The sequence below is a fragment of the Nocardia salmonicida NBRC 13393 genome (assembly GCF_001613085.1).
GTDB classification, from domain to species: Bacteria; Actinomycetota; Actinomycetes; order Mycobacteriales; family Mycobacteriaceae; genus Nocardia; species Nocardia salmonicida.
On the sequence record NZ_BDBR01000056.1, the window covers coordinates 1 to 56,489 of the forward strand.

At 67.8% G+C, this 56,489-nt stretch carries 51 protein-coding genes, 1 other RNA gene and 1 pseudogene (1 of these 53 running past the window's edge); 25 read left to right on the forward strand and 28 right to left on the reverse strand.

Annotation, left to right across the window (positions count from 1 at the left end; translation table 11 throughout):
- Positions 1–429: 429 nt before the first annotated feature.
- Together NS1_RS35015 and NS1_RS35020 are read right to left on the reverse strand one after the other, a co-directional pair.
- Positions 430–1,296 carry an SURF1 family cytochrome oxidase biogenesis protein gene (locus NS1_RS35015; RefSeq protein ID WP_062991536.1) on the reverse strand — a complete coding sequence of 289 codons (867 nt, stop codon included), beginning with the start codon at positions 1,294–1,296 and terminating at the stop codon, positions 430–432.
- Positions 1,296–1,799: a low molecular weight protein-tyrosine-phosphatase gene (locus NS1_RS35020; protein ID WP_062991538.1), complete on the reverse strand. Its 504-nt coding sequence runs from the start codon at positions 1,797–1,799 to the stop codon at positions 1,296–1,298. The genes NS1_RS35015 and NS1_RS35020 overlap by 1 nt, the downstream gene beginning before the upstream one ends.
- A gap of 71 nt (positions 1,800–1,870) precedes the next feature.
- Between NS1_RS35020 and cobC the strand changes: the two genes are divergently transcribed.
- From cobC to NS1_RS35045, 5 genes are all read left to right on the forward strand, one after another.
- Positions 1,871–2,923: an Rv2231c family histidinol phosphate aminotransferase CobC gene (gene cobC / locus NS1_RS35025; RefSeq protein WP_062991613.1), complete on the forward strand. Its 1,053-nt coding sequence runs from the start codon at positions 1,871–1,873 to the stop codon at positions 2,921–2,923.
- Positions 2,924–2,968: 45 nt separating this feature from the next.
- Positions 2,969–4,084, forward strand: coding sequence for a Nif3-like dinuclear metal center hexameric protein (locus NS1_RS35030; protein ID WP_062991540.1), 1,116 nt, complete (start codon positions 2,969–2,971; stop codon positions 4,082–4,084).
- A 241-nt stretch (positions 4,085–4,325) separates the two neighbouring features.
- Positions 4,326–5,063: a zinc ribbon domain-containing protein gene (locus tag NS1_RS35035; protein WP_062991542.1), complete on the forward strand. Its 738-nt coding sequence runs from the start codon at positions 4,326–4,328 to the stop codon at positions 5,061–5,063.
- Positions 5,064–5,079: 16 nt separating this feature from the next.
- A complete protein-coding gene (locus NS1_RS35040; RefSeq protein WP_062991544.1) occupies positions 5,080–6,210 on the forward strand; it encodes a bifunctional RNase H/acid phosphatase in 1,131 nt (376 codons plus the stop codon).
- 140 nt (positions 6,211–6,350) lie between these two features.
- On the forward strand, positions 6,351–7,040 hold the full coding sequence (locus NS1_RS35045) for a S1 family peptidase (protein WP_062991546.1): 690 nt from the start codon (positions 6,351–6,353) through the stop codon (positions 7,038–7,040).
- Positions 7,041–7,122: 82 nt separating this feature from the next.
- Here the strand turns inward: NS1_RS35045 and NS1_RS35050 are convergent, their stop codons facing one another.
- Positions 7,123–7,659 carry an NUDIX domain-containing protein gene (locus tag NS1_RS35050; protein WP_062991548.1) on the reverse strand — a complete coding sequence of 179 codons (537 nt, stop codon included), beginning with the start codon at positions 7,657–7,659 and terminating at the stop codon, positions 7,123–7,125.
- 40 nt (positions 7,660–7,699) lie between these two features.
- Positions 7,700–8,587 (reverse strand): alpha/beta hydrolase, encoded by an 888-nt coding sequence (locus NS1_RS35055; protein WP_062991549.1) that lies wholly within the window; start codon positions 8,585–8,587, stop codon positions 7,700–7,702.
- A 36-nt stretch (positions 8,588–8,623) separates the two neighbouring features.
- On the opposite strand from NS1_RS35055, the gene rnpB reads away from it, so the two are divergent.
- An RNA gene (gene rnpB, locus NS1_RS35060) (RNase P RNA component class A) lies at positions 8,624–9,031 on the forward strand.
- A gap of 63 nt (positions 9,032–9,094) precedes the next feature.
- On the opposite strand, the gene NS1_RS35065 is transcribed toward rnpB, so the two are convergent.
- Positions 9,095–9,466 (reverse strand): hypothetical protein, encoded by a 372-nt coding sequence (locus tag NS1_RS35065; RefSeq protein WP_062991551.1) that lies wholly within the window; start codon positions 9,464–9,466, stop codon positions 9,095–9,097.
- A gap of 414 nt (positions 9,467–9,880) precedes the next feature.
- On the opposite strand from NS1_RS35065, the gene NS1_RS35070 reads away from it, so the two are divergent.
- Both NS1_RS35070 and NS1_RS35075 read left to right on the forward strand, forming a co-directional pair.
- Positions 9,881–10,213 (forward strand): hypothetical protein, encoded by a 333-nt coding sequence (locus NS1_RS35070; RefSeq protein WP_056821111.1) that lies wholly within the window; start codon positions 9,881–9,883, stop codon positions 10,211–10,213.
- A gap of 68 nt (positions 10,214–10,281) precedes the next feature.
- Positions 10,282–11,718, forward strand: coding sequence for an RNB domain-containing ribonuclease (locus tag NS1_RS35075; RefSeq protein WP_062991553.1), 1,437 nt, complete (start codon positions 10,282–10,284; stop codon positions 11,716–11,718).
- A gap of 12 nt (positions 11,719–11,730) precedes the next feature.
- Here the strand turns inward: NS1_RS35075 and NS1_RS35080 are convergent, their stop codons facing one another.
- From NS1_RS35080 to panB, 4 genes are all read right to left on the reverse strand, one after another.
- The gene (locus tag NS1_RS35080; RefSeq protein WP_062991555.1) at positions 11,731–12,588 is read right to left on the reverse strand and encodes a CHAD domain-containing protein; all 858 of its coding nucleotides are present in this window, start codon (positions 12,586–12,588) and stop codon (positions 11,731–11,733) included.
- A gap of 3 nt (positions 12,589–12,591) precedes the next feature.
- A complete protein-coding gene (pip, locus tag NS1_RS35085) occupies positions 12,592–13,554 on the reverse strand; it encodes a prolyl aminopeptidase (protein WP_062991557.1) in 963 nt (320 codons plus the stop codon).
- Complete coding sequence (locus tag NS1_RS35090; RefSeq protein WP_255284813.1) at positions 13,554–13,958, reverse strand: hypothetical protein; 405 nt, start codon at positions 13,956–13,958, stop codon at positions 13,554–13,556. Before NS1_RS35090 ends, pip begins: the two co-directional genes overlap by 1 nt.
- Before the next feature lie 143 nt (positions 13,959–14,101).
- Positions 14,102–14,968 carry a 3-methyl-2-oxobutanoate hydroxymethyltransferase gene (gene panB / locus NS1_RS35095; protein ID WP_062991615.1) on the reverse strand — a complete coding sequence of 289 codons (867 nt, stop codon included), beginning with the start codon at positions 14,966–14,968 and terminating at the stop codon, positions 14,102–14,104.
- 199 nt (positions 14,969–15,167) lie between these two features.
- Between panB and NS1_RS35100 the strand changes: the two genes are divergently transcribed.
- The 3 genes from NS1_RS35100 to NS1_RS35110 all read left to right on the forward strand — a co-directional run bounded on the left by NS1_RS35100 (position 15,168) and on the right by NS1_RS35110 (position 21,306).
- Positions 15,168–16,700, forward strand: a complete 1,533-nt coding sequence (locus NS1_RS35100; protein WP_062991561.1) for an alpha/beta hydrolase — start codon at positions 15,168–15,170, stop codon at positions 16,698–16,700.
- A gap of 121 nt (positions 16,701–16,821) precedes the next feature.
- The gene (gene glnA / locus NS1_RS35105) at positions 16,822–18,162 is read left to right on the forward strand and encodes a type I glutamate--ammonia ligase (protein ID WP_062991563.1); all 1,341 of its coding nucleotides are present in this window, start codon (positions 16,822–16,824) and stop codon (positions 18,160–18,162) included.
- A gap of 132 nt (positions 18,163–18,294) precedes the next feature.
- A complete protein-coding gene (locus tag NS1_RS35110; RefSeq protein WP_062991565.1) occupies positions 18,295–21,306 on the forward strand; it encodes a bifunctional [glutamine synthetase] adenylyltransferase/[glutamine synthetase]-adenylyl-L-tyrosine phosphorylase in 3,012 nt (1,003 codons plus the stop codon).
- Between the two features lie 58 nt (positions 21,307–21,364).
- Here NS1_RS35110 and NS1_RS35115 read toward each other — a convergent pair whose 3' ends face one another.
- A complete protein-coding gene (locus NS1_RS35115) occupies positions 21,365–21,568 on the reverse strand; it encodes a cold-shock protein (RefSeq protein ID WP_056821080.1) in 204 nt (67 codons plus the stop codon).
- A gap of 221 nt (positions 21,569–21,789) precedes the next feature.
- Here NS1_RS35115 and NS1_RS35120 point away from each other — a divergent pair, with 221 nt between their 5' ends.
- Both NS1_RS35120 and NS1_RS35125 read left to right on the forward strand, forming a co-directional pair.
- Entirely contained in the window at positions 21,790–22,812 is a 1,023-nt protein-coding gene (locus NS1_RS35120; protein ID WP_062991567.1) for a hypothetical protein, read from the forward strand.
- Positions 22,813–22,915: 103 nt separating this feature from the next.
- A complete protein-coding gene (locus NS1_RS35125; protein ID WP_062991569.1) occupies positions 22,916–25,429 on the forward strand; it encodes a GmrSD restriction endonuclease domain-containing protein in 2,514 nt (837 codons plus the stop codon).
- Here the strand turns inward: NS1_RS35125 and NS1_RS35130 are convergent.
- Positions 25,426–25,707 (reverse strand): hypothetical protein, encoded by a 282-nt coding sequence (locus NS1_RS35130; RefSeq protein WP_157125571.1) that lies wholly within the window; start codon positions 25,705–25,707, stop codon positions 25,426–25,428. The two genes, NS1_RS35125 and NS1_RS35130, sit on opposite strands and share 4 nt — an antisense overlap.
- A gap of 61 nt (positions 25,708–25,768) precedes the next feature.
- Between NS1_RS35130 and NS1_RS35135 the strand changes: the two genes are divergently transcribed.
- Both NS1_RS35135 and NS1_RS35140 read left to right on the forward strand, forming a co-directional pair.
- On the forward strand, positions 25,769–26,719 hold the full coding sequence (locus tag NS1_RS35135) for an endonuclease/exonuclease/phosphatase family protein (protein WP_063816357.1): 951 nt from the start codon (positions 25,769–25,771) through the stop codon (positions 26,717–26,719).
- A gap of 74 nt (positions 26,720–26,793) precedes the next feature.
- The gene (locus NS1_RS35140; RefSeq protein WP_062991573.1) at positions 26,794–28,239 is read left to right on the forward strand and encodes a neutral zinc metallopeptidase; all 1,446 of its coding nucleotides are present in this window, start codon (positions 26,794–26,796) and stop codon (positions 28,237–28,239) included.
- Between the two features lie 76 nt (positions 28,240–28,315).
- On the opposite strand, the gene NS1_RS35145 is transcribed toward NS1_RS35140, so the two are convergent.
- Genes NS1_RS35145 through NS1_RS35155 form a run of 3 tightly spaced genes read right to left on the reverse strand, consistent with a single transcriptional unit; the run spans position 28,316 to position 31,062 of the window.
- On the reverse strand, positions 28,316–28,777 hold the full coding sequence (locus tag NS1_RS35145) for a 6,7-dimethyl-8-ribityllumazine synthase (RefSeq protein WP_056821074.1): 462 nt from the start codon (positions 28,775–28,777) through the stop codon (positions 28,316–28,318).
- A gap of 33 nt (positions 28,778–28,810) precedes the next feature.
- Positions 28,811–29,647: an alpha/beta hydrolase gene (locus NS1_RS35150; protein WP_062991574.1), complete on the reverse strand. Its 837-nt coding sequence runs from the start codon at positions 29,645–29,647 to the stop codon at positions 28,811–28,813.
- Positions 29,644–31,062, reverse strand: a complete 1,419-nt coding sequence (locus NS1_RS35155; protein ID WP_062991619.1) for a M20/M25/M40 family metallo-hydrolase — start codon at positions 31,060–31,062, stop codon at positions 29,644–29,646. The genes NS1_RS35150 and NS1_RS35155 overlap by 4 nt, the downstream gene beginning before the upstream one ends.
- Positions 31,063–31,181: 119 nt before the next feature.
- Between NS1_RS35155 and NS1_RS35160 the strand changes: the two genes are divergently transcribed.
- Complete coding sequence (locus NS1_RS35160; RefSeq protein WP_056821069.1) at positions 31,182–31,925, forward strand: DUF4191 domain-containing protein; 744 nt, start codon at positions 31,182–31,184, stop codon at positions 31,923–31,925.
- A gap of 235 nt (positions 31,926–32,160) precedes the next feature.
- Here NS1_RS35160 and NS1_RS35170 read toward each other — a convergent pair whose 3' ends face one another.
- Positions 32,161–32,616: an RDD family protein gene (locus NS1_RS35170; protein WP_062991578.1), complete on the reverse strand. Its 456-nt coding sequence runs from the start codon at positions 32,614–32,616 to the stop codon at positions 32,161–32,163.
- 288 nt (positions 32,617–32,904) lie between these two features.
- Between NS1_RS35170 and glnA (NS1_RS35175) the strand changes: the two genes are divergently transcribed.
- Positions 32,905–34,341, forward strand: coding sequence for a type I glutamate--ammonia ligase (gene glnA, locus NS1_RS35175; protein ID WP_056821065.1), 1,437 nt, complete (start codon positions 32,905–32,907; stop codon positions 34,339–34,341).
- Positions 34,342–34,497: 156 nt separating this feature from the next.
- Here glnA (NS1_RS35175) and NS1_RS35180 read toward each other — a convergent pair whose 3' ends face one another.
- On the reverse strand, positions 34,498–35,685 hold the full coding sequence (locus tag NS1_RS35180) for a lipase family protein (RefSeq protein ID WP_255284814.1): 1,188 nt from the start codon (positions 35,683–35,685) through the stop codon (positions 34,498–34,500).
- A 266-nt stretch (positions 35,686–35,951) separates the two neighbouring features.
- Positions 35,952–36,539, reverse strand: a complete 588-nt coding sequence (locus NS1_RS42215) for a TetR family transcriptional regulator (RefSeq protein WP_062991580.1) — start codon at positions 36,537–36,539, stop codon at positions 35,952–35,954.
- 44 nt (positions 36,540–36,583) lie between these two features.
- On the opposite strand from NS1_RS42215, the gene NS1_RS35190 reads away from it, so the two are divergent.
- Entirely contained in the window at positions 36,584–37,546 is a 963-nt protein-coding gene (locus NS1_RS35190; RefSeq protein ID WP_062991582.1) for an SDR family NAD(P)-dependent oxidoreductase, read from the forward strand.
- A gap of 7 nt (positions 37,547–37,553) precedes the next feature.
- Complete coding sequence (locus NS1_RS35195) at positions 37,554–39,200, forward strand: CocE/NonD family hydrolase (protein ID WP_062991584.1); 1,647 nt, start codon at positions 37,554–37,556, stop codon at positions 39,198–39,200.
- A 52-nt stretch (positions 39,201–39,252) separates the two neighbouring features.
- Here NS1_RS35195 and NS1_RS35200 read toward each other — a convergent pair whose 3' ends face one another.
- From NS1_RS35200 to NS1_RS35210, 3 genes are all read right to left on the reverse strand, one after another.
- A complete protein-coding gene (locus NS1_RS35200) occupies positions 39,253–40,989 on the reverse strand; it encodes an alpha/beta fold hydrolase (RefSeq protein WP_063816358.1) in 1,737 nt (578 codons plus the stop codon).
- A gap of 70 nt (positions 40,990–41,059) precedes the next feature.
- Positions 41,060–41,614 carry a TetR/AcrR family transcriptional regulator gene (locus NS1_RS35205; protein WP_062991586.1) on the reverse strand — a complete coding sequence of 185 codons (555 nt, stop codon included), beginning with the start codon at positions 41,612–41,614 and terminating at the stop codon, positions 41,060–41,062.
- Positions 41,615–41,703: 89 nt separating this feature from the next.
- A complete protein-coding gene (locus NS1_RS35210) occupies positions 41,704–42,654 on the reverse strand; it encodes an NAD(P)H-dependent flavin oxidoreductase (protein WP_062991623.1) in 951 nt (316 codons plus the stop codon).
- A 108-nt stretch (positions 42,655–42,762) separates the two neighbouring features.
- On the opposite strand from NS1_RS35210, the gene NS1_RS35215 reads away from it, so the two are divergent.
- The gene (locus tag NS1_RS35215) at positions 42,763–43,065 is read left to right on the forward strand and encodes a hypothetical protein (RefSeq protein ID WP_062991588.1); all 303 of its coding nucleotides are present in this window, start codon (positions 42,763–42,765) and stop codon (positions 43,063–43,065) included.
- Here NS1_RS35215 and NS1_RS35220 read toward each other — a convergent pair.
- Entirely contained in the window at positions 43,001–43,579 is a 579-nt protein-coding gene (locus tag NS1_RS35220) for a TetR/AcrR family transcriptional regulator (RefSeq protein ID WP_062991625.1), read from the reverse strand. The genes NS1_RS35215 and NS1_RS35220 overlap by 65 nt on opposite strands.
- Before the next feature lie 99 nt (positions 43,580–43,678).
- On the opposite strand from NS1_RS35220, the gene NS1_RS35225 reads away from it, so the two are divergent.
- Positions 43,679–44,347 (forward strand): class I SAM-dependent methyltransferase, encoded by a 669-nt coding sequence (locus NS1_RS35225; RefSeq protein ID WP_255284815.1) that lies wholly within the window; start codon positions 43,679–43,681, stop codon positions 44,345–44,347.
- Between the two features lie 73 nt (positions 44,348–44,420).
- A complete protein-coding gene (locus NS1_RS35230) occupies positions 44,421–45,062 on the forward strand; it encodes an HD domain-containing protein (protein ID WP_062991590.1) in 642 nt (213 codons plus the stop codon).
- A gap of 130 nt (positions 45,063–45,192) precedes the next feature.
- Here the strand turns inward: NS1_RS35230 and NS1_RS35235 are convergent, their stop codons facing one another.
- The 6 genes from NS1_RS35235 to NS1_RS35260 all read right to left on the reverse strand — a co-directional run bounded on the left by NS1_RS35235 (position 45,193) and on the right by NS1_RS35260 (position 51,388).
- Positions 45,193–45,954 carry a copper homeostasis protein CutC gene (locus tag NS1_RS35235; protein WP_062991593.1) on the reverse strand — a complete coding sequence of 254 codons (762 nt, stop codon included), beginning with the start codon at positions 45,952–45,954 and terminating at the stop codon, positions 45,193–45,195.
- A gap of 1 nt (position 45,955) precedes the next feature.
- Positions 45,956–46,735: a glucosamine-6-phosphate deaminase gene (gene nagB / locus NS1_RS35240; protein WP_062991595.1), complete on the reverse strand. Its 780-nt coding sequence runs from the start codon at positions 46,733–46,735 to the stop codon at positions 45,956–45,958.
- Entirely contained in the window at positions 46,735–47,901 is a 1,167-nt protein-coding gene (locus NS1_RS35245) for an N-acetylglucosamine-6-phosphate deacetylase (protein WP_062991597.1), read from the reverse strand. The genes nagB and NS1_RS35245 overlap by 1 nt, the downstream gene beginning before the upstream one ends.
- Before the next feature lie 208 nt (positions 47,902–48,109).
- Positions 48,110–49,774, reverse strand: a complete 1,665-nt coding sequence (ptsP, locus tag NS1_RS35250; RefSeq protein ID WP_062991599.1) for a phosphoenolpyruvate--protein phosphotransferase — start codon at positions 49,772–49,774, stop codon at positions 48,110–48,112.
- Positions 49,774–50,037, reverse strand: a complete 264-nt coding sequence (locus tag NS1_RS35255) for an HPr family phosphocarrier protein (protein ID WP_062991601.1) — start codon at positions 50,035–50,037, stop codon at positions 49,774–49,776. Before NS1_RS35255 ends, ptsP begins: the two co-directional genes overlap by 1 nt.
- Positions 50,038–50,041: 4 nt before the next feature.
- Positions 50,042–51,388 carry a PTS transporter subunit EIIC gene (locus NS1_RS35260; RefSeq protein ID WP_062991603.1) on the reverse strand — a complete coding sequence of 449 codons (1,347 nt, stop codon included), beginning with the start codon at positions 51,386–51,388 and terminating at the stop codon, positions 50,042–50,044.
- A 228-nt stretch (positions 51,389–51,616) separates the two neighbouring features.
- Here NS1_RS35260 and NS1_RS35265 point away from each other — a divergent pair, with 228 nt between their 5' ends.
- The 3 genes and pseudogenes from NS1_RS35265 to NS1_RS35275 all read left to right on the forward strand — a co-directional run bounded on the left by NS1_RS35265 (position 51,617) and on the right by NS1_RS35275 (position 53,845).
- Complete coding sequence (locus tag NS1_RS35265) at positions 51,617–51,847, forward strand: PTS sugar transporter subunit IIB (RefSeq protein WP_056821036.1); 231 nt, start codon at positions 51,617–51,619, stop codon at positions 51,845–51,847.
- Positions 51,844–52,299, forward strand: coding sequence for a PTS sugar transporter subunit IIA (locus NS1_RS35270; RefSeq protein ID WP_062991605.1), 456 nt, complete (start codon positions 51,844–51,846; stop codon positions 52,297–52,299). The genes NS1_RS35265 and NS1_RS35270 overlap by 4 nt, the downstream gene beginning before the upstream one ends.
- A 496-nt stretch (positions 52,300–52,795) precedes the next feature.
- A pseudogene (locus tag NS1_RS35275) lies at positions 52,796–53,845 on the forward strand (class I SAM-dependent methyltransferase).
- On the opposite strand, the gene NS1_RS35280 reads toward NS1_RS35275, so the two are convergent.
- Positions 53,827–56,489: the 3' portion of a DEAD/DEAH box helicase gene (locus NS1_RS35280; protein WP_062991607.1), read on the reverse strand. Its footprint extends 634 nt past the window's final position; the window shows 2,663 of its 3,297 coding nt (coding positions 635–3,297); the start codon falls outside the window, past its right edge; it ends in the stop codon at positions 53,827–53,829. The pseudogene NS1_RS35275 and the gene NS1_RS35280 overlap by 19 nt on opposite strands.

Consider the following 56,489-nt stretch of genomic DNA (forward strand, 5'->3'; position numbering starts at 1 on the left):
CTGGGGGTGCGGTCATGGCGGACCTGGGGTGCAGGGTGTGGCTGGCAGGGCGGCGGTTATGGCGGCCTGTGGGGTGCACGGTGTGGCTGGGGGTGCGGTCATGGCGGACCTGGGGTGCACGGTGTGGCTGGGGGTGCGGTCATGGCGGACCTGGGGTGCACGGTGTGGCTGGCAGGGCGGTCATGGCGGACTTGGGGTGTGCTGGGGGCGGGGAGTGCGTTAGGGCTGCGGATATCAGGGGAGTGCGTGGTGTGGCTGGGTGCACGGTGTGGTTGTGGGTGCCGGCGTTTGTTGCGGTGGGCGCCTGCCTTGATTATCGGGCTGGGGTGGCTCGCCGATCTCCTCCCAGCTGCGGCGCACCCACGCGGGGGCCGAGAGTCGGTCGAGCTACCGGATTACGTGTTGCCTCGCCTAGAGGTGGGGCAGCTGTCAGCGGTTGCGGCCGTAACGGTCTGCTAGGCGGGCTTCGGTGGTGGGTTGGGCGGGCGTCGGTGTGTCTTCGGTGGGGGTGGGGGCGGTCGGTGCAGACGGTTGGGCGCGGTCTCGGCGTCGGGCTTTGAGTTCGGCCACTACGAAATAGCCGAGGCCGAGGGGGGCCATCAGGCCGAAGGCCAGCCATTGGAGGCCGTAGGAGAGGTAGGGGCCCGCGTCGAGTTGGGGGAGGGGGGTGGGGGTGAAGGCGCCTGGTTGGTCGGCGGCCAGTTGGAGGTAGCCGCCCTTGTCGGTGCCGGTCGGGATGGGGGTGAGGGGGGTGCCGAGGACGGTGGATTCCTGGGTGGTGTCGACGGTGTACACCTGGCGGAAGCCGTCTTGGGTGCTGGGAGTCTTGTCGGGGACCACGCCCTCGGAGGCTCGGACTCGGGCCTCGATGCTGTGTGGGCCCGTGGGTGGGTCGGCGATCGCGGGTGGGCGGGTGCCGTCTACCGAGGCGACCAGGCCGCGATCGACCAGGAGGGTGCGGCCGTCTTCGAGACGGAAGGCGGCCAGGACCGCGTAACCGGGGGCGCCGTCGAGGTGGCGTAGCCGGACCAGGACGGTCGACTCGGGGACGAAGGCGCCGGTCGCGGTCACCTTGCGCCATTCGGTGTGGGTGCCTGCGTCGCCGTCGAGGACCTCGGTCACGGCCACGGGGTCGGCCTGCACGGAGTCGGCGATCAGTTGGTTGCGGTGCTCGGTGCTGTCGTTCTTGCCGAGCTGCCACGGCGCGAGGACGGTGAAGCACAGGTAGGCGAACGCGGCGACGACCACCGCGAGGATCAGCCAGCTGGGGCGCAGTAGGAAGGCGATTTTGCGCATCAGAGCGGCACGTCGGCGGGGTTGCGGGCGTCCAGTTCGGCGTGGACCCAGTCGAGCAGGCCGGGGACGGCGGCCTCGATCTGGTCGCGGACCAGGTCGAAGTCGGACTGGTCGCCATAGTACGGGTCCGGCACGTCGGGGCCGTCGGCCGCGGGGTCGAAGCTGCGCAGCAACCTGCGCTGGTCGGTGGGGACGCCGCGGTGTGCGAGCTCGCGGTCGTGGCCGGTGTCCAAGGCGATGATCAGGTCGGCGTCACTGTGCTCGGGACCGAAGGTCGCCGCGGTGTGCTCGGTCGGGTAGCCGGCCCGGCGCAGGGTCGCCTCGGTGCGCGGGTCGGCCGCATCGCCGACATGCCACGAACCGGTGCCCGCGCTGCTCACTCGCACCCGGTTCGCGAGGCCGGCTCGGTAGAGGTGCGCCTCGAACATCTTCGCGGCCATCGGTGACCGGCAGATATTGCCTGTGCAAATGAACGAGACATGTAAGGGACCCACGGGAGCCATTGTCGCTCGTGCTGCCGATTCGCCGCCACGTAGGGTGTTCAGTTGTGCTCGAGGACTCTGTCGACCCCGCGATGTTGCGCCACCACGGCGACGTGGAGGCGCGTCCGGGCATGCTCGATTTCGCGGTGAACGTCCAGGGCGTCGCCCCACCGGACTGGCTGCGCGAACGCCTCGCCGCCCGGCTCGGCGACCTCGGCCGCTACCCGAGTTCCGACGACGAACGCGCCGCCCGCGCGGCCGTCGCCGCCCGCCACCACCGCTCGCCGGACGAGGTGCTGCTGCTGGCGGGCGCCGCCGAGGGGTTCGCGATGCTGCCTCGCCTGGCCCCCCGGCTCGCCGCCGTCATCCACCCGTCCTTCACCGAGCCGGAACTCGCATTACGTGAGGCTGATGTCCCGGTCGCCAGGGTGATCCTCGAACGCCCGTACACCCTCGACCCCACCCTGGTCCCCGACGAGGCCGACCTCGTGGTCGTCGGCAATCCCACCAACCCCACCTCGATCCTGCACCCCGCCGAGACGATTCAGGCACTGCGCCGACCAGGCCGGATCATCGTGATCGACGAAGCCTTCGCCGATGCGGTCGCCGGTGGGCACAGCGCCGATGGTGTGCGATCCAGCCCCGCGTCCGAGGAACCGGAGTCGTTGGCCGGTTTCTCCGCTCCCGATGTTCTGGTTTTCCGCAGCCTCACCAAGACGTGGGCACTGGCCGGTTTGCGTTGCGGCTACGCCCTCGGCGCTCCCGAAGTCCTGGCACGGCTCACCCATGGCCGCCCGCACTGGCCTCTCGGCACCCTCCAACTCGAGGCGATCATCGCCACCGCCGAACCCACCGCCGTCGCCGAATCCCGCCGGCACGCACACCGCATCGCCGCGGACCGCACCGCCATGATCGACCGACTCACCGCGCTCGGCGTCGACGTCCACACCTCGGCCACCGGCCCGTTCCTGCTCCTGCGCGTCCCCGACGGCGCCCTGCTGCGCAAACACCTCGCCGACCTCGGCATCGCGGTGCGCCGCGCCGACACCTTCCCCGGGCTCGGTCCCGACCACCTCCGCGTCGCGGTGCGTGGCGCCGCCGAAGTCGACCGGTTGATCGACGCGCTGCGCGCGGCACTGTGGTGACTCGGCCACAGTGACGAAAGTTCCGACGGAAAGAAGGAGGCAGCGGTGACCGACCTGGCCGAACTGATCGGGGTACTCGACGCGGCATACCCGCCGAGACTGGCCGAATCGTGGGATTCGGTGGGGCTCGTCTGTGGTGACCCCGCGCAGGAGGTCACCAAGGTGGTGTTCGCCGTCGACGCGACCGCCGCTGTTGTCGACGAGGCGATCGGTTGGGGCGCACAGGCTTTGGTCGTGCACCATCCGCTGCTGTTGCGCGGGGTCGACACCGTCGCCGCCGATACGCCGAAAGGCGCACTGCTGCACCGGTTGATCCGCTCCGGCTGTGCCCTGTTCTCCGCCCACACCAACGCCGACTCCGCCGACCCGGGCGTCTCCGACGCGCTGGCCGCCGCCGTCGGCCTCACCGTCACCGGCCCGCTGGATCCCAAACCGCTTGCCTCCGTGGACAAGTGGGTAATCCAGGTGCCCCAGACCCACACGGCTTCCTTGATGTCGGCCTTGTTCACCGCGGGCGCGGGCGCGATCGGCGACTACCGCGAAGCCGCTTGGTACACCGCGGGCACCGGCCAATTCCTGCCGATCGCGGGCGCCAACCCGGCGATCGGGGCGATCGGCACCGTCGAAACCGTCACCGAGGACGCCGTCGAGGTGGTCGCGCCCCCGACTTCCCGCCTCGCCGTACTCGCCGCCTTGCGCGCCGCCCATCCCTACGAGGAACCGGCCTACCACGTCACCGAACGCGCACCCCTGCCGTCCTCGCTCGGCATCGGCCGCATCGGTGAACTCCCGCAGCCCGAGACCCTGCGCGAGTTCACCGCCCGCGTCGGCGTCGGCCTGCCACGCACCGTCTGGGGCGTGCGCGCCGCGGGCGATCCCGAACGCGTCATCGAACGCGTAGCCGTCTGCGGCGGCGCGGGCGACTCCTACCTCGACAAGGCCATCCGCGCCGGCGTCGACGCCTACCTCACCTCCGATCTGCGCCACCACCCCGTCGACGAACACCTCCGCCGCGGCGGCCCCGCCCTCATCGACGCCGCGCACTGGGCCACCGAGTTCCCCTGGTGCGGTCAAGCCGAACAGTTCGTCAACACCGCCCTCCCCGCGGTGCGGACCCGCGTTTCGACGCTGCGCACCGACCCGTGGACGGTCAGCGGCTGATCGGTGTCACCACTGGCGGCCAGCGCCTCGACGGCGAGGGGCTCGTTGCATCGACCACGAGGGCGCTCTTCGGCCGTTCCCACAGCAACCGCCCGACACCCTCCTGGCGGTAGGCGCCCGGCTTGCCCCAGCGTTCGGTTCCCGCCTTCGGCGATCTCTTCGGGTCATGGCGTGATCACACCCCGCGGCGCGGTACGGTTGATCGATCCATCCGTCCACTGTGTTCAGGAGTTCGTGCGCGTTGAATGTCGAACCGTCGGTCCAGACCAAGCTGTTGCAGCTCGCAGGAGTCGATGCCGAGTTGACGCGCATCGCCCATCGCCGTTCCGCGCTGCCGGAGCAGCAGGAAGTGGCGCGTCTGGCGGCCGAGCGCAACGGCTACAAGGACGCGGCCGTGGCGGTGGAGATCGGCATCGACGATCTGGACCGCGACATCCGCAAGCTCGAGGGCGAGGTCGAAGCCGTCCGCAAGCGTGAGGACCGCGATCGCGGCATGCTCACCGCGGGCACCGTCGCCGCCAAGCAGCTCTCCGAGCTCCAGCACGAACTGGGCAGCCTGGAGCGTCGCCGCTCGGTGCTCGAGGACGAGCTGCTGACCGTGATGGAGCAGCGCGAGGCGATGCTCGCCGACCACGACCACGCGGGTGCGCGGCTCAGCAAGGCCGACCACGACCTCGAAGACGCCGAACGCCTGCGCGACGAGGCGATGGCCGATCTCGAAGTGGCGCAGCAGCGTTGCGAGAAGGATCGCTCCGAGCTGATCGGTCTGTTCCCCGGCGAGCTGATCGCCGTCTACGACAAGCAGCGCGCGGCGCACGGTGTCGGCGCGGCCCTGCTGCAGGCCCGTCGCTGCGGCGCCTGCCGGATCGAGATCGACCGCGGCGAGATGCAGCGCATCGCCAAGGCCGCGCCCGACGCGGTCCTGCGCTGCCCGGAGTGCAGCGCGATCATGGTGCGTACCAAGGAATCGGGGCTGTGACCGGATCGGCGCGTCGATGACCGAGGTGATCGTCGAAGCCGACGGCGGCTCGCGCGGCAATCCCGGCCCGGCCGGTTACGGCGCGGTGGTGTTCGCCGCCGATCACGTGCGGGTGCTCGCCGAACGCAAGGAGTTCATCGGCGTCGCCACCAACAATGTGGCCGAATACCGTGGTCTCATCGCGGGTTTGGCGGCGTCGGCCGAGTTGGGCGCGCGCGTCGTCACGGTGCGCATGGACTCAAAGCTCGTCGTCGAACAGATGTCGGGACGCTGGAAGATCAAGCACGCCTCGATGATTCCGCTCGCCGAGCAGGCGCGGGCGCTGGTCGCCGGATTCGATCGGGTGAGCTTCACCTGGATTCCGCGCGCGGAGAACTCCCACGCCGACCGGCTCGCGAACGAGGCGATGGACGACGGTGAACTCACCGGAACCGTGCGCGAGGCCGTCGCGGCCGGACATGCTGCCGGTGACGAAGTCGCGGTGCCGAAATCGGTTGATGCGAACAAGGTTTCGCCCGGCTGGACCGGTGCCGTCGGCAAGCCCACCCGTCTGCTGCTGTTGCGCCACGGCCAGACCGCGCTGTCGGTGGAGCGCCGGTATTCCGGTCGCGGCAATCCGCCACTGACCGACCTCGGTCGCGAGCAGGTCGAACGCGCCGCGAAAATGCTTGCCGCCAAAGGCGATATCGCCGCGGTCGTGAGCTCCCCGCTGCAGCGGGCCCGGTCCACCGCCGAAGCCGCAGCGTCCGCCATCGGCGTGCCGTTGCGCATCCTCGACGGCCTCACCGAGACCGATTTCGGCGACTGGGAAGGTCTCACCTTCGCCGAGGCTGCCGAGCGTGATCCGCTGCTGCACCGCGAGTGGCTCGGCGACCCGTCGATCCCCGCACCCGGCGGCGAGAGTTTCGATCAGGTCCGCGAACGGGTCGAAGGGGTGCGCCGCGATCTGGTGGCGCTGTACCCGGGCCAGAACGTGGTGGCGGTCAGCCACGTGACCCCGATCAAAACCCTGCTGCAACTGGCGCTGGGCGTCGGCCCGTCGCTGCTGTACCGCCTGCACCTCGACCTCGCGTCGCTGTGCGTCGCCGAGTTCTATCCCGACGGTGGCGCCTCGGTGCGCCTGGTCAACGACACCTCGTACCTGTGAGCTAGCCGCTTGTCACCTGGGCACGGTACGGTCGCCCCGGCGCACGGTCGGCGTAACGACGACGCCGCATTTCCCGAAAGATTCTCGGGCATGCGGAATGCCGCGGCCACAAGGAAAGGTACTTGATGAGGTTTCTACGGATGGCGGCGTTTGCGGCGGCCATCGCGGGGGTGCTCACCGCGTCCGCGGGCGCGGGTAGCGTGACGGCCGACCCGAGCGTGGTGCTCGGCGCGGCCTCGGGCATTGTCTTCGACAACAACTCCGGTTGCTCGCTCACGGCCATCGGCCACGACGGCGCGGGCCGCCTCGTCGGTCTCACCGCGGGGCACTGCGCGCCGACCGGTTCGCGCGTCGGCGCCGAGCAGGCGCTCAAGGCGGGCGTGATCGGCACGGTCGCGTATTCCGACGACGGCGACTACCTGGATTTCGCTGTGCTGCAACTGGATGCGTCGAAGGTGGTGCCGGTGCGCACCATCGGCCAGACCACCGTCGCGGGTATCGGCGCCTCGCCCGGCCCCGGTACCACGGTGTGCTCGGACGGCCGCACCAGCGGTCGTAGCTGCGGCGTGGTGTGGGGTGAGCTCGAAGGCACCTCCATCAACCAATACTGCTCGCAGCCGGGCGATTCCGGCGGACCCGTCGTGGTCGGCGACCGCCTCGTCGGCATGAACCAGGGCCGTCTCACCGGCCTCGGCCCTGTCGACTTCGACGTTCCCTGCACCGGCGGCGCCAACCCGATTCACTCGCCCGCCTACTTCCAGCCCATCCAGGTGATCCTGGACGTGCTCAACCGCGCGGGCGGCGTGGGCGCGGGCTTCCAGCCCATCTGATAGACCCGCGAAACCACAAGGGGCGCAGCATCGAACAGGTGCTGCGCCCCTTGTCGTCGAGGGTCGGAGAAGGTCGCCGCAGTCAGCCGAGACCGCGCTCGTGCATGAGTAGCAACCCGTAGGCGGCTACCGTGTGGGCGTCGATGATCTCGCCGCGCAGGATCATCGCCTCGACCTGTGAACGGGAGAACCAGGCCGTGCGCATGTCCTGCTCCTCGTGTTCGCGGTCCGGCTCGCCCGGTGTGAGGCCGGTGGCGAGGAAACAGTGGCCGCGCTGGTCGGTCAGTGCGGGTGCCGCGGCCAGAGCGCCGAGTCGAAGCATGTGTTCGGCGCGCAGCCCGGTCTCCTCACGCAATTCGTTGTGCGCCAACTCGACCGGCGTCGCAGTGGTGCCGTGTGGCGGTGTGCCCGCGGGGAACTCCCAGCACCGCATGCCCAGCGGATAACGGAACTGTTCGACGAGGTGGAATCCCGTGCCGTCGAAGGGGATCACCAGTGCCCAGTCGACCTTGTCGAGGACGCCGTAGATCCCCACCGAGCCGTCCGCCCGCCGAACAGTGTCCTCCCGCAACCGCATCCACGGGTTGGTGTACAACGTGCGCGAGCTGATCTGTTCCATCACCCCATGGTGCCCCACCCCCGCGGCGTATCCGGGCGGTTCAGGGGCGAAGGACCGACACCAGGAAATCGGTCTGGTCGCGCACTACCTGTTCGAAGACATCGTCGAAGTACACGTCGAAGTGGCCGACCGGATACTGCTTGACCACCGCGTGTTTGGTGCGTTCGGCGGCCTTGCGGGTCGGGCCGACGGGGGCGATCGAGTCGTTTTCGGCGATCGCGTAGAAGACGGGGACCTTCAACGACTTGGCGCGGCGGCCGGGGGAGTCGAATAGGGTCGAGAAGGCCACGCGGGCACCGACTTTGGGGTCGTAGGTGGCGCTCTCCTCGGCTAGTCGGCCGTAGCCCTCCGGCACGTCGGTGGCGCTCATCAACGCCGCGGAGCGTTTGCGCCCGGCCAGGCGGATGCGGATGGGCTTGCGGCGGATCGGGCCGAAGAGCAGGTCGGTGGCGGCAATGGTGGCGACCTTGGTGAGGCTGATCGGACCCTTCGCCATCCCCGACGCCCAGCCGCTGGTGAACGGCACCTGGGCCACCACCGCGGCGAGGTAATCGTCGTCGGGCGCCACCGCGAGCACGTGTCCACCGCCGAACGAGGTGCCCCACAACGCGATCCGCGTGGCATCGAAGCCCCGGATGCTGCGCGCGTAGGCGATTGCGGCCTTCCAGTCCTGCCGCTGACGGGCGATGTCGATCACCTGGCGAGGCGAACCCTCACTGGCACCGAAATTCCGGTAGTCGAACGCCAGCACCCCCATTCCCGCCGCGACGAACCGCCGCGCATACCGATCCAACCCCATCTCGCGGGTGGCCCCGAGCCCGTGTCCCATGATCACCAACGGGCGCGGACGAGGCGCGCCGTCGGGCAGGTAGAGCCACGCGGCGCACTGCTGGTCACCCGAAGGGAAACTGACGTCGACACGTTCCATGAGTCAATACCGTAGCGAGTACTCTGTACCGGCGGGCGAGTCGGCCGGGCGACCGCGGTAACGGGAACGGGCACCAACGGTGTCGCTGCCCGGTACCGAGGAAAGTCCGGACTTCACAGAGCAGGGCGGTTGTTAACGGCAACCCGGGGTGACCCGCGGGACAGTGCCACAGAGAACAGACCGCCGCACGCGAGTGCGGTAAGGGTGAAACGGTGCGGTAAGAGCGCACCAGCGCCTCGGGTGACCGAGGCGGCTAGGTAAACCCCGCCCGGAGCAAGGTCAAAGGTCGCACCGGCAACGGTGCGGCTGCGCAGGTGTTCGAGGGCTGCTCGCCCGAGCCTGCGGGTGGACCGCTCGAGGCACCCGGCAACGGTGTGTCCAGATGGATGGTCGCCCCCCGATGCGAATCGGGGACAGGATCCGGCTTACAGGCCGGCTCGCCCGCCCACGAAACGAGAAGGCGGCGGTTCCCACCGGGAGCCGCCGCCTCGCTTCGCCGCTGACGGCTCAGCACATCAGCTTGGACATCTGGTAGACGGCCGTGGCCTCTTCGGTGGTCGCGGCGGTGTCGCCGTTCTTGGCCGCCTTGATGATCGTGGCGACGGTATCGGCCTCGGACTTGCCCGCTTTGATCTCGGAGCAGGAATGGTTCAGCACCGCGGCGATGGCGGCATCGTCACGCCCCTGCGCCAGCTTCGGGAAGGCGTTGCGGTAACTCACCACGAACATGCCCGCCTTGCTGGCTTCGACCTGGAAGGTCGGCGCGGCCGTGGTGGAAGCGGTGGGGGCGCCGGCGGAGGAAGAGTCGTCGCTGCAGCCGGCCAGAAGCAGGGCGAAGACGGTGGCGCTGGCCGCGATGGCGGCGGTAGTTCTACTCACGCAGCGGGATGCTAGCGGCCCAGGAAACACGCCGCTTCCCCTGTGGTTAACGGGAAGCGACATGTTCTGGATCGAAGCGGTGAGCTATCCCGGGTTAATCGCCAGTAGATGCGCCCAATAGCTGGCCGCGTCCGGTCCGAGGATCGGCGACAGGTAATCGAAAATCAGCCACGACATACGTTCGCAAACTCCCATTTATCGACGTGAGTGCCGCACAACCCGGCAGCTGCCGAGTGCGCCGCCGCCACAGTAACAATTGCCCGCGAGGTCATGGCGTTCGTGTGTCCGGACAGCGAAAATGCGCTGGAACTCGCCGGGAACGTGAGCGAGGTCATAGAGTGATCGCCGTCGGCAGGGCTCGCTGCCACTTCCTCGGGCCCATTACATTCGATCGCGGAAGCAGGTCACATTTACATGCGGGTAGTTCGTTCCATTGTCGCCGGTGCACTGATCGCCGGAGCCGCTGCGGTTTTCGCAACGCTGGGTGCCGGTTCGGCGAGCGCGGTCGCGGTGACCCCGCTCGCAGGCGGGGTCCAGGTCGACCTCAGCCCGGCTGATACCGCCTGGGTTCATCAGTCTCGATTCGGCCTGACTGTCGCCGGTCTGCCGCACCCGTCGGCGGCCTCGTTCGGTCAGGCGCTCGACGCGGCCGCGACCGTGTCCTCCGCCGTTCCCAACGGCCGGGTCACGTTCACGGTGTACGGCCCGCTCGATCAGCTCAACGGCACCATGCTCGCCCTGAAGTAGAACTCGCTAGTCTGCGAGCTATGGACTTCGGATCACACACGACGAGTAGTTCGCAGAACCTGGGTCGGATGGCTGGTTTCCGACTCCACCAGCGGATCGTCTCGGCGCCGGTCGACTTCGGCGCCATCCGTTCCGAATTCGGACTGGCCTCGGAATATCCGGCCGAGGCAGTCTCCGAAGCCCGCGACGCGGTCGACGCGTTCGCGGGCACTCGGGTCGATCGGACCGATATCGAGTTCGTGACCATCGACCCGCCCGGCGCGCTGGATCTGGACCAGGCGCTGCATATCGAACGCACTCCCACCGGCTTCACCCTGCACTACGCGATCGCCGATCTCGGTGCGGTGATCGTGCCGGGCAGTGCTCTGGCCGCGGAGGCCGAAATGCGCGGGCAAACTTTCTATCTGCCCGACGGCACGGTCCCGCTCCATCCGACGGTGCTGTCCGAGGGGACAGCGAGTCTGCTGCCCGGCGTCGACCGGCCCGCCGCGTTGTGGACCATCGAACTCGACAATGATGCTGCGCCGCTGAGCTTTTCGGTGACCCGCGCGCTGGTGCGCTCCCGGGAGCGGTTCGATTACGCGCAGGTTCAGGCCGCTGCCGACGCGGCGACGTTGCATCCGTCGTTGCTCGCGCTGCCCGAATTCGGGCGGCTGCGGATCGAGGCGGGATTCGAACAGGGCGCCATCTCGCTGCGGTTGCCCGCCCAGGAAGTGGTTCCCGACGGTGACGGCTGGCGTCTGCAGCTGGAGCCGCGTACCGACGCCGACGACTGGAACGAGCAGATCTCGCTGCTCACCGGAATGTGTGCCGCGCGAATCATGGTGGAGCACAACGGGATCGGCTTGCTGCGCACGATGCCGGCGCCGCCGGAGAGCGCGATCGCATCGATGCGGCGGACGGCGGCGGCGCTGGGCGTGCGGTGGCCCGCCGAGATGCCGGTGGGGCGGATGCTCGCCGGACTCGACGCGAACACGCCCGCGGCGCTGGTCTTGATGTCGGAAGCTACCGGCTTGTTGCGGGGGGCCAGTTACACGCTGCTCGCCGAACTCGACGATCCGTCGCCGGAGCAGTTGACGCACAGTGCGATCGGGGCTCCGTACGCGCATGTGACGGCGCCGCTGCGACGGCTGGCCGATCGGTTCACCACCGAGATATGCCTGGCCTACTCCGCCGGGGTCGAGGTGCCGCAGTGGGTGGTGGACGGGTTGACGGGAGCCGCCGAGACGATGCGGCGCACCGACGGGGTGGCCAACAAGGTGGATCGTGCGTGCGTCGATCTGACCGAGGCCACCGTTCTCGCGCCTCGGGTCGGCGCCGAGTTCTCCGCCGTGGTTCTGCGTGATGCCAACGGGTCTCGGCCCGCCGAGATCTTCGTCAGCGAACCGCCGATCCTCGCGCGCTGTGAGGGACGGCCGCCGGAAGGGCAGACGGTCGCTGTGCGGTTGGCTGTCGCGGATCCGGGAACCCGGACGATCGGGTTCGAATACGACGGGGCTCGTTGATCGTCGGGGACTTCAGTTCCGCACGGAGATGAAGGCCGCTGCCGAGGGGTAGTGGGAGATGGCTCGGCCGGCGGCCGCTTCTTCGGTATCGGCCAGAAGTTCGTAGACCGTGGCCGCGGGGCCGTGCGCGTGCGCGGCCACCGCCAGGATCGCTTCGCGGGATTCGACGGCGTCACGGTGGTCACCGAGCACGGATTGCAGGCGTTTGGCGCGGGTGCCGAGATCGCCTGCGTCGGAGCCGAGGACGGTGGTCGCGGCTTCGCAGGAATACCGTAACCGCTTGGCGCCCTTGCGGATGTCGTGGAGCAGTTCCACCCGGTCGGCGGGGGTGGCGGTGGGTTCGGCGAAGACCAACTTGCGCAGGCGTTCGCGGTCGCGACGTAGGACCCGGTCGAAGACGTCGGTTGCCTTGTCGCGAGCGAGTTCCGGTGCGAGTGGGGGATCGGTGCGCCAGGTTTTCAGCACTGTGCGCAGGCGACGGTAGCGCTTGGCATCCAGTGCGCTCAATACCTCGGCGTGGGCATCGGTGTAGGCCTTGCGGGACGCGCCGACCAGGGAATCGGTGATCTCGGTGGGGGCATCGTCGTAGTCCGACAGCAGGTCGGTGAACCGTTCGGCGCGGACCTCGGCGTCGCGGGCCACGCCGAGCAGGTCGGCCAGCCACTTCAGCTCCGCCTCGGTGGCGGCGGCTTCGTCGGCGTCGAAGAGCTTGCGGTAGGAGCGAAGGACGCTGCGCAGCCTGCGCGTGGCCACCCGCATCTGGTGGACCGAATCGTCGGCGTCGGCGCGGACGTCGGGCTCGGCGTCGAAGAGCCGGTCGATGTCCTCGCGTAGTGCCGCGACGACGGCTTTTCCGGCCTTGGTCGCCATGTGTCAGCCTCGCTTCCCGAACGCGTCGGTCGCCTCCACCAGGTGGTGGGTGATGCCGGGCTCGTGCGCGGTATGCCCGGCGTCCTCGACGATGTGCAGGGTCGAGGACGGCCACGCGGTGTGCAGATCCCAGGCGCTCACCGCGGGGCACACGATGTCGTGGCGACCCTGCACGATCACGCCGGGGATGTCGGCGATCCGATCTATGTCTCGCAGCAACTGTCCCTCGTCGAGGAATCCGCCGTGGCGAAAATAGTGGTTTTCGATCCGGGCGAAGGCGAGTGCGAAGCGCGCCTCGGCCGTTTCGGCGACCCGATCAGGTTGCGGGAGCAGCGAACTCGTCGCGCCTTCCCACGTCGACCAGGCGATCGCGGCATCGAGTGCGACCTGCGGATCGGGGGAGTGCAGCAATCGGTGATACACCTCGACGAGGTCGTCATCGCGGTGCTCGACCGGCACGGGCGCCAGGAATTTCGCCCACTCGGCCGGGTAGACATTGCCCGCGGCGCCGTTGTAGTACCAGTCGATCTCCTTACGCCGCAACAAGAAGATGCCACGCAGCACCAGTTCGGTCACCCGCTCCGGGTGCGCTTGCGCATAGGCCAGGCCGAGGGTCGAGCCCCACGAGCCGCCGAACACCTGCCAGCGCTCGATCCCGAGATGTGCGCGCAGCAACTCCATGTCGGCGATCAGATTCGGCGTGGTGTTGGTGTCGAGGGAAGCCCCATCGGCGATGTGCGGCATGGACTTTCCGCAGCCGCGCTGATCGAACAGCACGATCTTGTACACCGCCGGGTCGAAGAAACGCCGTTGCAGGGGCCCGGTGCCCCCGCCCGGTCCGCCGTGCACGAACACCACCGGCTTGCCGTCGGGGTTGCCGCTGACCTCCCAGTACACCGACTGGCCGTCGCCGACATCGAGCAGTCCCTGCTCGACGGGCTCGATCTCGGGGTAGAGGGTGCGCATCAGAACGCCAATCCCGCGGCGAGGGAGGGCAATTCGAGGGCGGTGAGGGCCTCGGTACGCACCTCGGGGCAGCTCTCGGTGGTCGCCCGGTCGACCATCGCCTTGTCGGCGAGGATGTGCCCGTTGATGCCACCGTTGCGCAGCCCCCAGTCGTGCACCATGGCGTTGAGCGAGATCCTGCCGAGCGTCGGCCCCTGCACCCGGAAGTTCGACAGCTCCGGCCTGATCATGTCGCACAGCTGCGCGGCGGACGACGGACTGATCGTCAGAGTCCCAGCCGGTGCGGCTGTGGTCGCCGCCGCGGCAGAGGAGGTGGTGCTGCCCGCACTGCCGGTGGAAGCCGGTGGCACACCTCCGCACGCGGTCAGGGTCGCGGCGGCGAGCGCACCCGCGATCAACAGCACAGAACGAGAATTCCAAGGGCGTCGCGGCATCGGTACCTCTGCTAGTCGAACAGTGTCGACATCGAGTCTGCCATCAGCCGCGGACAAGCACCTTTCACACGCGACGGCCGCCCCCTCGCGGGAGCGGCCGCACGGGTCGAACTTCAGAAGCTGTGTTCGGGACCGGGGAAGGTGCCCTGGCGGACCTCCGCGGCGTAAGCGGCTGCGGCGGTGCGGAGCTCGTCGCCCACGTTGCCGAAGCGCTTGACGAATTTGGCGGTCTTGCCGCTGGTGTAGCCGGCCATGTCCTGCCAGACCAGTACCTGGGCGTCGCAGTCGGCGCCGGCGCCGATGCCGACGGTCGGGATGGTCAGCTTGCGGGTGACCTGGCCCGCGATGTCGGCGGGAACCATTTCCATCACCACCGAGAACGCACCGGCTTCCTGCACGGCGATCGCGTCGGCCACCAGTTGCTCGGCGCCGTCGCCACGGCCCTGGACCCGGAACCCACCCAGGGTGTTCACGCTCTGCGGCGTGAACCCGATGTGGGCCATGACAGGGATGCCCGCGGAGGTGATCAGCGCGATCTGTTCGGCGACACGTTCGCCACCCTCGAGCTTCACCGCGTGCGCGCCGCCCTCCTTCATGAAGCGGGTGGCGGTCGCGAGGGCCTGCTGCGGCGAGGACTCGTAGGTCCCGAACGGCAGATCGGCGACCACCAGGGCGTGCGGCGCGCCGCGTACGACGCCGCGCACGAGCGGGATGAGCTCGTCGATGGTGATCGGCACAGTGGTGTCGTAGCCGTAGACGACATTGGCGGCGGAATCGCCGACCAGGAGCACCGGGATACCGGCTTCCTCGAACAGCCGCGCGGACGAGTAGTCGTAGGCCGTCAGCATCGACCAGCGCTCGCCCTCGGCCTTCATCTGCTGCAGATGCTGGACGCGGGTCTTGCGGCGTGGTTTCTCGGCGGGGACAGCTTCGGCGGGAGTGGCACCGTAGGCAGGACTCTGCTCATCGGATACGGACATCATCGTCCCTTTCGTCTGGTTCCTCGAGGCCCATACCGGGTCCCCGGGCTTTTCTGACAATCCCAGTGTGCCACCTGCGCCCGCACGGGTTTAAGGCCCGGCGTCGGTGTGATCGGTCACATCGACGATTCGGCTACCGTGAGGCAAGCCCATTCGGGCGCATCGTGTGCGCCGCAGGGCGCGGAAAGGTGGGCCCACCGTGCAGTCTGTCCGGCTCGTCGTGCTCCTCGGCGCTGTCTCCGCGTTGATCGTCACCGGGTGCGGCACCGGCGAGGACAGCACACCGCGCGCTGAGCTGCCCCCGCCGCCGTCGGGTCTGAACACCTTCTACGACCAGCAGATCAGCTGGGGCTCGTGTGAGGGCTACGGCAGCCCGGAGGACCGGGTGCCGCCCAAAACCGAGTGCGCGCGGATCACCGTGCCGATCGATTACGCGCGCCCGGACGGCCCGACCGCCCAGATCGCGCTCTCGCGGATCCCGGCCACCGGCAAGAAGGTCGGCTCGCTGCTGATGAACCCGGGTGGTCCCGGCGTCTCCGGCCTCTCGATGGTCGGCGTCGGCAACCGCACCGAACTGGCGGAGAAGTTCGATCGGGTCGGGTTCGATCCGCGCGGTGTCGGCTCGTCGCTGCCCGCGATCGTCTGCCTGACTCCGCAGCAGGCCGATGCCGAACGCGCCGAGCGGCCCACCGACAACACCCCGGCGGGCATCGCCGACGCCGAGGCCGACAACCGCGAATACGCCGACCGCTGCGCCCAGCGATCGGGTGTGGACCTGCTCGGTCATGTCGGCACCCGCGAGGTGATCCAGGACATGGATGTGATGCGGGCGGTCCTCGGTGACGCGAAGCTGAGCTATCTCGGCTACTCCTACGGCACCCGCCTGGGCTCCGCCTACGCGGAGAAGTTCCCGCAGAACGTGCGCGCCCTCGTCCTGGACGGCGCCGTCGACTCCTCGCAGGACCCCGTCCAGGAATCGCTGCGCCAAGCAGCGGGCTTCCAGGGCGTGTTCACCGCCTACGCCACCGATTGCGCGAAGAACGCCGACTGCCCCCTCGGCACCGACCCCGCCCAGGCGGTGGCCCGCTTCCGCGAGCTTGTCGGCCCACTCGAACAGACCCCGGCGCCGACCGCCGACCCGCGCGGCCTCAGCTACAACGACGCGATCACCGGCGTCCAGCAGGCCCTCTACAGCGACGAACTGTGGGATATCCTCACCCAAGGGCTGTCCGAACTGCGCGGCGGAAACGGCGACACCCTGCTGCAACTGGCCGATATGTACGACGGCCGCCGCCAAGACGGCACCTACGCCAACACCCAGGACGCGTTCAACGCGATCCGCTGCGTCGACGATCCCCGCATCACCGATCCCGCGGTGACCGGCCGTCAGGACTCCGAATACCGCAAGGCCGCCCCGTTCCTCGACGACGGCAAGGGCACCGGCGCCGCCCCGCTGGAATTGTGCGCCGCCTGGCCGGTGCCCAACACCAGCACCCCGCATCGGGTCTCGGCCCCTGGCCTGCCGCCCACCGTCGTGGTGTCCACCACCGACGACCCGGCCACCCCGTACCAAGCCGGTGTCGACCTGGCCGCACAGCTGGGCGCCGACCTGATCACCTTCCGTGGCAATCGGCACACCGCGGCTCTCGTCGCGGGCGATCGGTGCCTCGACGACGCGGTGATCAACTACCTCGTCGATCTCGCCACGCCCGCTCCTGGTCTCACATGCTGAGAGCCAGATTTACTCACCACGCCCCGTCGTGGCCGGTGAGATGTGCGAATGATGTGACGCGATCGCAAACCCGTCTGTGTATGTAACACGGATTTAACGCCGGGTGCTTACGCTCGCCGGTATGGATCGCCAGAAGGAATTCGTGCTGCGGACGCTCGAAGAACGGGATATCCGCTTCGTCCGTCTCTGGTTCACCGATGTGCTGGGCTACCTCAAGTCCGTCGCCATCGCCCCCGCCGAGCTCGAAGGCGCCTTCGAGGAGGGCATCGGCTTCGACGGCTCGGCCATCGAAGGCTTCGCGCGCGTGTCCGAGGCGGACATGGTCGCGCGGCCCGATCCGTCGACCTTCCAGGTGCTGCCGTGGGCCAGCTCCAAGGGCCACCAGCACTCGGCCCGGATGTTCTGCGACATCGCCATGCCCGACGGTTCGCCGTCCTGGGCCGACCCGCGCCACGTGCTGCGCCGTCAGCTGAACAAGGCCGCCGACGCGGGCTTCAGCTGCTACGTGCACCCCGAGATCGAGTTCTTCCTGCTGAAGGACCAGCTCAAGGACGGCTACGAGCCGACCCCGGCCGACAACGGCGGCTTCTTCGACCAGGCCGTGCACGACGCGGCGCCGAACTTCCGCCGCCACGCCATCGACTCGCTGGAATCGATGGGCATCTCGGTGGAGTTCAGCCACCACGAGGGCGCTCCCGGTCAGCAGGAGATCGACCTGCGCTACGCCGACGCGCTGTCGATGGCCGACAACGTGATGACCTTCCGCTACCTCATCAAGGAGGTGGCGATCGACGAGGGCGTGCGCGCGACGTTCATGCCCAAGCCGTTCTCCCAGTACCCCGGCTCGGCCATGCACACCCACATGAGCCTGTTCGAGGGCGAGAACAACGCCTTCGCCGATCCCGACGACCCGAACAACCTCTCGGGCACCGCGCGCTCGTTCATCGCGGGCATCCTCGAGCACGCCCCCGAGATCAGCGCGATCACCAACCAGTGGGTCAACTCCTACAAGCGCCTGATCCACGGCGGCGAAGCTCCCACCGCGGCTTCCTGGGGCCGGTCCAACCGGTCGGCGCTGGTGCGTGTGCCGATGTACACCCCGAACAAGTCGTCCTCGCGTCGCGTCGAGATCCGTAGCCCTGACTCGGCCTGCAACCCGTACCTGACCTTCGCGGTGCTGCTGGCCGCCGGTCTGCGCGGCATCGAGAAGGGCTATACCCTGCCCCCCGAGGCCGAAGACGACGTCTGGTCGCTGACCGACGCCGAGCGACGCGCGATGGGCTTCCGCACCCTGCCCGGCACCCTCGACGAGGCGCTGCAGGCGATGGAGCGCTCGGAGCTGGTCGCCGAGACTCTCGGCGAACACGTCTTCGACTTCTTCCTGCGCAACAAGCGCCGCGAATGGGCCGACTACCGCTCGCAGGTCACCCCATGGGAGCTCAAGGAATACCTGAGTCTCTAAGCGGTCCATGGTGGTTTTCGGCCGCCTTGATCTGGACTGACCGAAGGGTGCGACGAAGGAGTGCCCGTAGGGAGGGAAGATCAAGGTTCCCAGGCCGAAAACCCGGCGGCGCCAGCCGCTAGAGTTACAGCTATGGTCCGGCCACCGACTGCCCGCTCCGCTGTACCCGGCGTCGGCCGGCTCGGTTTACTCGAACCGACGGCGACGGCTTCACTGCGTCAGCTCGGCTGGGATAACGTCGACGCGGTGCCCGTGCTCTGGGCCCTGTCGCGTTCGCCCGATGCCGATCTGGCCCTGTGTACGCTCGTGCGGCTTCACGAATCGCTCGAAGACGCATGGCCCGAACTGGATTCGGCGATCCGATCCGACACCACGTTGCGCGGCAGGCTGTTCGGTTTGCTCGGGTCGTCGACGGCGTTCGGCGACCACCTGGTCGCTGTCCCGGCCGCGTGGAAAGTGCTGCGTAAGAAGGAGCTTCCCAGCCGGGACGAGCTGATCGCCGATCTGCTCGACGCTGTCGACGCGGCCCCGGAGACCGGTCCGAACGCGGGACCGATGCTGTTTCGCGCCGGCATCGCCGGTCCCGAGGCGGTGGCGTTGTTGCGCAGCAGGTATCGCGATCAGCTGATGCTGCTGGCCGCCGTCGACCTCGCCTCCACCGTCGAGAACGAGCCGGTCCCGCCGTACCTGGTGGTCGGCAAGCATCTGTCGGATCTGGCCGACGCCGCGCTCACGGCCGCACTGTCGGTCGCGGTCGCGCGAGTGTGCAAGAACGGCGAGCTGTCGGTCCGGCTCGCGGTGATCGCGATGGGCAAATGCGGTGCGCGAGAACTGAATTACGTCAGCGATGTCGACGTGGTGTTCGTCGCCGAACCGGCCGACGCCACCGCGACCCGGCTCGCCGCCGAGATGATGAGCGTGGCCAGCTCGGCCTTCTTCGAGGTCGACGCCGCCCTGCGCCCCGAGGGCAAAGCGGGCGCCCTGGTGCGCACCCTCGATTCCCACCTCGCCTACTACAAGCGGTGGGCGCGTACCTGGGAGTTCCAGGCGCTGCTGAAGAACCGGCCGATGACCGGCGACATGGAACTCGGCCGCCAGTACCGCGACGCCCTGATGCCGATGGTGTGGACCGCCTCCGAACGCCCCGACTTCGTCGCCGACGTCCAGGCGATGCGTCGCCGCGTGGAGGACCTGGTCCCCGCCGACATGCGCGAGCGCGAGCTCAAGCTGGGTGCGGGCAGCCTGCGCGATGTCGAATTCGCCGTGCAGCTACTGCAATTGGTGCACGGCCGGGTCGATGACGCACTGCACGTCACCAACACCGTCGAGGCGCTGGCCGCGCTCGCCGCGCGCGGCTACGTCGGCCGCGAGGACGCCGCCAACCTCACCGCCTCCTACGAATTCCTGCGCCTGCTCGAACACCGCCTGCAGCTGCAGCGGCTCAAGCGCACCCACACCCTGCCCGCCGCCGACGACGAGGAGGGCATGCGCTGGCTCGCCCGCGCCGCCCACATTCGCCCCGACGGCCGCCAGGACGCGGTCGGCGTGCTCGACACCGACATCCGCCGCAACGCCGTGCGGGTGCGCCGCCTGCACGCCAAACTGTTCTACCGCCCGCTGCTGGACGCGGTCGCCCGGATGGACTCCGACGCCCTGCGGCTGAGCCCCGATGCCGCCGTCCGCCAGCTCGCCGCCCTCGGCTACGGCGCCCCGGCCAACGCGCTCGGCCACCTCAAAGCCCTCACCGGCGGCGTCTCGCGCAAGGGCCGCATCCAGGCGCTACTGCTGCCGACCCTGCTCGAATGGCTGGGTGACACACCGAATCCCGACGCGGGCCTGCTCGCGTACCGCCGGGTCTCCGAGGGTCTCGACGACCAGACCTGGTTCCTGCGTGAACTGCGTGACGAAGGCGCCGTCGCCCAGCGCCTGATGATCGTGCTCGGCTCCTCGGAGTACCTACCCGACCTGCTGATCAACGCGCCCGACACCATCCGCATGTACGCCGACGGGCCCGGTGGCTCGCAGTTGCTCAGCACCAACCCCGAAGACGTCGCGCGCGGCATGCAGACCGCGGCCGCGCGCTATGACGACCCGAAACGCGCTGTCGCGGCGGCACGTTCACTGCGTCGCCACGAACTCGCCCGGGTCGCCTCGGCCGACGTGCTCGGCATGCTCGACGTGCCGCAGGTGTGCGCGGCGCTGTCGTCGGTCTGGGTCGCGGTGCTCGAGGCCGCACTGAGCGCGGTCATTCGCGCCTCGGAGGCCGAACGTGGTGGGCCTGCGCCCGCCGACTTCGCGGTGATCGGGATGGGCAGGCTCGGCGGCATGGAACTGGGCTACGGGTCCGACGCCGACGTCCTGTTCGTCTGCGATCCGCGCCCCGGCGAGGACGAGGCCACCGCCGTGAAGTGGGCCAACGGGATCGCCGAGCAGGTCCAGCGGCTGCTCGGCGCACCGAGTGTCGACCCGCCGTTGCAGGTGGACGCGGGCCTGCGCCCCGAGGGCCGCAACGGGCCCCTGGTTCGCACGCTGGCCGCTTATCAGGCCTACTACGCGCAATGGGCTCAGCCGTGGGAGGTACAGGCGCTGCTGCGCGCCCACCAGGTGGCGGGCGATCAGGATCTGGGCGTGCGCTTCCTGCACGTGATCGACCCGATCCGCTATCCGACCGGTGGGGTGTCGGAGGAATCGGTGCGCGAGATCCGCCGCATCAAGGCCCGCGTCGACGCCGAACGCCTGCCGCGCGGCGCCAATCCGTCCACCCACACCAAACTGGGTCGCGGTGGTCTGGCCGACATCGAATGGACCGTCCAGCTGCTGCAATTGCGCCACGCGCACGAGGTCCCCGCACTGCACAACACCTCGACCCTGCAGGCGCTCGACGTGATCGAGGCAGAAGGCATCCTCGAATCCGAGGACGTCGCGTTGCTGCGCGAATCCTGGATCACCGCGACGGCCGCCCGCAACGCCCTCGTCCTGGTCAAGGGTAAACCGACCGACCAGCTTCCCGGTCCCGGCAAACTGCTGTCGGCGGTCGCTCGGGTAGCGGGCTGGCCCAACGACGACGGCAGCGAATTCCTCGACACCTACATGCGCATCACCCGGCGCGCGAAGGCGGTCGTCGAGCGCGTGTTCGGGGGATAGTCCGGACATGAAAAAGCCCCGCACCACTGGTGCGGGGCTTTTTCAGTTCACGCCGAAATCAGATGGCGCGGACGTCCTGGGCCTGCGGGCCCTTCTGGCCCTGGCCGACCTCGAACTCCACCCGCTGTCCCTCTTCGAGGGACTTGAAGCCCGATCCGCCGATAGCCGAGTAGTGAACGAAGACGTCGGGGCCGCCTCCGTCTTGGGCGATGAAGCCGAAGCCCTTTTCGCCGTTGAACCACTTGACGGTGCCTTGAGTCATGTTTTAAAAGTCTTTTCCGTAGGTGAGCCATGGCGATCACTTGCGATCAGCCCAGTCTCAGCAACCCAGTATGCCATACTCGCCAGCAAACCGCGCCTAGCGCTTTCTCGCAACCCGATCTGGGCGGAGTCTGCGGTGGAAAACCGGCGTGTCGCGTCGCTCGGCAACTAATGTGAGTGCCCCTTTCCCACCGCGTCGCGGACTGTGCCAATCTGGGCGGTATGGGTGAGACGAACGCGGGGCGTGGCGGGCACGTCGACTTGGCCATGCGGGTGCTCGACGCGCATGTGGCGTTCACCAAGCAGCAGCTGCGCGAGCCCGCCGGGTTCCTCGAGTTCGTCACCGAGGAGATCGACGGTGCGCTCGACGAGGCCGCGGAGCTGACGCTGGCCGAGGCGGTCACCCGCGAGCAGATCAAGGCGGTCGCGCACAAGTTCGCCGTGCAGGTTCCGGTGGAGGGGGCGATTCCCGAACTCGTCGGCGAGATCGCGACGCGCTTGTACAACCATCGCGCCAACGACGAGATCGAGGTCGGCGAGCTCGTCGACAACCGCCGCTTCGACGAGCTGGTCGACGCCGTCGCCGACCTGGACCTCACCCACCGCCTGGTGCGGCTGGTGCTCGACAGCCCGGTGACCGTCGACGCGTGCGTCGAGGCGGTCCAGCGCGCGGTGGTCACCGCGGTCGACGACGGCCTGCACCCCGAAGGGGGAGGGCTGGTCCGATCGTTGCGCGGCGCGCTGTCACGGTTGGCCGAACCCGCGATGCCGGCGATCGAGAGCGGCGTCGGCAGGCTCACCCGCACCGGGGCGCGATTCGTGTTGCGCGGCAACAGCAGTGACGTCGACGAGGTGCTGTTCGGCAGCGCCCGCGAGACCTGGCGCAAACACACCGGCGACGCGGTCGGCTCGTTCCGTGATCTGGTCTCGGCCACCGATGTCGAAGACATCGTGGTGCTCGTCTTCGAATTCTGGCGCACCTTCCGCGATACCGACTACTTCCGCGCCCTGCTCGACGAAGGTGTCGACCACGTCTTCGACAAATACGGCGACACCCCCCTTGCCGAATTGCTGGCTGAGCTGGGCGTAGGGCGCGCGGAGATGCTCGAAGAGGCGCTGCGTTTCGGCCCGCCGGTCCTGGAAACACTCGACGAGCGTGGCTATCTCGATACCGTGCTGCGCCGCAGGCTGGCCCCGTTCTACGCCTCCGACGCCTTCCGGGCCGCTGTGTCCGGGATGGAGTGACCGCACCAGTTCCATTCGGCCGCTGGCATGTCGGGATGTGTCGGTACGATTCGTGCAACGATGGGGCGCTTGCCTGCCACCGGATCTCGATCGAAAGGCTGCCGTGACACGTCTGTCCTCCCTGCTCGACCAGATCGACTCCGGTGCTGTGCTGCTGCCCGAATTCCAGCGTGGCTACGTGTGGAACCGCGATCAGGTGCGCGGACTCATGCGGTCGCTGTACCTGGGGTATCCGGTCGGTGGGTTGCTGGTGTGGGAGACCGGGTCCGAGGACATCGCGGTGCGCGGGTCGACGACCGGCTCGGGGCTGCGCCAGTTGCTGCTCGACGGGCAGCAGCGCATCACCACCCTCTACGGGATCATGCGCGGGACGGCGCCGTCGTTCTTCGAAGGCGACGAGATCGCTTTCACCGGTTTGCATTTCGATGTCGAGCGCGAACTTTTCGAATTCCAGGTGCCCGGCCGCGATACCGCGCCGGCCTGGATCGACATCACCGAACTGTTCGCCCAGGGCCCGATGCACTACCTGTCCAGGTTCCCGGACGAGTCGCCGGAAACCCTTGCGCTCTATCTCGATCGGCTGAACAAGGTTCGCGAGGTCGCCAACCGCGAGTTCAACGTCGAGACCATCACCGGATCGGATCGCACGGTCGACGAGGTGGTCGACATCTTCAACCGGGTCAACTCCGGCGGCACCAAGCTGTCCAAGGGCGACCTCGCGCTGGCCACGCTGTGCGCGCAGTGGCCGCAGGCCAGGGGCAACCTGCGCGACCACCTGATCCGCTGGGACAAAGACGGCTACACCTTCACCCTGGACTGGTTGCTGCGCAATGTGATCGCGGTCGGCAACGGGCGCGCGCACTTCGACGCGCTCGGTGATCTCGCGCCCGCGGAATTCGAACAGGCGCTGGTGGACACCACCGAGCAGGTCGATACCTTCCTCGACACCGTGGCGGGCAGGCTCGGACTCGATCACGACCGAGTCCTGATGGGGCGCTACGCGATTCCGGTGATCACCCGGCTGCTGTTCCTCAACGGCGGCCGATTCGACAACGATCTGCACCGCGACCGGGTGCTGTACTGGTACGTGCATTCGGCGCTGTGGGGCCGGTTCAGCGGCTCCACCGAGACCTTCCTGCAGCAGGACTACGACACGCTCGAGCGCGGCGGCATCGACGCGCTGATCGGCTCGCTCGAACGGCTGCGCGGCGGCTCGCTCGACCTGTGCGCCGACGATTTCGCCGGCGCCACCCGCGGGTCCCGGTTCTATCCGCTGCTCTACATGCTGACCCGCGTCGACGGTTCGCGCGATCTCGGCAGCGGCTCGGAACTCGGTATCGAGCAGTTCGGTGAGCGCACGCCCGTGCAGGTGCACTACCTGTTCCCGAAAACGCTGCTGCGCGATGCCGGTTACGAACGCAACGAGATCAACGCGATCGCCAACTTCTGCTTCCTCGGCCCCGGGTCCGAGGCCGAGCTCGGCGAGCGCGAGCCGGCCGAATACTTCGCCGAGGTGGAGCGCCGCAACCCGGGTGCGCTCGCCTCGCAGTGGATTCCGACCGACCCGTCGCTGTGGCGGGTGGAGAACTATCGCGAGTTCCTGCGCGCCCGCCGCAAACTGCTCTCCGCCTCGGCCGATGCCTTCCTCGAAAAGCTGCGCACCGGCAAGCTGCACCGCCCGACCCTGCTGACGGTGGGTGTCGCCGGGGTGACCGTCGGCGATCCCGCGGTGGACCAGGTCAACGCTCTCGTCGACGACCTCGTCGCCGACGGCTTCGGCTTCCCGCTGCTCGACAGCGAGGTCTCCGACCCGGTCACCGGACGCGAACTCGCTGTCGCCGAGGCTTTTTGGCCTGAAGGTCTGCAGCCGGGCGTCGGTATGCCGGTGGTGCTCGTGCTCGAACCGTCCAATGCCGACCTCACCCGCTTCGCCCAGCTGGGCTACGCGGTGTTCACCTCCGTCGACGCCCTGCGCGGGTACGTCGACAACTTGCGCGTGGAGGCCTCCGGTGATACCTCCGTCGACGGCCCGGTAGGCGACCTGGCCGTACTGGCCGACCGTCTGCCCGCCACCTGGGTCGGCAACTCCGAACAGGTCTGGTTCCGCTTCGCCTGGAATCAGCTGGAGCACGACCGCGCCGACGGCCCCGATTCACTGCTCGGCGCCGAACAGCTCGCCCTGCGCTACATCGCCCTGTGGGCGCTCACCCGCACCTTCTACATCCACGCCTTCGACCAGGGCAACCCGGGCGAATGGCGCTACTACCTCGGCGACGCCATCGGCCCGAGCCCTCTGGTTCCGCGCGCCTGGCTGGCCCAGCGCGCCGTCGAATCCGGTGCGCTGGCCCCCGGCATGCCGCCCGGCGACGAAGACATCGCGATCGCGCTCGTGCACGGCGTCATCGACACCGTCGAGGAGGTCGCCACCGCCCTGGCCCATATCCTCGGCGGTCCCGGACTCTTCGCGTCCCTGTGGGCGTCGGCGGGCGCGGCCGAACACTACGGCTACCCCCTGTCCAACGACCAGATCAACGACCTGATCAACCAGGTGGTCAACGACCCCGAGTCCCGAAAGATCCAGGCCTACAACTGGATCGAGGCAGGACTGCCGCTCTAGGGTTGCCCGGTCGCGCGCTGGAAGGTCGAGACGAAGTCGGTCAGCGCGGTTCGATCTTCGAGATCGGCGGGCCGGTAACCGCGATCGGCTTCGACGGTGATCGAGGTGCCCGCGCACACGGGCAGCTCGTCCCAGCACACCGGCAGCACCGGTAGCTGTACGGTGCGCTCGCCGACGGTCAGGGTGATGGCCGAGGTGTATCTGTTCGCGACGGTCATCAGCGCCTCGACCGCCTGCTCGGTGAGCGGTCCCGCGGCGGTGAATTCTTCGATGTACACGGCCTCCACTCTTCAAGACGCTCACAAGGGAGTGGCAAGTGGGGCCGTTTAGGGTGGCGCCATGATGCGTAAATGGGTGGAACGAGCGTTGCTCGTCCTGGGGTGGGGCGCGGTGGTCGCGGCGGTCGTCGGGATCGTGTTGCACGTCGTGGACTGGCGCCAGAAGTCGATGGTGTTGTTGGCGTCGGGGGCGATGTGGTTGATGCTCGGTGCGGTCGTGGGGCTGGTGCTGATGCTGCTCGCGCGGGGATGGCGCAGTTCGGGGGCCGCGATCCTGGTGCTCGCGGGCGCAGCGTGGCTGGTGGTGCCGTCCTACATTCCGGAGGCCAGGGCGGCGCAAGGGCCGGAGCTGGTGGTGATGCAGTCGAATATCCTCTTCGGCAAGGCCGACCCGGGCGCCGTGGTCGGTGCGGTGCGTGACAACAACGTCGACGTACTCACCGTCGAGGAATTGACCATCGACTCGATCGCGGGTCTGCGCGGGGCCGGACTCGAAGAGCGGCTGCCCTACTTCTATCTCGAACCGGCGCAGTCGGGCGGTGGCGGCACCGGCATCTACAGCCGATACCCGTTGCGCGACACCAAGAAATACGACGGTTTCATCATGAGCAATATCTCCGCGATCATGGAACACCCGCAGCGTGGCCCGATGCCCGTGTTCGCCTTCCATCCGATCCCGCCCAACATCGACTTCGGCGCCTGGTCGGCGGAGATGCGCAAGGTCGACGAGATCCTCGCGGCGACCAGTGCACCCGCGATCGTCGGCGCGGATTTCAATGCGACACAAGATCATTCGGCCTACCGAGCGCTGCTCGACGGCGCGTTCGCCTCGGCCGCCGACCAGACCGGCGACGGCGTCCTGCTCACCTACCCGTCGGATCGCCGCTGGGGACCGGTGATCGGGATCGATCACATCCTCGTCGCAGGTGGGGTGGCAGAACAGATCCGCACCCTCACCATCCCCGGCTCCGACCATCGCGCGGTGCTGGCGACGATCCGAATGGGCTTGTGACAGTGGTCGTTTACCATGTGATCGCTCGATCGCGGACCGCACGGCGTCCGCGTCTTTTCCGGGGAGGACAGCGCATGAGAAGACATCGGTTCGGCGTGACCATGGCAGCTTTGGTGAGCATCGGCATGCTCGTATCCGGTTGCGGCGCGACAACAGTCGCCAGCGACCAGGCGCAGCCGGTCATGGACAACCCGTGGGAGGTGGCGGGGGCGGCGTCGTCCACCGGTCCCAGCGGGTCGCGTCCCGGTGTGCCCGACACGGACAAGAAGGCCGACAACGGCGACAACGGCAAGATCGACAAGCTCGCTCTCAATGCCATCGCCGACATCGAAGAGTACTGGCAGACCGAGTATTCCAAGACTTTCCGGGGCAACTTCAAGCCCGCCTCGAAGTACATCTCGTGGTCGGCGAAAGCGCCGGAGTCGGAGTCGGTGCAGTTCTGCAAGAGCAGCACCTACAAGCTGGTCAACGCCGCCTACTGCCCGCTCGACCACACCGTCGGCTGGGACCGTACCGTCCTGCTGCCGCTGCTGGTCGACAAGTACAAGGAGATGTCGGTGGTGATGGTGCTCGCCCACGAATACGGGCACGCCATCCAGTCTCAGGCCGACCTGCTGCGCGGGTTCCTCACCGACGCGCTGGTCAAGGAGCAGCAGGCCGACTGCCTGGCCGGTGTGTTCCTTCGCCATGTGGCAGAAGGCAATTCGAAGCACTTCACGCTCAACACCACCGACGGCCTCAACGGTGTGCTCGGCGCCACCGTCGCCGTGCGCGACCGCGACCCCAACGACCCCGACGCCGTCCACGGTTCGGCGTTCGAGCGGGTCACCGCGGTGCAGATGGGTTACACCCAGGGCGCCAAGTCCTGCAAGGACATCAACGAGGACGAGATCGAGAAGCGTCGCGCCGGTCTGCCCGTCACCTTCGAAGAGGGGGAACGCGACGAGCAGCTGCCGGTGAACAAGGAGACGTTGACCACCTTGGCCGCCCAGCTGGGCAAGTCGATGCCGGTGAAGAACGCGCCGAAGTTCGACTACGCCGGCGTCACCCGCAACTGCTCCTCGACGACCACCACCGAGCCGGTCTCCTACTGCCCGGGTTCCAACACCATCGGCACCGACATTCCCGCCATGGCCAAGCGTGCGGGAGAGGGCTCCAGCACCAAGGAGGAGCCGCTGTCGGCGGTCGTCACCGGCGACTACAACGCGGCGGCGGTGTTCGTGTCCCGCTATGCCCTCGCGGTGCAGCAGGATCGCAAGCTGTCACTGTCGGGTGCCGATTCCGCGGGCCTGCGCACCGCGTGCCTGACGGGCGTGCTGACCACGAAACTCAGTGAGCCGAGCAGTGATCCGCGCCTGTCGGCCGGTGACCTCGACGAGGCGGTCTCGGGCCTGCTCGCCGACGGCCTCGCGGCCTCCGATGTCAACGGCAAGGTGGTGCCGAGCGGATATCAGCGCCTGGAGGCGTTCCGCACCGGCGTCCTCAGCGGCGAACAGGCCTGCCTCAACCAGTTCAAATAGTCAGCTGAGACGGCGGGCCGAAGGCGGTAGTGCAGCGTCACCACGTAGGCCCTCGCGAAGCTGACCATTGATACTGTCAGTGCGAAGCGGGAAGTGACCGCAGGGAGCTGAGGGTGTTCGCCACCGCGCGGGCAGCCTCGGCTCCCTTTGTCACGAAGTGGTTGGTGTAGTAGTCCACGTGCTCGCTGTGCTCGTGGAAGTGGTGCGGGGTGAGCACCACCGAGAACACCGGCACATCGGTGTCGAGCTGCACGCGCATCAGGCCGTCGATCACCGCGGAGGCGACGAAGTCGTGGCGGTAGATGCCGCCGTCGACGACCAGGGCCGCGGCGACGATCGCGTCGTAGCGGCCGGTGCGCGCCAGGCGCTGGGCGTGCAGGGGGATCTCGAAGGCTCCGGGGACGTCGAACACCTCGACGACCTCGGGATCGAACCCGAAGCCTGTGTATTCGGCGAGGAAGCCCTCGTGCGCCTTGTTGACGATGGAGCTGTGCCAGCTCGCGCGGATGAAGGCAACGGCGCCGGAAGACGTGGTCATGAGCAGAGTCTACTAGGTCACCCGCACGAGAACTTACTGACCGGTAACATGAGCTGACAGCCAGTCGGTGACATCGCCGAGCACCTGCGCGCGCTCGGGTTCGTTGAACACCTCGTGGTAGAGCCCGGGGTAGCGCAGCACTGTCACGTCGGTCGAGCCCGCGTCACGTTCGAGAAGATCGGCGCTCGACGGAGACGCGATCACGTCGGCGGTGCCGTGCAGCACCAGCAGTGGCGCGGTGAGCGCGCCGAGGCGCTGTTTCACCAGCGCGGTGTGTTGCAGGATCTCCACCGCGGTGCGCGCGGGCAGCTTGCCGCGGAAGACCAGCGGGTCGTCGTCGTAGGCGCGAACCACGTCGAGATCGCGGCTGATCGTGGACGAATCCAGAGTCAGCACACCGAGATTCGGCGCGAGCCGGGTGAGCAGCGGCGCGGCCAGGCGCTGGATCGGATTGCCGAGCGGGATGTCGAGGGGTGGCGCGGAAACGATGACGCCCGCCACGTCGAGTGGCCCGCGAGTCGCCAGGTGCAGCACCACCAGGCTGCCCATCGAATGCCCCAGCAGGAACCGGGGGACACCGGGATGGGCGGCGCTCGCGAGACCGAGCAGAGTCGCGACATTGTCGGCGGCGCCCTGCATCGAACCGATATTGGCCGCCGCACCCTCGGACAGGCCGTGCCCGATGTGGTCGAGCGCGTAGACGGCGAAACCCGCGTCGGTCAGTGTGGTGCTGACGTATTCGTAGCGGCCCGAGTGTTCGGCGACGCCGTGCACCAGCACCACCACCGCGCGCGGCGCCGTCTCGGGTTGCCATGCGCGCCAAGCGATCTTGCCGCCGTGCCCCGCGAACTCGCCGGTGTCGGTCGTCATCGTGGCGCTCCTCCTGGTTCGGGCGCCGCGGCGAGCCGCTCGATGAGACGCCGGTTGAACTCGATCAGCCGAGCGTAGTTGAGCCGCGAGATCCGCTCGTCGGTTCCGTGGATACGTTCCAGATCCGCCGCGTTCACCACGATCGGCGCGAAGTTGCACCGGGTCACGGCCAAGCCGTCGTAGTGGCGTGAATCGGTGGCGCCGGGCACGATTCCGGTGGTGGTCACGATTCCGGGCACCACGCTGGAGGCCAGTTCGGCGACCAGGTCGTAAGCCGGACCCGGCTCGGTGAACCGGGAGGGCTCCGATGCCGGTCCGACGAGGTCGATCACCACGCCGATATCGCGGATCACCCGGGCGCAGTGCGCCAGCACCGCCGCCACCGAATCGCCGGGCAGGATACGGAAGTTCACCAGCGCCTCGGCGCTCTGTGGGAGCACATTGGCCTTCACTCCGCCGCTGATCACCGTGGGCGCGGTGGTGGTGCGGACCAGGGCCTCGGTGGTCGGACCCGCCGCCATGATCCGGGCGACGAGCGGGCCGGTCAGTGCCGCCAGTCCGCGCGTGTCGGTGAGTTCGAGCAGTCTGCGCCGTGGTTCGGGCATAGCCTCGCGCATGCGGGCCAGCATGTCGCTGATCACCGGCGTCAGCCGCAGCGGCATCGGATGATCCTGCACACGCGCGACCGCACGTGCCAGTCGTCCCACCGCGGTCTGCTTGCCCGGCATCGAGGAGTGACCGCCGGTCTCGGTGACCGAAAGCCGGACCGTCGCATAGCCTTTCTCGCCGAGCATGATGCTGGCCACCGGCCGGTCGACCCCGTCGGCGACGCCGTCGGTGATCACCCCGCCCTCGTCGAGCAGCAACTCCGCGCGCACTTTCTGCTCGCGCAGGTGCTCGGCCATCCGGACCGCGCCGCCGTCGCCGAAGACCTCTTCGTCGTGACCGAAGGCGAGGAACATGGTGTGGCGCGGGCGAATTCCGGCCGCCAATGCCCCCTCGACCGCCTCCAGGACGGCGAGCACGCGGCTCTTGTCGTCGATCGCGCCACGGCCCCAGATGAATTCGTCGTCGACGACACCGGCGAACGGTGGATGGGTCCAGCGTTGCGCGTCGTCGGCGGGCACCACGTCCTGGTGGGCGAGCAGGATGGCCGACACCGCGCCAGGCTCGGTGCCGTCCCAGCGGTAGAGCCTGCTGTGGCCGAAGCTCGTCAAAGCCAGCTCGGCGTGCACGCGGGGAAACGAGGTCTCCAGGTGGGTGGCCAGGCGGACGAACTCCGCGTCGGCGGTGTGCGCGGGATCCTCGGTCGACACCGTCGCGCACTGCAACGCGACGGCCAGCCGCTGTGCGACCTCGTCGTCGACGCCCTCGGTGACGGGGGACATGGCGGTGTTCTCGGTGATCGGGCGCATCTCAGTCATTGTGGCCCGTGGCGAGGCCCTTCGCCCAGCAAAGGCGCCCGAACCGCCGAGATGGTGGCGCGGTGTGATGCGGTCAGACGGTCCGGCGACGCGCCATCTAAGCTGGCACCATGGCAGGAGGCAAGGGCGGCAAGCCGTCGAAGGAAGCCAGGGCCGCGGCTAAAGCGGCCCGTAAGCAGGCATCACGCGAGCGACGTCAGCAGTTGTGGCAGGCGTTCAACATGCAGCGCAAGGAAGACAAGGCGCTGCTGCCGCTGATGATCGGCGCACTGGTCGGCACCACGGTGGTCTTCTTCCTCATCGGGCTGATCTTCGACATGCAGTGGTTCCTGCTGCCGCTGGGTCTGCTGCTGGGTGTGCTGCTGGCATTCATCCTGTTCGGGCGCCGCGTGCAGAAGAACGTGTACCGCAAGGCCGAGGGTCAGGCGGGCGCCGCGGCGTGGGTGCTGGAGAACCTGCAGGGCAAGTGGCGGGTCGCCAACGGCGTCGCCGCGACCACCCAGCTCGACGCCGTGCACCGCGTCATCGGCCTGCCCGGGGTGATCTTCGTCGCCGAGGGTTCGCCGCAGCGGGTCAAATCGCTCATTCAGCAGGAGAAGAAGCGCACCGCCCGCCTGGTCGGTGACACCCCCATCTACGAAGTGATCGTCGGCAACGAGGAAGGCCAGACTCCCCTCAAGGAGCTGCAGAAATACCTCACCAAGCTGCCGCGCAACATCGACGTCAAGCGGATCGACCAGATCGAGGGCAGGCTCTCGGCCCTGAGTTCGCGCAGTGGTCCCGCGATGCCGAAGGGCCCGATGCCCCCCGGCGCGAAAATGAAGGGCATGCAGCGCGCGATCCGTCGCCGCTGACCCACTCCCGCCACGAGCCCGTCACCTGTCCGGTGACGGGCTCGCGACGTTTCAGGCGTTGGGTGAGCGGCCGGTCAGCAGCCACAGAACCCGGTCGTATGCCAGTAAGTGTTAACCGACGAGAACAGCCGCCGAGATCAAGGCGAGGCGCGGCAGCGCAGCGGCCCACAGTGCCGCGGCGCCACCGAAGAGCACCGTGAACTCGACGAGCAGCCTACGAGCAGGCCCAAACAGCTCAGCGAGCGTTGACCAGCGCTGTCCCGGTCGCCCGGTCGTGCATGCCGCGACCGTCGGCATCGGTGAACAGCGCGGGCACCACGAACACCAGCAGCACCTGCCTGGCCAGTGCGCGCACGAATCCCACCGCCACCGGTGCGTCGATACGCAGCACCCGCAGCTTCATGAAGTACTGGCCAGGGGTGAACCCGAACAGCGTCACCGCGGCCACGCCGACCACGAACCACACCAGCAGCGGCACCGACGACGACACGAAACTGCGGGTGATCACCGCCGCGATCCCGACCGCGATGAACCAGTCGATGAACAGCGCGACGACTCGGCGCCAAGTGGGGGCGAGTGAGCCCGCTCCTTCGCGCGGCAACCCGTACAGCTCACCGGGGTAGCCGGAGGTGTCCGAGTCGCCGGGTTCGCCCGGAGATCCGGAGAGCCATGTGCCGGTAATACGCGCCATGGCTCCCAGGATAGAGGCGCGCCATCGGTCGCCCACGACCGCATTAATGGAGGTCACGTCAGCGCGGGATCGCGCGGATGGCAGGATTAGCGTGAAGATCGCGCCCGGATGGCTGACATCACCCAGGCATCCGGCTCGCGTAACACTGGCGAAACATAGCCTTGACTGTTGGGAAACACCGCGTCCTTAGCGTCAGGTCGCGACGAACCCCTTCGTAGCGACTGCGCGCAGGTCGTTCGAAAGGGCCAGCATCGCGACTGGCTGGGAACCGATTCGTAAGGAGAGCAAGTGACGTTCAGCACGGCCGAAGAGGTCATCCAGTACATCAAGGAAGAGGACATCGAATACGTCGATATCCGCTTCTCCGACCTGCCCGGCGTCCAGCAGCACTTCTCGATCCCGGCCAAGGCGTTCACCGCCGACCTGGCGGAAGAGGGTCTGGCGTTCGACGGCTCCTCGGTGCGTGGCTTCCAGTCGATCGACGAGTCGGACATGCTCCTGCTCCCCGACTTCAGCACCGCCCGGATCGACCCGTTCCGTGCCGCGAAGACGCTCAACCTGAACTTCTTCGTGCACGACCCGTTCACCCGTGAGGCGTACTCCCGCGACCCGCGCAACATCGCGCGTAAGGCGGAGGAGTACCTGCGTTCGACCGGTATCGCCGACACCGCGTACTTCGGTGCCGAGGCCGAGTTCTACATCTTCGACGGCATTCGCTACGGCTCGCAGATGAACAGCTCGTTCTACGAGATCGAGTCCGTCTCGGGCTCGTGGAACACCGGCAAGGAGTTCAACCCGGACGGCAGCCGCAACCTCGGCTACAAGGTCCGCAACAAGGGTGGCTACTTCCCCGTCGCACCGTACGACCACTACGTCGACCTGCGCGACGAGATCTCGACCAACCTGCAGAACGCGGGCTTCGAGCTCGAGCGCGGGCACCACGAGGTCGGCACCGCCGGTCAGGCCGAGATCAACTACAAGTTCGGCACGCTGCTCTCGGCGGCGGACGACCTGCAGCTGTTCAAGTACATCGTGAAGAACACCGCGTGGAAGGCCGGCAAGTCGGTCACCTTCATGCCGAAGCCCCTCTTCGGTGACAACGGCTCGGGCATGCACGTGCACCAGTCGCTGTGGAAGGACGGCAAGCCGCTGTTCCACGACGAGGCCGGCTACGGTGGCCTCTCGGATCTGGCGCGTCACTACATCGGCGGCATCCTGCACCACGCCCCGTCGCTGCTGGCGTTCACCAACCCGACCGTGAACTCGTACCACCGTCTGGTGCCGGGCTACGAGGCCCCCATCAACCTGGTGTACTCGCAGCGCAACCGCTCGGCTGCCGTGCGTATCCCGGTGACCGGCAACAACCCGAAGGCCAAGCGCATCGAGTTCCGCGCGCCTGACTCCTCGGGCAACCCGTACCTGGCCTTCGCCGCCATGATGATGGCGGGCCTGGACGGCATCAAGAACAAGATCGAGCCGATGGCCCCCGTCGACAAGGACCTCTACGAGCTCCCGCCGGAGGAGGCCAAGAACATCCCCCAGGCCCCCACCAGCCTGGCCACGGTCATCGATCGCCTCGAGGCGGACCACGACTACCTCACCGAGGGCAACGTCTTCACGCCTGACCTCATCGAGACCTGGATCAACATCAAGCGCGAGCACGAGATCGCCCCGGTCAACCTGCGCCCGCACCCGTACGAGTTCGAGCTCTACTACGACGTGTGATCCTGACCTGCGGGAACGGGCCTGATCGGCCCGTTCCGTACGCAGTGGGTACGCAGTAAACGGTGTCGAGTCCACCCGCCCCGTGATCACAGAACGCGATCACGCGGCGGGTGGACTCGTCTGTATCCGGGCACAGATGCCCGGCGAGGTAGCGCGCTATGAACCACCGAGCGACATGGACGTCACCGTGCGCGTCGGGCAACCGTCCGGCGCGGGCTGCCCTGCCAGACGCTCATCGATCCAACGCAGGACAGCAGGAGTCGCGCTGATCGCGAGACTGACGTGCTCGCTCAATTGGTCCCGCGTATAGGTGATTCGGGCCCCCGATGCGCACCACTGTGCCACCGCCTTGTCGGGCCCCGCGATGGTGACGATCTCGTCGTGCACGGCGTTGTAGAGGAACAGCGGCGCGGTCTGCGACGAGGGGCTGAAGTCCAACTCGGCCAACGACTCTTGTATCTGCTCGATAAGTTGCGAAAAAGGGATCGTCAGGTAGTCGTCCATGCGCAGGAACGCATGCTGAGCCACGTTCGGCGTCACGCATTTGCTGTCCCCCGCGGCCATCAGCGCTTGCCCGGCAGGCGTCAGGTATTTGTCGAAGGCCGCCGCCAGACGGGGATCGGCGCGCAGCATGCCCGGCAGGAGCGACGGCAGGAAACCGGAGAACGGACCGGCATCGAGCGTCCCCATGTAACTGCCGATGGGCGCTGTCCCTCCACCCATGGCGACGCCGACCAGTCGTATTTCGGGAGCGTAGGTCGGCTGCACGTGCGCGACCCAGCTGGTGCCGTACGCTCCGCCGGAGTAGCCCATCGCGGCAACCGGAGTATCGGTGCCGGACAGGCCGAGCGGCGCGAATCCCTGGGCCGCGCGCACTCCGTCGAGCGCGGCGTAACCCGGCTGTCTCGGGGCGAACAGCGTCCCCTTCGGCCCCTCCCAGTCGGGTACGGAAATCGCATGACCGGACGACAACATCTGGTCGATCTGAATGAGATCCAGCGAGGAGTCGTACTTGTCCGGCGCTCCTTGCCGGAGCACGTAGGAGGGCGCGCACTGTGGGGCCGAGGCATCCGTGGCAGCCTGATAGGTGATCAATCCTTTGACCTGCCCGGTTCGTGGGCGCAGCACCGTCGTCACGGTCGCCATGGGTCGGCCGTCGGTATCTGTCGTTCGATACAGCAACTGCCAGGCGTCGGCGTCCTGCACCTGTGGCGTCAGCGAGGCCACCTCGACGGGTCGCGAATTCAGGATGGCGCCCGGTGCCTGTGAGTCCCAGCCCGACGGCGGGGTGTAGAACGGGTCGTTCTGTGGAGTGGTCAGCGGATCCGCACTACCGACCGCCATGGGAGTACCGGTCAAGCACACCACGGCCGAAACCGCGATCAGAACCGAGCGCAGCTGACCGCGCTTGACCACTGAACGCGTTGCACCACAGGCTGATACGACACCGTCTACCATTCGGACTTCCCTCCCTGGAGGGGACCGCTCCGAATCCCCCTGAAGGCAGCCAGATTACATCCCCTGATCCGGATGAATGCCCGAACCGACGACGAAGTTGGTCCTTCGATCAGTTTGCCCGCGGTGATCGATCTGGCCGAGTTGGTGGCGCGTCACGTGTGTGGGGGAACGGATTCGGCCAACGCCGTGCGGGCATCGATCAGGTGTCGGTCGAGGTCGCCGCCTTCGTGGAGCCAGACTCGGTACGCGGAGAAGAAGCACGCCATCCCGATCTTCGCCCACAGGGCCGGTCGCACGTCGCTGTCGACGGCGACGCCCAGTTGGCGGGCCAAGTGGTGTTCGATGAGCTTTTCCACGGCGGCCTGTTTGGCCAGGTCGCGGGCCTGTAGCGCCGGCGTGCTGGTGATCAGGGCATCGCGGGTGCGCGCCTGTGCGAGTTGTTCGCCGCCGAATCTGCTGATCAGTGGAGTGATCACGACGGCGAGGGTGGTTTCGGGGTGTTCGCCCTCGGGGCGTTCGGCGAGGAGTCGGGCGAGGTCGGCGCGCAGGTCGTCGTCTTCGGGGAAGACCAGCTCTTCTTTGCTGGTGAAGTAGCGGTGCAGGGTGCGGGTGCCGACTTCCGCGGCCGCCGCGATCTCGGCGACGGTGACACCGTCGAAGCCTCGTTCGGCGAACAGGCGGAACGCGGTGTCGACGATGGACTGCCTGGTCCGTTCCCGTTTGAGTTCCCGCAGCGACATCGAGACAGTGTCGCACGACATCAATATCTGGCAGACTGTGCCATATGACATCAAGTGACAGGACGTTTGTCGTCACCGGCGGCACGAGCGGGCTCGGCTATGAATGCGCCAGGACCCTCGCGCTCGACCCGCGCAACACGGTGGTGATCACCGGTCGCGACGCGACTCGAACTCGGGAGCTGGCCGCGACGATCGGTGCGCACGGCATGGCGCTCGACCTGTCGTCGCGATCGTCGGTCGGCGCGTTCGTCGCCGAACTCGTCTCCGCCGACCTGCCACCGCTGGCCGGCCTGGTGTGCAACGCGGGCGTCCAATTCACTCGTCGGACCCTCACCGCAGACGGTATGGAAGCGACCTTCGCCACCAATCACCTCGGCCATCTCGGCCTCATCCTCGATCTGCTCGACCACTTCACCGCACCGGCGCGAATCCTCCTGGTGTCCTCAGGAACCCATGACCCCGACCAGTTCACCGGGATGCCGCACCCGCTGCACGCCACGGCGCACGAATTGGCTTACCCGCCGCCGCCGACCGAATCCGCACAGCGCGACGCTCGTCGCCGCTATACCACTTCGAAGCTGGCGAACCTGCGCACCACCTACCACCTCGCCCGCGAGTTGGCCCCGCGTGACATCGCGGTGAACGCGTTCGACCCAGGTCTGATGCCTGGAACCGGATTGGCCAGAGACGCGGGCGCTTTCCAGCGGCTGGCCTGGAAGACGATCGCCCGCGCCCTCGTCGTACTCCCCGGTGTCCGCACGCCGCAAGGATCCGGCGCGGACCTCGCATGGCTGGCCGCGGCGCCGGCCCGCGAGGGGATCACCGGCGAATATCTCGTGCGGCGCACACCGGTCCGATCCTCCGCGGCGTCCTATGACGAACCGGCCCAGCGGGCTCTCTACCGAGACAGCCTGGAGTTGCTCGCCGAGTTGGATGCGGGCGGCCCGAAGATCGGCGACACGCCCCGGATAATCGGGGCTGGACGGCGAGGCTACGACCGGCAATAGTCCGGGGGTGCGATTGGGTGTTGTGGTGGCGCGGGCGGTGGCCGGAGTGGCGTTGGTGCTCGGGACGGCGGCGCCGGTCACGGCCGAGCCGGTGAATGTGGCGTTCACGTGGACGCAGGAGTATTTCACCGCGCCGGACGGGACTCGGCTGCACGCTGATGTCCTTCGGCCGCCGGGTGTGGCGGCTGACGCGCGGACTCCGGTGTTGTTGACGGCGAGTCCGTACCGGGCCCACCTGGCCTACCTGTCCCAGCCTCGGCCCGGTGGTGGGCCGTCGACCGATAACCTGCCGGTCGAGTGGGCGCTGCGGGCCGGATACACGTATGTGATCGTCGATTTGCGCGGGTTCGGTGGGTCCAACGGATGCCCGGATTTCGGTGGCCCGGGGGAGCGGTCGGATGTGGCGGCAGCGGTGGAGTGGGCGGCGAGCAGGCCGTGGTCGACGGGTCGGGTCGGTGTGGTCGGGACGTCCTATGAGGGGTGGACCGGGATGATGGCGCTGGCCGCGAAGCCGAAGGGGCTGGCGGCGGTGGCGGCGTTCGAGCCGGTGGTCGATCCGTACTCGTACCTCTACATGCAGGGCACGGCGTGGAAATTCGGTGGAAAACCGTTGACCGAGGACGGGATTCGCCCCGCCGACACCGCGGGCGCGGAACACCTGGCCATCGCTTCGACCCCGGGCCACCCCGACGACGGCGACGAGTACAAAGCCAATGCGATCCAGATGACCCAGGACTGCGCCGCCCGCTACCTCGCCCTCACCACCGACCACAACGCCGCCAACCCGGACTGGCGCGAGCGCGACATGGTCGAGGCCGTCCGTGGCAACACCACCCCGATGTTCCTCGGCCAGAGCTTCCTGGACTCCAACACCCGAGCCGACCGCATCATCGACGCATGGGAAGCCAGAGGCCCCGGCGACCATCGCGCCTGGTTCGGCCAATGGGGCCACTCGGACTGCCGGGAAAAGTGCGGCACACCCCAATTCGGCTCGGAGCTCTACGCATTCCTGGACAAACACGTGGCGGGCGCCGATGTGGAGGTGCCGGGTCCTCCGGTGACCGTCGGCCAGTTCGACGGCGGTTGGCGCGGTGAAACCGTGTGGCCGCCTACGGATTCCCGGCGCGCGTCGGTCGCCTTGCGCACCGGTACTTACAACGATCGTGGTCTGTTGCCCGGCGCGGACCGGGAAATCTGGTCGATCTCGGCGCCGGTCACCGAGCCCGTCCACCTGGCGGGCCGGGCCACTGCGGCGTTGACCCTCTCCGGCCCGCCCGAAGCGACTGTCGCACTGGAGCTTTACGACATCGCCCCCGACGGCCGTGCCACGGTCATCACCCGTGGCATCGCCCCGGTCCGCCCCGAATCCGAGATCCGGTTGCTCTGGCAGGACGCCCGCCTGGCCACCGGCCACCGCCTCGGCGTCCGGATCACCAACGCGGTCGACGACGTGTGGTCGCACACGCCGACGAACGCGACCGTCACCGTCGCCTCCGCCCGCTTGGACCTGCCCTTGCTCACCACCCCGCGCGAGCTGGACCTGCCCGGCGGCGTCCCCATTTGGCACGCGCGGTGGCGAACCGAGGAGACCATCGCACTCCCGCCGGAGATGGTGAACGACCCCGCGCTTCGCATCGAACTCGGTGCCGAGTGAGTGTGATCCGCCCGTCGGCACGGCCGAGTCTCCACGGATGCGGTCGGTCTGGCTAACGGTTCAACGTCGGGCTGTTCTCCACGTATCGCGGTGCGGCGCTGACATCTTCGCCTCGCACCACACGAGCGACCAGATCGGGATGGGTCAGCTGCGGGTAATGCCCGGTATCGGCGATCGTGGTGACCGGCCGATCGGTCGGCTCGATCAGCGGATCGTCCGCACCCACGATGATGTCGACCGGAACCGTGACCCGCGCAAGCTTGGCGGCGAGCTCGTCTCGCGAGGAACCCGCGGCGCGCAAGGCCGCGAAGGTCCGCTGGGCGACGCCGGGCCGCCGCAGATTCGCCACAGCGGAGGCGACGGCGGGTCCATCCGGAATGCTCAGTCGCGCAGCCAATGTCACAGGGGACATCCGCTTGACGACCTCGGCGGCGATGGGCGAACCCGTGAGCCGGGAGGCGGGCTGTTGCAGAAATGCGGGGGCGATGAGCACGAGTCGTGACACCCGATCGGGATGGCGAAGCGCGAATTCGATGGCGGGCCAGGTACCGAACGAATGACCCACTATGACCGGTCGAGTCCGCACCGGCGCCATCAGCTCCGCCATCCAGTCACCGGTCGACTGCGAAGTAGCCGCCGAACGGCCCAGCCCGGGCAGATCGGCCGCCAGTACCGGTCCATCCAATTCGCGCACTACCCCGGCCCACGAATCACTGTCGACCGGAATGCCGTGCAGTAGCACATATTCCGGCTCGACCTGCTCGCCTACCAGCCACGTACCGTCGCGGAATCCGGATTCGGGCACGGGCGTGACGGTGCCGTTGCGACTGGCGACGATCCCGTCGGCGTAGGTGCGCAGCAGTTCACTGACCGGCGGATGAGCGACGCCGAGCCGTCGCGCGACGATATCGCTGTCGCCGGTGTCGTAGCGGTCGCTGCTGATGAAGGACAGCGCTTCGGGATCGGCATGGGTCACCGCCCGTGGCAGTCGCCGGACCAGCGCGGTCGGCAACGTGAAGCGCGGCGCGGCGACGTGCAGATGATCGGCGACGAGCCGAATCAGTTCGGGCAGTGCGGGAGTCGCGGCATCCAGCAGCGGATAGGACTTGCCGACCGTATCGGGCTGCGTGGGCAGCCCGACCATGAACCGCGCCACGTAGTCGAGATCGACGACCGGCACGAAGGTATCGGCGGCGCCCGGCAGTGCGGGCAAGCGGCCCTGCCAGAGATTGTCGATGATGTCGGAGAGCCCGAAATACTGGCCGGGTCCGAGCACCCCGGAGGGATTCGCCATGGTCAGCGGGATGTCACGATCGGCCGCGATGCGCCGTAACAGCAGATCGGCCTCGACTTTCGACGCCTCGTACGCGCCGTTGCCGTAGTCCTGCTCGCCGCCGTCCTCGGCGGCGCGATAGCCGGTGATGTGCACGACGCGCCGCAGATCCGGTTGCCGTGCGGCCCATTCCAGTATGTGCACCGCCCCGTCGAGATTGACCCGACGCGCCACCTCCGCATCCAGCCCGAACTTCATCAACGCGGCCGCGTTGTACACATCGCGCACCCCGTCGATCGTGTCGCCCAGCGCGAGATCCGGTTCGGCGATATCGGTGGTGGTGATGGTCAACCCGGACGTGTCGACGCTCTGCGTGTCGAGCCAGGTCCGCAGCCGATCCTGACTGCCCGCACGCAGCGCGGCGGTGACGGTGTGCCCGGTTCGCAGCAGTTCGGCGACCAGCGAGCGGCCGATGAATCCGGCGGCGCCGAAAACAATCGAGTCGGTGTGTGCCATGGTGTCCTACTTTCAGTAGACCGATTTACATATTTTGGAGTCGTAAGTCCGGAGCGGAGGCGGGAGGAGTTCAGACCAGAATGTCGATGGTGTCGGCGAGGTGTCGCAGCGGTTGGCGTGAGCGGTGGGTGCGTGCGAGCACCAGTCCGCCTTCGATCAGGGCGAGCGCGACCGTGGTGATCCGTTCGGGCTCGGGATGACCGAATCCGATCAATCGTTCCCGGATCGCCTCTTCCCAGAGTCGATATGTCGCTGAACAAGCTTGCTGCACGGCGTCATTGGTAGCCGCGGTGTCCAGGGCGACAGCCGCCACCGGGCAACCGATGGTCCAGTCCGATGCTTCCAGCTGATCGCCCAGCAGGTTCACCATCTTGCGCGCGAAATCTCGTGCGTCCGTCGCCTCGATCGTGCGGATGATCCCCGCGATATCGCTACCGCTCTCGGCAAGCGCCGCGGCCACCAATTCGTCCTTGCCGCCGGGGAAGTGGAAGTACAGGGACCCGCGCGGCGCCCCGCTCTCCTGCACGATCTGATTGAGCCCGGCACCGAAGTAACCATGCGACTCGATCAGCGACCGCGTCGCCCTGATCAACTTGCACCGGGTTTCGGCTCCCTTTTTTCCCACACGTTAAAACTAGACCGATCTATATATTTCTGCAACCGTGGCGAACCTCGGCGCGGTTGGTTTGTCGCAATCAGCGGGCGCCGAGTCGATTACGTGTGGCGTGATGCCAGAAGCTCGGCCGCGTCCCCGCACAGTCGGTCGATGACAGTGGAGGCAGGTTCGATATGGGTCACCAAGCCGACGCCCTGGCCCGCGTCCACGGGCGCGAGCTTGGGATCGTCGACCGCGATCGCCGCGCGAAGACGTTCGGCGTCGGGTAGGTCGTCGGCGTCGGGTCGGGCCCACGGGTCGGTGAACTCGTTGCGCAGGACACGCGCCGGATAGATCGGCGGCCAGGGCAGGTCGAGTGCCTCGTCGAACGCGGTGGTGACGGTGGTGCTGCTGGAGTCCGCGGCGAGCATCGCCAGGCGGGCGGATTCGGGCAGCAGTGATTCCTCGGCGGCGGCCAGGCAGGTCCCGAGCCACGCTCCTGCCGCTCCCGCTGCGAGCACGGCGGCGAGCGTGCGCCCGGAGCCGATACCCCCGGCGGCCAGGACCGGCACGGTAGCGATCTCGAGAACTGCGTCGAGCAACGGCAGCAGGCCAAGTCGGTCGGCGCCGTGACCGCCGCCTTCGCTACCGCGCGCCACGAGAACGTTGATGCCCGCATCCTGAGCCCGGTGCGCGCCGGGCGCGTCGTACACCTGGGTGACCGCGAGGATGCCCGCGTCCTGTACCTGCGGCACCCAGGAGAAATCGGTGCCGAAACTGACCGAGATCAGCCGTGGACGTGCTGCGATCGTGGCTTCGAGCAGGCCGGTTTCGCGGGCGCGGACCCAGTCGACGAGCCCGATCCCGTCCGGCGTACCCGCGATGGCCAACTCTCTCCGCAACGCCGCGACCGACCCCGCACTGCCCATCCCGATCATCCCGAGCCCACCCGCCGCGCTGACCGCCGCCGCGAGCCGTCCCCCCGCGGCGCCACCCATCGGCGCGTTCACGACCGGCACGCGCAGACCCAACGATCGAGACCACGGTGTCGACAATGACTGCTCTGGCATCGGTGCACCTTTCGCCATGGCTGTGACACTCACCATCATGGCAGCCGACAGAGGGTCCTCGAGGCGCGTATCTTCGACGGCAGTACTGAACGACGAGACGGGGATGCGATGACGATCAGGGATCGCCTCGAACAGATGGTGGTCGAGCCGCCGATGGTGTTCGGCGAGCCGATCGACACGGCCGACGGCACGACCATCATCACCGTCGCGCGCGGTAGTGGCGTCCTGCGCCACGCCCGTCCGGTCGGATTGTTCGTCGTCCACGAGGGACGTGTGCACTGGACGCCCGCGATGGACACCAATCGCATCGCTCAATTGGGCGAATGGATCGGGCTGCTCGCCGCGGTCATTGCGGCACTGGCGATTCTGCGCCGCCCGCCGTGGCCGGATCTGGGCCGCCGGACCCACTGAGCCCGTAGAGCGCCAGAGTCTCGAATCGCTGCCACGCCTGCGTGGGTGGTGTCGGCGCGCTCGGTTCGATCACCGTGCCGAGCACGCCGATCAACCCACACGACACGAACGCGATCGTGCCCGCGGGCTGCTCGCCGAGGAGCTCACCGACCAGTTCGGTGACGCATTGCTGGTAGGCGCGCACAACGGTGGCGGTCGCTTTCGGCCCGATCAGCGGGCCGTACACCTCGGGATACTGCGCGGCGAGATGGAACATCACACGCAGCGGCAGGAGCGGGGCACCCGGCGTGGTGGTGCGGACGATCTCGCGACGCAGGAATTCGGTGCAGCTCACCAGCAGCAGGTCGTCCTTGTCGCGATAGTGCGCGTAGAACGTGGACCGCCCGACGTCGGCGCGGGCGATGATGTCGCTCACGGTCACCTTGTCGTAGCCGCGCTCGATCATCAGCTCGATCAACGCCTTGTGCAGCGTGTCCCTGGTGCGTCGAACCCGGCGATCAGGGCGCTCGGCCATCGCTTCCTCCTGCACGGTTTCCCCGGATCTGTTCGATAACGGACACCTCGGGCGATTCTGCTCCTGGTGACGCGCGCGGCGGCGTCCGACCATGAACTCATGTCCCGAAATCAGCTTCTCACCCCCATGTTCGTCGACGACGCCGACACCGGCCTCGTCATCGCAGGCCTGCGCCGCTACAACCTGTTCACCTCGGTGTTCTTCCTCGGCAGACACCGTCGTCTGCTCGCCGAACTCGTCACGCGCTCCGGCGCGAACCCGGGTGCTCGCGCACTCGATATCGGTTGCGGTCCCGGCAAGCTCGTCCGTGCGCTCGGCGACGCGGTCGGACCGAGCGGCGCTGCCGTCGGCGTCGATCCCTCGGCCACCGCGGTCGCCGACAACAGCGACAGGGATCGCGCCACGCACCATCGGTACGTGGTCGGCCCGGCGCAGTCGCTGCCCCTACCCGATGCCGAATTCGACGTAGTCACCTGCACTTTCGTCATGCACCACATCCCCGAGTCACACCGTGACGCCGCGATCGCCGAGATGTGGCGGGTATTGCGACCGGGCGGACGACTCCTGCTGGCCGACGCGTCACCGTCACCGCGCATGCGGAAAGTGCTCTCGCTGTTCCTCGGCCGCGGCGGCGATCCGTTGGCCGACGCCGATATCCGCCACTACACCGGCCAGGTCGAGACGGTCGGCTTCACCGATCTCACCTACACCCAGAGCCGTGACCAGACGGGCATCCTGACCGCGGTGAAGCCGGTCGCCCACCACTGATCTCGGCACCGTGTCGGTGCCCTCGGTTAGGGTCGATCTCGACACGATCACCAATCGAGCACGGGGGTGCGGCATGGAGTTCGAGCAGCGCGAAATCGAAGCACGGGAGTTCGCCATCGCGGCACATGGTGATCAGCGCTATGGCGAGCATCCCTACGTCACCCATCTCGCGGCCGTTCGTGGTGTCCTCGACGATTTCGGCTACGGCGGTGAACTCGGCCTCGCGGCCTGGCTCCACGACGTCGTCGAAGACACCCCGGTCACGGCCGAGGACGTCGAATCTCGTTTCGGCCGTGAGGTTCTCGACCTGGTGTGGGCGGTCACCGGCATCGGCCCCGACCGCAAGGCGCGAAACCGGAACGCCTATACCAAGATTGCCGCACACCCGAGGGCCGTGATCCTCAAACTCGCCGACCGCACCGCCAATGCCGAGGCCAGTCCGCTCGCCAGCAGCTGGATGGGCATGTACCGGACCGAGCACCCCACCTTCAAGGCCCACCTCGGCGAACTCCTCGCCGACGACCCCACCGTGGCCCGCATGTGGGAACGTCTCGACCGTCGCCTCGACCCCACTGTGGCCCCGCCCTCCGATCAGTGGGCCGATATCGACCAGCTCGTTGCGGTCGGCGAACACGAGAAGGCCGTCGCGGCAGTTCAAGCGGCCTTCGACTGCAATCCCGGCGAAGCGGAGTTGATCCTCGCCGAGCGCGCCTGAAACGCGTCGCTGACGGCGGTGGGCGGGTGCCGCAATGGTCCGGGCAGGTGTCGACCGCGATTGTGGCCCGCGAAAGCCGAACTCCTACTGGCCCATCGCGTCTGAATCCTGTCGTCGCGTGCGGGGTGGTTCAGCAGCCTGAATCAGGCAGGGGTCCTGGGGTAGTCGGCCGGTCTACAGCGAGTAGCTGACGAGCAGCGGCGGATGCGAGCTCTTCGTCCAGTTGTTCGTGGCCGGTCTTGCCGCCCCCGCCGGGTCCGCCGTCGTCAGCGATGACACGTCGCGCTGACAGGTGGATCCCGTCGACACCGGTCCGGAGCAGTGCCGGGATGTCGCCGACGGCGATTCCGCCACCCGCCATGATCTGGATCCGCCCTGCGGCGTGATCGACCAGTGCGGCGAGTCCGTCGAGGCCCTCGGCGCAGGTGGCTGCCCCGCCGGACGTGAGCACCCTGGTCATGCCCTCGGCGATCAGCGTGTCCAGCGCCGCCTCGCGGTCGCGGATCTGATCCATCCCACGATGAAAGGTCAGCTCTATGTCGTCGACATCGACACCATCGAGAACACGGCGTAGACCCTCGTCATCGACCTGGTGGGCGGGGGTTAGCGCACCGATCACCAGACCGGACGCGCCGGCCGAAACTGCCGCGCGCGCATCAGCGTTCATCACCGCGAGTTCAGCAGCGTCGGAGTACACGAAACCGCCGGCCCGGCACCGGATCAACACGTGAACGGGAACCCCGGTTCCCACCACCGCCTCGATCGTCCCGATGCTCGGCGTCAGCCCACCCGTACCGCCCAGCGCCGCACACAATTCCACCCGATCCGCCCCGGCGCGGCGAGCGCCGAGCGCACCCGCCACGTCCTGCACCGCGAACTCGAGCGCGGTCACGTCAGAACGACTGCCAGGCGGGCTTGTTCGCCAGCGCGTACTTGTAGTAGTCCGCCAATTTCAACTTGCTCGCCGCGGCTTCGTCGATCACCACGGTGACATGACGATGCCACTGCATGACCGAAGCCGGGCAGAATGCCGACAACGGCCCCTCGGCGGCGGCGGCGATCGCATCGGCCTTGCCCGCGCCGAGCGCGATCATCACCAGGTGTCCGGCCTCGCTGATGGTGCCGAGACCCTGGGTGAGCACGTGATGCGGCACATCCTCCGGTCCGTCGAAAAAGCGGGCGTTGTCCTGACGGGTCTGCTCGGTGAGCGTCTTCACTCGCGTGCGCGAGGTCAACGCCGACCCGGGTTCGTTGAACCCGATATGCCCGTCGGTACCGATGCCGAGCAGTTGTACGTCGACCCCACCCGCCGCGGCGATGGCCGCGTCATACCGTCGGCCTTCCCCCGCGACGTCGCCTGCCTCGCCGTTCGGGCTCAGCACCCGGGCGGGATCGAGGTTCACATGGTCGACGAACTCCGACCGGATCACCGAGAAGTACGACTGCGGATGATCTTTCGGCAGCCCCACGTACTCGTCGAGGAGGAAGGCGCTCGCGGTCGTGAAGTCCAGCTCACCCTCGCGATAGCGGCGTGCGAGCTCCTGATAGCTCCCCAGCGGTGACGACCCGGTAGCCAAACCGAGGATCGCGTTGCCGCCTGTCACATAGCCGCCGACGATATCGGCGACCGTGCTCGCCACCTCGTCTTCATCAGCCCGGATCACGATTTCCATCAGATTCCTTCCGTTCCGGCGACGAAAACCCGCCGCGGCCGCAATGACTGGTCGGTGACAAGGATGTCGGCACGTGCGCCGACCGTGAGACTGCCGCGTTCGCCGGCGAGGCCGAGGACGCGAGCAGGGGTGCGTGTCGCGGAGATGACCGCGTCCGACAGCGGTATGCCCGCATCGAGGACGGTCCAGCGCAGCACATCGATGAGTCGTGCCGTGCCGCCCGCGATCGCCCCGGGCGAACCGTCGTAGGTGGCGAGCCGGGCGACACCGTCGTGCACCTGAACATCGAGGGCGCCCAGCCGGTAGTCACCGTCGCTCATCCCTGCCGCCGCCATCGCGTCGGACACCAGCGCGATCTGATCCGGACCGACGGTGTCGAACACCATCACCACCGTCTCGGGTGCCAAATGCACACCGTCCGCGATCAATTCGACCACCATCTCGCCCCGCCCGGCCGCGGCCAGGCAGGCGGCGACGGGTCCGGGGGAGCGGTGGTGCAGTGCGGGCATCCCGTTGAACAGATGGGTAGCGGTGATCGGCCCGCCACGAGCATCGGCGATGCGCGCCGCGGTAGTCGCGGCATCGGCATCGGTGTGCCCGAGGCTCGGCAGCACATCATGACGGCGCATCGCGGCCAGCAGCTCATCGAAGTGCGCGGTCTCGGGCGCCAATGTCATCGACCGCACTGTGGCGCGCGCCGCCGCGTAGATCCGCTCGAACAGCGCGGGGTCGCCGGGAATGATCGCCGCGGGATCCTGTGCCCCACAACGGCTCGCATTGATGAACGGACCCTCGAGATGCACCCCGAGCAACGCCCCGTCCTCGACGAGATCAGCCAGAATCGCCGCCTGCGCGACCAACACGTCCGGTTGGTCCGACACCAGGCTCCCCATCAACCCGGTAGTGCCCTGACCTCGATGATGCGCCGCCGCGACCCGAGCACCCCGCGCATCAGCATTCGGAAAACCGAACCCGGCGCCACCGTGGCAGTGCAGGTCGATCAACCCAGGAAGCACAAGCTCATTACTCGGTGCCGGAAGTTGCTCGGGGTCAAGATGATTCGCTACAGGGCCGACCCAGGTGATCCGATTGTCATCGAATTCGACGATCCCGTCCGCAATCTCACCCTCGTCCGTCCCTACGAGTCGACCGCGCAGAACCCCCATTACAACCAACCCTTCCGGCCACGCCGGTCACCGGAGCGGCTGACAGCTCCCGAGCATCTGAAGGACGCGAAACCGACCACCGGAAATGCACACTCGGTCCGCACGAGATCGGCCGACAGACGGGTGGCCCCCACCGTCTCCGACGACCGACGACGGAAGCCACACCGCGGTCCGACCGACGGCCGGACCCCACACACAACAACCGTTTTCACGACCGCCCGATGATCGCCGCAACAACCTCACGCGCCGCCTGCGGATTCCGCGCCGCACACGCCGCATCCGCCGCGTCCTGGCACCGCTGCATATCCACCGCGGCCAACGCCGCCCGCACAGCGGGCAAAGCGGGCACCGACATCGACAAACTCGTCACCCCGAGCCCCACCAGGACCGGCGCCAACGTCGGATCCGACGCCGCCTCGCCACACACCCCGACCGACTTACCCGCAGCCGCACCGGCAGCACCGACCATCGCGATCAGATCGAGCACCGCCGGCTGCCACGGATCGAGCAGCTGTGCGAGCCCGCCCGCCATCCGGTCGACCGCACACGTGTACTGGCTGAGATCGTTCGTCCCGATGCTCACGAAGTCGAGATGCGCGAGCAGATCGGCGGCGCGCAACGCGGCCGCCGGGATCTCGATCATCGCCCCGACCTTCGTCAGCCCGGATTCCCTTGCCAGCGCGGCGAATCCGGCAGCCTCATCTGCGGTGGCGACCATGGGCGCCATCACCCACAGATCGGCCCCGGTCGCCTCGCCCGCGCGGGCGAGCGCCGTGAGCTGCGTGGTAAGCGTCTCCGGGAACACCGTGCCGATCCGCAGCCCGCGCACACCGAGCGCCGGATTCTCCTCGCTACCGAGATCGAGAAACGGCAGCGGCTTGTCCGACCCGGCATCGAGAGTCCGCACCACCACGCGCCGCCCGGCGAACTGTTCGAGAACCGCAGTGTAGGAAGCGGTCTGCTCGTCCAGCGACGGCGCGGACGCCTTCCCGAGATACATGAACTCGGTGCGGAACAGCCCCACGCCCTCACTGTCGACCAGGCCCGCCTTCGCGGCGTCGTCGACGGTGCCGATATTCACCAGCAGATGCACCGGCGTCCCGTCAGCGGTGTGTCCCGGCCCGCTGGCCGCCGCGATCCGCGCCTTGTCCGCGGCGGCCTGTTCGACAGCGGCCCGCTGATGCTCAGGACTGGGATCGATCACGACCTCGCCGGTCGTGCCGTCGAGCAGCACCGGCACACCCTCGACGAGCCGATCGGTGTCAGGACAGCTCACCACCGCGGGCAAGGCGAGCGACTTCGCGAGAATGGCGGTATGGCTGGTCGGCCCGCCCTCGGTGGTCAGCAACCCGACCACATCACTGTCGCCCAGCATCGCCGTATCGGCAGGTGCGAGATCCCGCGCGACCAGCACGAACGGATACCCCGGCTCCGGAATGCCCGGCATCGGCAGCCCGAGCAGCACCGCGACAGTGCGTCCGCCGATATCGCGCAGATCGGTCGCCCGCTCCGCCATGTACCCGCCGAGCGCTTCCAGCTTCGCGCAGAATCCCTCGAACGCCAGGTGCACCGCGTGCGCCGTCGGCATTCCGGCCTCGAGTTCCTTCTGCGTGGCGGCGACGATGCCGGGATCACGGGCCATCGTCGCCGACATCGAAAGAATCTCCGCCGCAACACCGGTCACCCGCGTGGCCCGCGCGGCCATCTCGTCGGATACGACGCCGAGCGCGTCCTCGACCCGTGCCAGCTCCTCAGTGGGTGAGCCGCCGACAGGATCGTGCGCCGAGGTCTCGAACTGCGCTCCGAACCGCAACCACGGCGCGCACACCACGCCCGGACTCACGCCGAGCCCACGGATCACCTGCTCCGACATCAGGCCGCGTCCAGGTCGGAGGCGATGAGTTCGGCCAACTGGTCCAAGACCTCGTCGGCACCCTCGGCGTGCAGGGTCACCTCGGCCCCGTGGTCGGCGCCCAGTGTCATCACCGCGAGCACGCTGGCCGCGTCGACCGGCTCGCCACCTCCCATCGAAATCCGCACCGGCACCCCCGCGGCCTGCACGGCCCTGGTGAATTTCGCGGCGGGCCGCGCGTGCAGCCCCACTTCGGATCCGACGATGACGGTGCGGGTGCTCATGGCCTCACTCACCTTCCAGTTTCTTGTCCAACTTCGATTCGACTTCGGCGACCGATGGCGCATCGGTTCGAGTATCGCCCGTGGCGGTCAGCGCGGCCTGCGCCTCGACCGCGGCCGTGTCGGGCACGCCGGCCTCGACGTCGGTTTCCGATTCGCGACCGGGGGTCCGCAGGTTCCACTTCTTGATCACGAAGCTGAACAGCGTGTAGTAGATCACCGCGTAGCCGAGCCCGATCGGGATCAGCAGCCACGCGTCGGTCGCCTTGCCGAAGTTCAGCAGGTAGTCGATCGCGCCGGCGGAGAACGTGAATCCGTCATGGATGCCGAGCGCGTTCACCAGCGCCATCGACGTGCCCGTCAAGACCGCGTGCACCACATACAGTGGCCACGCCACGAACATGAACGAGAACTCCAGCGGCTCGGTGATGCCGGTGACGAACGCGGTCAGACCGGTCGACAGCATGATCCCGCCCACCAGCTTCTTCTGCGACGGCCGCGCATTGCGCCAAATGGCAAGCGCGGCAGCGGGAAGCGCGAACATCATGATCGGGAAGAAGCCCGTCATGAACGTGCCCGCGGTCGGATCACCGGCGAAGAAGCGGTTGAGGTCGCCGCGCACGACCTGGCCGGAGGCGTCGTTGTAATCGCCGACGAGGAACCAGACCGTGGAGTTCAGGATGTGGTGCAGACCGGTCGGGATGAGCAGGCGGTTGGCCGTGCCGTAGATGCCGCCACCGACGACCGCGTTGTCCGCGACGGCCTCACCCACCCAGGTGAGCGCGGAGTTGAACGCCGGGTACAGAAACGCCATGCCGACGCCGACGATCAGGCCGGTGAACGCGGTCAGGATCGGGACCAGCCGCCTGCCGTTGAAGAAGCCGAGGAAATCGGGCAGCTTCGTGCGATAGAACCGCTGCCACAGGATCGCCGACAGCAGACCCATCACGATGCCGGCGAGGACGCCGTAGTTGATCAGCGCCTGCGCGCCCTTCGGGTCGGTCTTTCCCGCGAGCACGATCGGTGACATCGCCTCGAAGACACCGTTGATCACCATGTAACCGACCACCGCGGCCAGCGCCGTCGACCCGTCGGACTTCTTGGCCCAGCCGATCGCGATACCGACGGCGAAGATCAGCGGCAGCCAGGTGAACACGGCCTGCCCGGCCGCCGAGATGACCGAGGCGGTGCTTTCCAGCGCGGAGAACCGGCCGAGGAGATCGTCCTGGCCGATGCGCAGCAGGATGCCCGCCGCGGGGAGCACCGCGATCGGCAGCATGAGGCTGCGACCGAGGCGCTGCAATCCCGCGAACACCTTCGATTCTTGTTTGGGTGTGTCGGTAACGGCAGTCATGTCGACCTTCTTCGTGCCGGCTTCCCGGCGGTCTCGGCGAGGGAGGAGCGGCTTGCCTGCCGATCCGGGTTAACTGTTGTGAACCGGTGTACCTGACGGGTACTGTCCGGTCATAACCAGTTGCCAGTTTGACCAGGTGGAGGTCGGATGTCAACCGCCGAATATGACGTGGCGCACATTCGAGGCTCCCATACTGGTACCGGCAACCACCGTGGAAAGGGAGAACACATGTCCAAAGCGGAAGCGATCGTTGCGGGCCTCGGCGGCGCCGACAACATCGTCGAGATCGAGGCCTGTATCACCCGGTTGCGCACCGAGGTGAAGGACGGAAGCAAGGTCGACGAGGCCGCGCTCAAGGCCGCGGGCGCCCACGGTGTGCTCAAGTCGGGCTCGGTCGTGCAGGTCGTGGTCGGTCCCGAAGCCGACACCTTGGCCGACGACATCGAGGACATCCTGTGAGCATCCCGGTCCTCGCCCCGCTCCCCGGCACCGTCGTTGCCCTGTCCGAGGTCCCCGATCAGGTCTTCGCCGAACAGATCGTCGGCTCCGGCGTCGCCCTCGACCCCGACCGCACCCGCGGCCCCCTGATGGTGACGGCCCCCATCGCAGGCAAGATCCTCAAACTCCACCCCCACGCCTTCGTCATCCTCGGCCAGGGCCTCGGCGTCCTGGTCCACCTGGGCATCGACACGGTGAAACTCAAAGGCGAAGGCTTCGAACTCCTGGCCACCGAAGGCGACACGGTAGAAGCAGGCGCCCCCATCGTCACCTTCGACCCGACGAAAACCGCCGCCACCGGCTACTCGATCATCTGCCCTGTCGTAGTCATGGACTCTGCGAAGAACTCCGTCTACGCCGACACCATCGGTGCCACTGTGGAATCCGGCGTCCTCCTGTTCGATTCGCCGTAGGGCGCGCGGCTGTACACCGGCGAATCAGCGGGCTTCACACCCCAATCCGTTACCGTCGCGGTCGAGGTCGTACTCATCGGGCCCGATCACGCGAACGGGCCCCGTGTAGACCGGCCCATCGCCGGCACCCTCGCAGTCCACGTCGCTGACGATCGGGAGGCAAGGCTCATAGGATGAGTGACAGTCGCGACCCGGTGCTGTACGGAGCTGGCTCGATTCGCTGTTGTGAAGTACGTCGGTGATCGGTTCAGCGGTGGCTGACGGCGACATCGCGATGGCGATAGCTACGGCAGCGCAACCGGCTGATCCGAGTAATTGCACTGTTCTCATCACTGATCCGATCTTTAGAAGCTCATCGACCATTGTCTCGCTAACATCCCGCAACGGATAGGTCGGAGATCGAATCGTTGGGCGGGTGAACCGTTGGTCTCGGCGGCGCGTAGTCCGTACCAGCGGGTCGATGCCGATTCGTGTCGCATCACCAGGAGGACGACCGGTGAGTGGAGCGGATCAGACCAGTGAGCAGTTCGCCGACCGGTTGTTCGGGGCCGCGCTCGGGGCGATCGACATTCTCGCGGTGCATCTCGGAGATCGGCTCGGCTGGTATCGGGCGTTGGCCGAGGGTGGTTCCGGATGCGGGTGAGTTGATCGCGCGGGCGGGTGGGGATCGCCGGTATGCGCAGGAGTGGCTCGAGCAGCAGGCGGCGACCGAGATTCTGACGGTGACCGCGGACGGGCGGTTCGCGCTGCCCGTCGGCGCCGCGGAAGTTCTCACCGACCCGGTCAGTCTCAATTACCTTGCGCCACTTGCTCGTATGCTGGCGGGCGCCGCCGCCCAGATGCCCGCGCTCGTGCGCGCTTATCGCGACGGCGGTGGCGTCGGCTGGTCCGAAAACGGTGCCGACATGCGCGAATCCCAGTCGGACATGAACCGGCCCTGGTTCGAACAACGTCTCGCTACCGACCTGGCTGGGGTGCCCGACATCCACGCGCTGCTTTCGCGCCGAATGCCAAGGCGGCCGACATCGGCTCCGGCGGCGGCTGGTCCGCGAGCGCCCTTGCCTACCCCGAGCTAGCGGTCGACGGCTACGACATCGACGAACCCTCGGTGCGGATGGCCACCGACAACGCCGCCGAGCTCGGCAACCGCGTCCGCTTCCACCACGCCGACGCCGCCACCGACCTCCCCGGATCCACCTACGACGCGCTGTTCGCCTTCGAATGCCTGCACGACATGCCGCACCCCGTCGAGGTGCTGACCTCGATGCGCAAAGCCCTGCGTCCGGGAGGGGCGGTGATCATCATGGATGAGGCCGTCGCCCCGGAATTCACCGCACCCGCGAGCGATATCGACCGCCTGATGTACGGGTTCAGCCTGCTGGTCTGTCTGCCCGACGGCATGGCGCATCCCGGCTCGGCAGGCACCGGCACAGTCATGCGCTCGGCGACGCTGGGGGAGTATGCAGAGAAGGCCGGTTTCACCGCCGTGGACGTGCTCCCGATCGAGGACTTCGGATTCTGGCGCTTCTACCGGCTCACGGTCTGATCGACCAACTGCTCGGTCTCTACCGTCCAGCGCCTGGCGAGGTCGTCGAAATACCGCTGGCTGCTCCACAATCGGTAGTTGCCGATCACGTAGACCCGCCGCCGTGCCCGCGACACCGCCGTATTGAGCACATTCGGATTCGTCGCCGCCCACCGTCGCGATCCACCCGCCGCAGGCGAGGTCCCCAGGATCAGCACCACGACCTCGGCCGAACTGCCGTGCATCGCGTGGACAGTACTCACCTGCCGCTGCGCGAACTCCGCACCGAGCACCTCACGCGCGACCTCCTGCGCGCCACCGGCGACGTCACGGAACGGGCTGACCACCCGGATATCGGCCGCGGCCACCCCGTCCTCGGTCAACCGCGCGAGCAGCGCGGCGAGCGCTTCACCCTCACCGGGAATCCAATTACCTTCGGCCCGTACGGATCTGACATCGATCCACCGATCGTGCCCGGGGAATTCCGGCCGATCCGGGGTGGCGAACACCAGCAGATCATCGCCATAGGCAATGTGATGGGTGAGTTCGAAAATCGGCCGATCGCTGCGCCGATGGACCCGCAACGGCGCACCGACCCACACCGGCGCGACCGAATCCGAGGGCATCAGCCACGTCCCGAACCGCGCCCCACGATCAGCCGCCTGGCGCACCGACGCCTGATCCGGCATCCACTCCGCATCGAGTCCGTACTGCTGCACCAATGCTTCCTGCGCCGAAGTGGGCAGCACGCCAACAGGTCCCAGCTGACGATGATCACCGACGATCACCGCACGCCGAGCCCGCCACAACCCACCGGCCACCGACTGCGGCGCAGCCTGCCCGGCATCGTCGACGAACAACCATCCGAGCGCCTCGGGACCGAGCCCGGCGAACAGTCGAGGCAGCGCGGTGAAGGTCGTCGTGATCATCGGCACCGCGAAGAACAGCGTCTGCCACGCCGCCGCGACGGTTTCCGGTTTCGGCGCGACCGCGAGCTCACCACGGATCAACGCGATGGCGACGATCAGATTGTCGCGAATCCGGGGCGCCGCGTTGAGCAGGAACGCGCGATGCAACTTCAACGCCGACAGGAACAACTCGCGCCGCGCGCTCGCGTACTGTTCGTCCGCCCAGGGATTGCACAGCTGGAACTGCTCGTCGTCACCCGCGACATCACCGAACGGGATCGTGCGCGCCCAGTTCTCGCGCCCACGCTCGATGATGGCCAGCGCCGCCGCCCGCCGCTCCGTCAACTCGACGTGCTCGCGAATGAGCGTGCGTCCGTTCTCGGCCGCCCCCGCCCACTGTTCACGCGTGTATTCGACCTCGGTCTGACGTCGCCGCATCTCCGCCTCGGCGATATGTCGTTCGCGCAGCAACTCATTGCTGCGCGCACTCCACCGCCGCCCCGCTCGGAAACCCGTCGACAGCGATGCCACGAACCCGGGCTTGCGCCCACCGTGCTCGGTGAGGAGCTTGCCTGCCCGATGATGGGCGGCTTGCGCGGCCCGTAGATGTTCGGTCGCCAGTTGATGACGCTCCCGCCAATGCGCGTGTGCGTCATCGGCATTGGTGATCTCGGCCGCCGTCGACTGCAAACCCGCGTTCATCGTGGGCAAGTCGGCAACCGCATCGGCGACGTTCTGCCGGTCTTGCGCGAGCCTGCGCACCTCGGCCCTACGAGTGGTGAAGTCGCGCACCGCGGTCGACCAATCCGGAATCGAATCCGGGTCGGCCTCGGCCTGTTTGAGGATGTCGAGCATCCCACCGTTGGGTGCCCCGGTCTTCCGCTCGGCGGCGAACCGATCCCCGAACCAGAACTGTTCGGCGAATGTTCGTCGCGTTCCGCCCAGTGCCGCGGCGACCAATCCCCACGCGGGTGCACCGCCGACGAGTTCGGCCAGGTCGGTGAAGTGATTGAGCTCGCCGTCGATCGCGCCACGATGCTGGACCTCGGCGACCACATCGGCCGCGGTGGCGTCGCTGCCCGTCGCGAGCACCACTTCGAACCCGGTCACGCTGTTCGCCAACCGGTGCGCGCCCACCGTGTAGTTCTTCGCCACCTGGACCTGCTCGGTGACCCCCGCGAACACCGCCATCGGATCATCGAATGCCGCCAGCTGCGCGGCACGCTCGACCAGAATCCCGGCCAGCAGGTCTCGCAGCATCGTCGTCGTCCCGGTGCCGGGAGCGCCGTGCACGGCGAAAATCCCGGCACCATCACGTAATTCGGACAGCGCGCGGTCGACCGCGAACTGCTGACCCGACACCAGCGGGTCACCCGGCCAGCGACCGTCCGGAACGAGCTGGGGGAGTAGTCCTTCGACCACTGCGTCCTGTCGTCGACGCACATCGATGCGGTCGTCGACGGCCAGCCCTTCCGCCGCCATGAGGTAGCTCCGCAGCGCCGCGCCGATATCGCCGCGTTCCACCGCCTTCGCGAGTTCGGCCAGATCGGGACCCAGCCCGCTGTTCAGCCGATCCTCGGCGGCATCGCTGTCGGCGTCACGCGCCGCGACCTGGACGCACGCCACCCGCACGCCACCGGCCCGCAATTCCGATCGAATACCCAGCGCGGCACACAGTTCACCGGTGAATATTTGCAGGTCGCGCCCAGTCAACCGGGGTGCCTCGCCGATGTCGTCGTCGTCGGCGGCGGCGGTGG

Bases quoted from the DNA above. Each gene is read 5' to 3' on its own strand.
- NS1_RS35015 (WP_062991536.1), bottom strand. From the start codon at position 1,296: ATGCGCAAAATCGCCTTCCTACTGCGCCCCAGCTGGCTGATCCTCGCG.
- NS1_RS35020 (WP_062991538.1), bottom strand. From the start codon at position 1,799: ATGGCTCCCGTGGGTCCCTTACATGTCTCGTTCATTTGCACAGGCAAT.
- cobC (WP_062991613.1), top strand. From the start codon at position 1,871: ATGTTGCGCCACCACGGCGACGTGGAGGCGCGTCCGGGCATGCTCGAT.
- NS1_RS35040 (WP_062991544.1), top strand. From the start codon at position 5,080: ATGACCGAGGTGATCGTCGAAGCCGACGGCGGCTCGCGCGGCAATCCC.
- NS1_RS35045 (WP_062991546.1), top strand. From the start codon at position 6,351: ATGGCGGCGTTTGCGGCGGCCATCGCGGGGGTGCTCACCGCGTCCGCG.
- NS1_RS35050 (WP_062991548.1), bottom strand. From the start codon at position 7,659: ATGGAACAGATCAGCTCGCGCACGTTGTACACCAACCCGTGGATGCGG.
- NS1_RS35055 (WP_062991549.1), bottom strand. From the start codon at position 8,587: ATGGAACGTGTCGACGTCAGTTTCCCTTCGGGTGACCAGCAGTGCGCC.
- NS1_RS35070 (WP_056821111.1), top strand. From the start codon at position 9,881: ATGCGGGTAGTTCGTTCCATTGTCGCCGGTGCACTGATCGCCGGAGCC.
- NS1_RS35075 (WP_062991553.1), top strand. From the start codon at position 10,282: ATGGCTGGTTTCCGACTCCACCAGCGGATCGTCTCGGCGCCGGTCGAC.
- NS1_RS35080 (WP_062991555.1), bottom strand. From the start codon at position 12,588: ATGGCGACCAAGGCCGGAAAAGCCGTCGTCGCGGCACTACGCGAGGAC.
- pip (WP_062991557.1), bottom strand. From the start codon at position 13,554: ATGCGCACCCTCTACCCCGAGATCGAGCCCGTCGAGCAGGGACTGCTC.
- panB (WP_062991615.1), bottom strand. From the start codon at position 14,968: ATGTCCGTATCCGATGAGCAGAGTCCTGCCTACGGTGCCACTCCCGCC.
- glnA (WP_062991563.1), top strand. From the start codon at position 16,822: ATGGATCGCCAGAAGGAATTCGTGCTGCGGACGCTCGAAGAACGGGAT.
- NS1_RS35110 (WP_062991565.1), top strand. From the start codon at position 18,295: ATGGTCCGGCCACCGACTGCCCGCTCCGCTGTACCCGGCGTCGGCCGG.
- NS1_RS35115 (WP_056821080.1), bottom strand. From the start codon at position 21,568: ATGACTCAAGGCACCGTCAAGTGGTTCAACGGCGAAAAGGGCTTCGGC.
- NS1_RS35120 (WP_062991567.1), top strand. From the start codon at position 21,790: ATGGGTGAGACGAACGCGGGGCGTGGCGGGCACGTCGACTTGGCCATG.
- NS1_RS35135 (WP_063816357.1), top strand. From the start codon at position 25,769: ATGATGCGTAAATGGGTGGAACGAGCGTTGCTCGTCCTGGGGTGGGGC.
- NS1_RS35140 (WP_062991573.1), top strand. From the start codon at position 26,794: ATGAGAAGACATCGGTTCGGCGTGACCATGGCAGCTTTGGTGAGCATC.
- NS1_RS35145 (WP_056821074.1), bottom strand. From the start codon at position 28,777: ATGACCACGTCTTCCGGCGCCGTTGCCTTCATCCGCGCGAGCTGGCAC.
- NS1_RS35150 (WP_062991574.1), bottom strand. From the start codon at position 29,647: ATGACGACCGACACCGGCGAGTTCGCGGGGCACGGCGGCAAGATCGCT.
- NS1_RS35155 (WP_062991619.1), bottom strand. From the start codon at position 31,062: ATGCGCCCGATCACCGAGAACACCGCCATGTCCCCCGTCACCGAGGGC.
- NS1_RS35160 (WP_056821069.1), top strand. From the start codon at position 31,182: ATGGCAGGAGGCAAGGGCGGCAAGCCGTCGAAGGAAGCCAGGGCCGCG.
- NS1_RS35170 (WP_062991578.1), bottom strand. From the start codon at position 32,616: ATGGCGCGTATTACCGGCACATGGCTCTCCGGATCTCCGGGCGAACCC.
- NS1_RS35180 (WP_255284814.1), bottom strand. From the start codon at position 35,685: ATGGCGGTCGGTAGTGCGGATCCGCTGACCACTCCACAGAACGACCCG.
- NS1_RS42215 (WP_062991580.1), bottom strand. From the start codon at position 36,539: ATGTCGCTGCGGGAACTCAAACGGGAACGGACCAGGCAGTCCATCGTC.
- NS1_RS35190 (WP_062991582.1), top strand. From the start codon at position 36,584: ATGACATCAAGTGACAGGACGTTTGTCGTCACCGGCGGCACGAGCGGG.
- NS1_RS35200 (WP_063816358.1), bottom strand. From the start codon at position 40,989: ATGGCACACACCGACTCGATTGTTTTCGGCGCCGCCGGATTCATCGGC.
- NS1_RS35210 (WP_062991623.1), bottom strand. From the start codon at position 42,654: ATGCCAGAGCAGTCATTGTCGACACCGTGGTCTCGATCGTTGGGTCTG.
- NS1_RS35215 (WP_062991588.1), top strand. From the start codon at position 42,763: ATGACGATCAGGGATCGCCTCGAACAGATGGTGGTCGAGCCGCCGATG.
- NS1_RS35220 (WP_062991625.1), bottom strand. From the start codon at position 43,579: ATGGCCGAGCGCCCTGATCGCCGGGTTCGACGCACCAGGGACACGCTG.
- NS1_RS35225 (WP_255284815.1), top strand. From the start codon at position 43,679: ATGTCCCGAAATCAGCTTCTCACCCCCATGTTCGTCGACGACGCCGAC.
- NS1_RS35230 (WP_062991590.1), top strand. From the start codon at position 44,421: ATGGAGTTCGAGCAGCGCGAAATCGAAGCACGGGAGTTCGCCATCGCG.
- nagB (WP_062991595.1), bottom strand. From the start codon at position 46,735: ATGGAAATCGTGATCCGGGCTGATGAAGACGAGGTGGCGAGCACGGTC.
- NS1_RS35245 (WP_062991597.1), bottom strand. From the start codon at position 47,901: ATGGGGGTTCTGCGCGGTCGACTCGTAGGGACGGACGAGGGTGAGATT.
- ptsP (WP_062991599.1), bottom strand. From the start codon at position 49,774: ATGTCGGAGCAGGTGATCCGTGGGCTCGGCGTGAGTCCGGGCGTGGTG.
- NS1_RS35255 (WP_062991601.1), bottom strand. From the start codon at position 50,037: ATGAGCACCCGCACCGTCATCGTCGGATCCGAAGTGGGGCTGCACGCG.
- NS1_RS35260 (WP_062991603.1), bottom strand. From the start codon at position 51,388: ATGACTGCCGTTACCGACACACCCAAACAAGAATCGAAGGTGTTCGCG.
- NS1_RS35265 (WP_056821036.1), top strand. From the start codon at position 51,617: ATGTCCAAAGCGGAAGCGATCGTTGCGGGCCTCGGCGGCGCCGACAAC.